Annotated in this window: 35 protein-coding genes (2 of these 35 cut by a window edge); 13 read left to right on the plus strand and 22 right to left on the minus strand. The window is 51.6% G+C overall.

The genetic code is table 11. The features are described 5' to 3' along the window. From MW898_RS23155 to MW898_RS23165, 3 genes are all read left to right on the plus strand, one after another. Positions 1-591: the 3' portion of a sugar phosphate isomerase/epimerase family protein gene (locus tag MW898_RS23155; RefSeq protein ID WP_248910641.1), read on the plus strand. The gene continues 231 nt to the left of window position 1, outside the view; the window shows 591 of its 822 coding nt (coding positions 232-822); the start codon falls outside the window, past its left edge; it ends in the stop codon at positions 589-591. 288 nt (positions 592-879) lie between these two features. Next, positions 880-2739, plus strand: coding sequence for a DUF2264 domain-containing protein (locus MW898_RS23160; RefSeq protein WP_248910642.1), 1860 nt, complete (start codon positions 880-882; stop codon positions 2737-2739). A gap of 843 nt (positions 2740-3582) precedes the next feature. Next, on the plus strand, positions 3583-5400 hold the full coding sequence (locus tag MW898_RS23165) for a BNR-4 repeat-containing protein (protein WP_278000000.1): 1818 nt from the start codon (positions 3583-3585) through the stop codon (positions 5398-5400). 289 nt (positions 5401-5689) lie between these two features. Here MW898_RS23165 and MW898_RS23170 read toward each other — a convergent pair whose 3' ends face one another. The 6 genes from MW898_RS23170 to MW898_RS23195 form a co-directional block, all read right to left on the minus strand. Further along, positions 5690-6619, minus strand: a complete 930-nt coding sequence (locus MW898_RS23170) for a dihydrodipicolinate synthase family protein (RefSeq protein WP_248910644.1) — start codon at positions 6617-6619, stop codon at positions 5690-5692. 569 nt (positions 6620-7188) lie between these two features. Next, positions 7189-7950, minus strand: a complete 762-nt coding sequence (locus tag MW898_RS23175; RefSeq protein WP_248910645.1) for an IclR family transcriptional regulator — start codon at positions 7948-7950, stop codon at positions 7189-7191. 628 nt (positions 7951-8578) lie between these two features. Beyond that, positions 8579-9649 carry a Gfo/Idh/MocA family protein gene (locus MW898_RS23180; RefSeq protein WP_248910646.1) on the minus strand — a complete coding sequence of 357 codons (1071 nt, stop codon included), beginning with the start codon at positions 9647-9649 and terminating at the stop codon, positions 8579-8581. Between the two features lie 380 nt (positions 9650-10029). Next, positions 10030-10797: an IclR family transcriptional regulator gene (locus tag MW898_RS23185; protein ID WP_368409206.1), complete on the minus strand. Its 768-nt coding sequence runs from the start codon at positions 10795-10797 to the stop codon at positions 10030-10032. A 217-nt stretch (positions 10798-11014) separates the two neighbouring features. Beyond that, on the minus strand, positions 11015-12121 hold the full coding sequence (locus MW898_RS23190; protein ID WP_248910648.1) for a Gfo/Idh/MocA family protein: 1107 nt from the start codon (positions 12119-12121) through the stop codon (positions 11015-11017). Positions 12122-12327: 206 nt separating this feature from the next. Continuing rightward, positions 12328-13476 carry a Gfo/Idh/MocA family protein gene (locus MW898_RS23195; RefSeq protein WP_373689907.1) on the minus strand — a complete coding sequence of 383 codons (1149 nt, stop codon included), beginning with the start codon at positions 13474-13476 and terminating at the stop codon, positions 12328-12330. Between the two features lie 1041 nt (positions 13477-14517). Here MW898_RS23195 and MW898_RS23200 point away from each other — a divergent pair. After that, entirely contained in the window at positions 14518-16182 is a 1665-nt protein-coding gene (locus MW898_RS23200; protein WP_248910650.1) for an arylsulfatase, read from the plus strand. A gap of 290 nt (positions 16183-16472) precedes the next feature. Here the strand turns inward: MW898_RS23200 and MW898_RS23205 are convergent, their stop codons facing one another. Beyond that, positions 16473-17966: a sulfatase gene (locus MW898_RS23205; protein WP_248910651.1), complete on the minus strand. Its 1494-nt coding sequence runs from the start codon at positions 17964-17966 to the stop codon at positions 16473-16475. A gap of 461 nt (positions 17967-18427) precedes the next feature. Further along, on the minus strand, positions 18428-20176 hold the full coding sequence (locus MW898_RS23215; protein ID WP_248910652.1) for an ABC transporter substrate-binding protein: 1749 nt from the start codon (positions 20174-20176) through the stop codon (positions 18428-18430). Positions 20177-20756: 580 nt separating this feature from the next. On the opposite strand from MW898_RS23215, the gene MW898_RS23220 reads away from it, so the two are divergent. Then, complete coding sequence (locus MW898_RS23220) at positions 20757-23237, plus strand: hypothetical protein (RefSeq protein WP_248910653.1); 2481 nt, start codon at positions 20757-20759, stop codon at positions 23235-23237. Positions 23238-23265: 28 nt separating this feature from the next. Here the strand turns inward: MW898_RS23220 and MW898_RS23225 are convergent, their stop codons facing one another. Beyond that, the gene (locus tag MW898_RS23225; RefSeq protein WP_248910654.1) at positions 23266-23415 is read right to left on the minus strand and encodes a hypothetical protein; all 150 of its coding nucleotides are present in this window, start codon (positions 23413-23415) and stop codon (positions 23266-23268) included. Positions 23416-23630: 215 nt separating this feature from the next. Here MW898_RS23225 and MW898_RS23230 point away from each other — a divergent pair, with 215 nt between their 5' ends. Next, entirely contained in the window at positions 23631-26915 is a 3285-nt protein-coding gene (locus tag MW898_RS23230; protein ID WP_248910655.1) for a hypothetical protein, read from the plus strand. A 113-nt stretch (positions 26916-27028) separates the two neighbouring features. Here MW898_RS23230 and MW898_RS23235 read toward each other — a convergent pair whose 3' ends face one another. Beyond that, complete coding sequence (locus tag MW898_RS23235) at positions 27029-28114, minus strand: alpha-L-fucosidase (RefSeq protein WP_248910656.1); 1086 nt, start codon at positions 28112-28114, stop codon at positions 27029-27031. An 89-nt stretch (positions 28115-28203) separates the two neighbouring features. Between MW898_RS23235 and MW898_RS25865 the strand changes: the two genes are divergently transcribed. The 3 genes from MW898_RS25865 (at position 28204) to MW898_RS23245 (ending at position 32547) form a co-directional block, all read left to right on the plus strand. Further along, complete coding sequence (locus MW898_RS25865) at positions 28204-28332, plus strand: hypothetical protein (protein ID WP_264556548.1); 129 nt, start codon at positions 28204-28206, stop codon at positions 28330-28332. Between the two features lie 175 nt (positions 28333-28507). Further along, positions 28508-32176: a hypothetical protein gene (locus MW898_RS23240; RefSeq protein ID WP_248910657.1), complete on the plus strand. Its 3669-nt coding sequence runs from the start codon at positions 28508-28510 to the stop codon at positions 32174-32176. Positions 32177-32340: 164 nt separating this feature from the next. Next, positions 32341-32547, plus strand: coding sequence for a hypothetical protein (locus tag MW898_RS23245; RefSeq protein WP_248910658.1), 207 nt, complete (start codon positions 32341-32343; stop codon positions 32545-32547). A gap of 23 nt (positions 32548-32570) precedes the next feature. Here MW898_RS23245 and MW898_RS23250 read toward each other — a convergent pair whose 3' ends face one another. The 7 genes from MW898_RS23250 to MW898_RS23280 all read right to left on the minus strand — a co-directional run bounded on the left by MW898_RS23250 (position 32571) and on the right by MW898_RS23280 (position 42898). After that, the gene (locus MW898_RS23250) at positions 32571-33509 is read right to left on the minus strand and encodes a glycoside hydrolase family 172 protein (RefSeq protein ID WP_248910659.1); all 939 of its coding nucleotides are present in this window, start codon (positions 33507-33509) and stop codon (positions 32571-32573) included. 297 nt (positions 33510-33806) lie between these two features. Further along, positions 33807-35183, minus strand: a complete 1377-nt coding sequence (locus MW898_RS23255; protein ID WP_248910660.1) for a sulfatase family protein — start codon at positions 35181-35183, stop codon at positions 33807-33809. Positions 35184-35356: 173 nt separating this feature from the next. Continuing rightward, positions 35357-36805: a sulfatase family protein gene (locus MW898_RS23260; protein WP_248910661.1), complete on the minus strand. Its 1449-nt coding sequence runs from the start codon at positions 36803-36805 to the stop codon at positions 35357-35359. A gap of 411 nt (positions 36806-37216) precedes the next feature. Beyond that, positions 37217-38485 carry an AGE family epimerase/isomerase gene (locus tag MW898_RS23265; protein WP_248910662.1) on the minus strand — a complete coding sequence of 423 codons (1269 nt, stop codon included), beginning with the start codon at positions 38483-38485 and terminating at the stop codon, positions 37217-37219. 308 nt (positions 38486-38793) lie between these two features. Then, a complete protein-coding gene (locus MW898_RS23270) occupies positions 38794-39675 on the minus strand; it encodes an NAD-dependent epimerase/dehydratase family protein (RefSeq protein ID WP_248910663.1) in 882 nt (293 codons plus the stop codon). A gap of 223 nt (positions 39676-39898) precedes the next feature. Then, positions 39899-41092 (minus strand): glycoside hydrolase family 88 protein, encoded by a 1194-nt coding sequence (locus MW898_RS23275; RefSeq protein WP_248910666.1) that lies wholly within the window; start codon positions 41090-41092, stop codon positions 39899-39901. Between the two features lie 345 nt (positions 41093-41437). After that, complete coding sequence (locus tag MW898_RS23280) at positions 41438-42898, minus strand: sulfatase-like hydrolase/transferase (RefSeq protein ID WP_248910669.1); 1461 nt, start codon at positions 42896-42898, stop codon at positions 41438-41440. A gap of 274 nt (positions 42899-43172) precedes the next feature. Here MW898_RS23280 and MW898_RS23285 point away from each other — a divergent pair, with 274 nt between their 5' ends. Beyond that, the gene (locus tag MW898_RS23285; RefSeq protein ID WP_248910670.1) at positions 43173-43919 is read left to right on the plus strand and encodes a DUF1961 family protein; all 747 of its coding nucleotides are present in this window, start codon (positions 43173-43175) and stop codon (positions 43917-43919) included. An 81-nt stretch (positions 43920-44000) separates the two neighbouring features. Here the strand turns inward: MW898_RS23285 and MW898_RS23290 are convergent, their stop codons facing one another. The 5 genes from MW898_RS23290 to MW898_RS23310 all read right to left on the minus strand — a co-directional run bounded on the left by MW898_RS23290 (position 44001) and on the right by MW898_RS23310 (position 49926). Next, positions 44001-44933: a formylglycine-generating enzyme family protein gene (locus MW898_RS23290; RefSeq protein WP_248910672.1), complete on the minus strand. Its 933-nt coding sequence runs from the start codon at positions 44931-44933 to the stop codon at positions 44001-44003. 566 nt (positions 44934-45499) lie between these two features. Beyond that, the gene (gene rdfA, locus MW898_RS23295; RefSeq protein ID WP_248910673.1) at positions 45500-46117 is read right to left on the minus strand and encodes a rod-determining factor RdfA; all 618 of its coding nucleotides are present in this window, start codon (positions 46115-46117) and stop codon (positions 45500-45502) included. 239 nt (positions 46118-46356) lie between these two features. Continuing rightward, complete coding sequence (locus MW898_RS23300; protein WP_248910674.1) at positions 46357-47556, minus strand: orc1/cdc6 family replication initiation protein; 1200 nt, start codon at positions 47554-47556, stop codon at positions 46357-46359. A gap of 1464 nt (positions 47557-49020) precedes the next feature. After that, complete coding sequence (locus MW898_RS23305) at positions 49021-49266, minus strand: hypothetical protein (protein WP_248910675.1); 246 nt, start codon at positions 49264-49266, stop codon at positions 49021-49023. Positions 49267-49545: 279 nt separating this feature from the next. Then, positions 49546-49926, minus strand: a complete 381-nt coding sequence (locus tag MW898_RS23310) for a pyrimidine dimer DNA glycosylase/endonuclease V (protein ID WP_248910676.1) — start codon at positions 49924-49926, stop codon at positions 49546-49548. Positions 49927-49998: 72 nt separating this feature from the next. On the opposite strand from MW898_RS23310, the gene MW898_RS23315 reads away from it, so the two are divergent. The 3 genes from MW898_RS23315 to MW898_RS23325 form a co-directional block, all read left to right on the plus strand. Continuing rightward, positions 49999-50430: a DoxX family protein gene (locus tag MW898_RS23315; RefSeq protein ID WP_248910681.1), complete on the plus strand. Its 432-nt coding sequence runs from the start codon at positions 49999-50001 to the stop codon at positions 50428-50430. Positions 50431-52062: 1632 nt separating this feature from the next. Beyond that, positions 52063-54069 (plus strand): bacterio-opsin activator domain-containing protein, encoded by a 2007-nt coding sequence (locus MW898_RS23320; RefSeq protein ID WP_248910682.1) that lies wholly within the window; start codon positions 52063-52065, stop codon positions 54067-54069. Positions 54070-54279: 210 nt separating this feature from the next. Further along, on the plus strand, positions 54280-57671 hold the 5' portion of the coding sequence (locus tag MW898_RS23325) for a M14 family zinc carboxypeptidase (RefSeq protein WP_248910684.1). Its footprint extends 46 nt past the window's final position; 3392 of the gene's 3438 nt are visible here — the first part of the coding sequence; its start codon is at positions 54280-54282; its stop codon lies off the right edge, out of view.

Genomic DNA, 57671 nt, shown 5'->3' on the forward strand with positions numbered 1-57671 from the left:
GATGCACGAGAAGCGAACGTGACAGAGGCCGAACGTCTCGTCGAAGTCGCCACTGCATTCGATGCTGACCGAATCCGCGTCTTCGGCGGCGGCGATAGCGATCGGTCAACCGACGAACTCGCTCGCATCGGCGGCGATACGATGAATGCGATTCTCGATATCGACGGTGCGAGCGACCTCAGATGGATGGTCGAAACACACGACGAATGGACATCGTCACAGGACTGCCGACGCTTACTTGACGAACTTCCCGAAGAGCACACCGGAATTCTCTGGGACGCAGCACACACGATTCGCCTCGCTGATGAGACGCCCACCGAGACCCTTGACATTCTCGGCGATCGCATCGAGTATGTCCACATAAAAGACGCTGTGCTTGATATGTCCCACGACGATGCGACAGACGACGGCTACGTATACACCCTCCCCGGCACCGGCGACTTACCGATGAACGACGTCATCGCCGCACTCCACGATGACGGCTATGATGGTTGGTTGGCGTACGAACACGAGAAGCGCTGGCATCCATCGATACCGGAACCCGAAGAGGCGTTCCCGGCGTTCGTGGACTGGTTCCGTTCTCTTGAGTGAGGAAGCGCTGAGGACGAGAGAACGGTCACAGCAACGGTCCAGTTATCAACCGACCGTGTAAATGAGAGCAAGCGGCATGAAACCAATTGAAATCATTCTTCGGAATAGCGGACTGGTCGCAATTCCTGTCTGCTTGATGTGCTCAACGATTGTTCCATCGCGTTCCATCCAAACGTTGAGCTTTCGCCACTGGTTCAGTCACACAGTAGCCACCACTACGTCCTCACTTGAATAGTACCACCGTTGTAGTTGCGAACGCTTATCACAGTTCGAAATCATCTTCCGTGCATGAATCCCGTTGGCGACCAGCCATTACAATCGAGAGACGACTTTCAGCAAGCGGCCGTGAAACTGTTCAAGCCACTTCGAGCACACTTCAGTCCTGGTAGGGCGCGGGTCAATCCGGGCGGAACGGGCACGAGTTTCCCGGATGTCGCAGTCGGGCTCGAAGGATTCGCACGCCCGCTCTGGGGGCTGGCCCCACTCGCCGCGGGCGGTGGCGATTTTGACCACTGGTCGCTATTTCGAACAGGGATTCGTAATGGGACTGATCCCTCACATCCAGAGTATTGGCTTCCGTCTGGAGATTACGACCAGAAGCACGTCGAGATGGCAGCCGTCGGTGTCGGATTGGCGCTTGCACCCGACGAATTGTGGGACCCACTCAGCGCAGAAACACAGCAAAATCTCGTTGAGGCATTGAATCAGGCGAACGACGCGAGCCTCTACGAATGTAACTGGAAGTTCTTCCGCGTGCTCGCCACGCTGGGTCTCCGGTCAGTCAATGCTGATCACGACTGGGAGCGGACGCAGGAAACCCTCAACACACTGGAGTCGTTCTACCTCGATAACGGGTGGTATTCGGACGGGCCAGCCGATGAACGTCCCTGTGACCACTATATCGCGTGGTCGATGCACTGTTACGGCCTTATCTACGCCTCCCTCGCAGCTGACGATGATCCAAAGCGCGCCGATCGATTCAGAGAGCGCGCTCGTCAATTTGCGAAACAGTACAAACACTGGTTCCACCAGAGTGGTGCAGGACTCCCATTCGGGCGCAGTCTTACATACCGTACCGCGCAGGCGGCCTTTTGGGGATCACTCGCGCTCGCCGACGTGGAGGCACTGCCCTGGGGCGAAATCCGAGGATTGTGGGCGCGCAACATCCGCTGGTGGCTTGACCAACCAATCTTCACTAACGATGGCGTGTTGAGCATCGGGTATCGCTATCCGAACCTGAAGATGAGCGAGTCCTACAACTCGCCAAGTTCACCGTACTGGGCGATGAAGGCCTTCCTCCCGCTTGCGCTGCCGGCCGATCATCCGTTTTGGGAAGCCGACGAGCGACCACTCTCCGCTGTCGACGAGCTGACGGTCCAACCCGAACCAAAGATGATTATCTGCCGCGATGATGAGGCGGGTCACCATTACGCGCTCACTGCGGGGCAGAACAGCCAGTATTTGGAGAAGTATTCGAAGATAACGTACTCAACGGAATTCGGCTTCGGCATCTGCACGCGGGCACAGGGTCTTGCTGGCTCGGCCCACGACGGTGCGCTCGTCCTCAGTGAAGACGAGTCTCACTACCGCCTGAGGCTTACTGTCGAGGACGCCACCGTTGACGGGACGACACTCTACTCTCGCTGGGATGCGTGGGACGATGTGACTGTCGACACGTGGGTCGCTCCTGCACTTCCGTGGCACGTGCGCATCCACCGTATCGACACCAGTCGCCGACTCCACAGCGGAGAGGGTGGCTTCGCACTTGACCGGAGTGGTAACGAGGACCCTGACGCCTTCGAGCACACCGAGTCGCTAGGAAGAGCGTTTGTGCAGTATCCTGCTGGAACTGGCGGGATTCGAGATCTCCGTGGGGATCGTTCTGGTTGCGTCGTCAATCAGGACCCAAACACAAACGTCTGCTATCCACGGACGGTCGTGCCAACGTTGACCGGCACGCACGACCCAGGAATCCACTGGATCGCAACAGCAGTCACTGCCGCGAGTGCAGATCACGATGAGCAATGGGATCGCCCTCCGGTACTCACCACCAGCGGTGACACTGCCGTCGTTACGGACGCGGCAGGCGAGACGATTCTCCGATGTGACGCTGACGCACCGGGGCCGCTTGATGCGTTTACCGTCTAGTGATCGGCTATCGAAGGATCGGTTTGCTCGACGGTGAAACGTTTCATACGAGGTTGCGAAATTTTCGAATCCAAGTTTCATACGCGTGTTCACCATGAGTAGACCTCATTGAAGAGAACACGTTGTTTACTCTCATCTTAGTTGCATAATTTTAGAGTTTAAATAAACTGCTTCAGTACAATCTCTATTATATCTATACCTTCACAAACCCCAGGGAATTTATGTTCCACATAGAGGAATAGTACGTAACCTTCCTTCGATATCGGGTTGTAACTCTCTACGAGCAGTACAACGCTATATCACCAGTGTATGCATTACACTATTAGTGCTGTAAACCTCCCGAGGAAATGCTTCTTTAGAAGTGTGTCAGCAGCGAATTTTCCCACATAGGGGAACGGTACTACGTGAAAATATAGAGTGTGTTCGGTGACTCTTGGATACAGCAATTGCCATCACCGAATCACTCCATATACAATAGTATGGCTACGGGAATCTGCCGATGTCTCGGTAGATAAGAGGCACGCCGCTGTTCATTTGTTCAAATTCTATACATTGCGTTTGATTCGGAGCAGATAGCGACTCGTGATTTTGCGGGGGATATCTGTACTCTTCGCCAGCTTATAGAGACTGAATTCGTCGTTTGGTGTAATCAACGCACGAGAGCAACGCCCTCGTCACCGCTCTTGTCGAGGTGATTTCGATCTGTTCTTTATTGGTCGTCTCTCTTGTTTCTCATAGAGGAACAATAATACACGATTGAAATAATAAGGGACTTGCTGGGACTTATGAATGATACTTCACACATTCCGATAGATCTATTGTGTATGCAATTCCAGCATGGGTATGCCAAGTCAGAGAGACAGTGGCAGGAGAAGTGCACAGACTGCAGGAACTTCAGTAGGAGATCCCGTCTTGTTCACAAACCGTGGTGCAAGACATGCAGTAACAGGGAATCATGGGAAGCAAGCTGAATATGTGGAAAGTGAAGACACCACCTTCGTTGTTATCAGAGGTGACCTTGGTAATCAGTACGCCTTGAAATATGACCACGAAACTGGAAAGAGATCTCCTCACTATCAAATTGACTTCGACCACCTAGCTGATAACCGACATGCGACGCCATCGATGGCAATCGACGACGATGGTATTATCCACGTCTTCTATAGTTCGCACAACAGCCCTCACTACTATTCTCGGTCGGAGAATCCATATGATATCTCCTCTTGGGAACAGATGGGTCCAATGACTGCTGTCCCTGAGGGAACATATCCGATTCCTCTCGTGTATGACAATGATGTGTATGTACTCTATCGATCAGGAGGATATGGTGACGGAACTAGTACGCACGGCGATACGTATCCTGCCCACGAGTTTGCAACGATTATCCGTTCGGAAGATGGCGGAGACTCGTGGGAAGACCTTGGTCCGGTGATCGATGTCACAGAACATCACGAAGACTGTGCAGACGCATACATCACCGACTTCGACGAGTATGATGGCAAGTTCCACATTTCGTGGTTTGTCGCAAACGGTGACAATCATGATGATTATCACTCAGATGCATATCATGCGTATTACGACCCAGAGACCCAGAAGATGTATGATCTAAATGATCGTTGTTACGGTGAGACGGTTTCGTGGCCGCAACGTGCTGAGGGGGACGTTCGGGTCTTCGATGGGGAGTATGTTACGCCGGTTAAGCATGCGTTCGATGGAGACAGTATGTATGTTTTATTCGGTGCTGAGCATGACGAAAGAGAAGAGGTACAATACTATTTCTCAACGTATCAAGATGGATGGGAAGCAGAAGAAATCCCCGGGGCTAGTTGTAATTACAAATGGAAGAAATGCGATATCCGTGTCTCTGAGGAAGGTAACGTCGAAGCTCATCTAATTACCGACGACGACGGTGTGCTTCACCTCGAGAATGGTCGACGCCATAGCGTTGGAAACTATGACGTATACGTACGAGACGATACCGACGAGTGGGAGCGAACCCGGTTGATTGAACGGTATTTCCACGAAGGAGTTTCGGTAGTTCGTGAGGGCGCAGAGAACGTCGTTGTTGTCCGCAACGGGCTAGATGAATTCGCAGCACTTGGCGCAGAATATACTCCGATGGACGATTCGCGTCAGCGACCGATGGCCAGTGTCTGGGCAGTTGGGAGTGTTGACATCAGTTCCGCGTTACAATATGTTAATGACTCACCAAAGACGGTTGCTCAGCGTCATCGTTTCTCTGAACAGCCCTCACAGTTCAACCATGGTACTGGAGACGAGGGGTGGCTTCAGTTGTTGGAATTCGCCGGAGCTGGCTACAGTAGCATGTTTGGGTTGGGAATCTTTGCTCCCGAGAACAAACTTCATCTCCTTGGTCACGAAGAGTGGACAGACAGTGTTTCATTGTCTATCCGCAATACAGCAGAAGATGTTGTAACAATTAATCAGGATGGCACAGCAACCTTGGGGAACAATGGCATTGTGTATCCAAAAAAGAACGTTGCCGACGGCGGCTATGTCGGTGCTCGAGATGGAGAGATGGTACAGAATGACACCACAGAAAACGAGAACCCAGAGGGGCTCTGGCGGTGGGACGAATCAATGGGAGCTTGGAAATTAGAACGAGACCCAGAAACGACAATTTCCCCACGTCAAGAGTAATCTCAGCTTGATCTCTTCACGTGTCTAAAGACACGCGTTGGGCAGTCCCGTTTTATTTGGCAAAACACACCATCACATAATGAACATCGTAATCAGGAATCTTGGTTGCCGGTGAAAATTACGAGTCGAAAAAAGACGTCAGTAGCACGCAGAGCGTACTGATCGGCGATCTGTAATACCAATCCCAACCAAGCAGTGGTTGGTACTGAATCTACAGATACGCAACGAATGTGTCTCGGGCTTGACTCCGAGTGATCTACAGAGCCAACGATCAATCAATCAACTCAAATCAGTTTGTGACTGCTGCTTCCTGTATCTGGTTATAATACTTCTCTGTACGTTTTTTATCTTCACTTGAGAGTTCAACAAGTGGCTCACGTACTGGTCCACCATACTGACCTGCAAGTTCCATTCCATACTTCACAGCAGGTACGTTATTCGCATTCTTGAGTGAGTTGTTGGTGCCAGTTTCTTCGCGAAGATTTTCATACGGTCGGAGAATATCGCGGATAGTACGAGCACGCTCCCAGTCTTTCTTCTCGATTGCGTTGCTGAGTTCCAACACCGCTTTTGGGACAAAGTTACCAATGCCAGTAGTGTATCCCTGTGCACCTTCAAGCGCGAAAGCTGGTGCGTAGCGCTCGGCAATTCCGTTGAGCCAAACCAGATCTTTCGGGGTGTCTGAAACAGTTTGTGAGAAGTTTTTGATGTCGTTGACAGCGTACTTGATCGCAACTACGTTGTCCAATTTCGAAACCTCGGCCAACACTTTATCCGATACCGTAGGTCCACGCTTATATAGGACAAGCCCAAGATCTGTGTTTTCTGCGAGGGTCGTATAGTAATCGATCAGACCTTGTTCGTGGATATAGGTATGGCGTGGATACATGATCATCGCTGCATCAGCACCAATCTGCTCATACTGATCAATTAGTTTGGTTGCAGTCTTTGTACTTCCTCCTGCACCACCGATGATGGTGGACTTCTCGCTGGTAGCCTCAACGTGTGTAGCGACAACCTCCACGCGTTCGTTGTGTGAAAGCGAATAATATTCACCGGTGTTTCCACAGGGGATGAATATCTGTGCACCCGCCCTCTCAAGCGTCTGAAGATTGTCAGCCAGTTCATCGTGTAGAACTTCTTCTCGATCTATGCTAAATGGTGTTGCCGTCGTGAAAGGTACACCTTGAAGCTGCTGTTTGACTTCTCCGTTATCCATCGTATTCATGTTGTTCTAATAGTTTATAAAAATACCTGTGCGAGTTATTCTCACTCAAGTCACCACAATTCCATTCCCTGGACATAAAATCACATAATATTCATTACAATACTAGTCAATATAGCAAATGTTACCACACCTATCTTACTTGTGGACACTTGATGATCTTCACTATCCAAGCGATTATTGGGTATCGAGTTTGTATTGAGGCACAATGATCTACGCAGAACCGACTAATTCGACGTATCTAACTTGATGATATTTCAGAACACAACTATTCAGGAGTCAATACAAATGACGGGACACACAATCTCCTGATCGGGGTATTGTATTGATTGAGGCATCGTATACCACAAGGTGATGCGATTACCATCAAAGGTCGAGATTGATGTTCGGTTCAACGGCTTGCTGTATGGTGATGGAGCTGCCGTATGGATTCGTTGGTATATCGGGTTCAGATACCACAGACGCTAACGCATTATATTCTATCCTAAACATCACAAAACACCGCAATAATTAGTTAAAATATATAATTCTCGAGTCTACTCCGATATGTGAGACTTATTTGTCTAAGAAAATTTCGAGTTGAGTTGAATTATATTTGCAGTTCGAGTCACAATCTCGGGAAGCTCAGTTTCATATCGATCTCCCTTGATTCGACTCGATGGTCCAGATAAACTCACAGCACCGAGCATAATGCCATCTTCAATAACGGGTGCTGCGACACAGTGAAGTCCCATCACATTCTCCTCTCTGTCGAATGCAAAGCCTCGTTCCCGTATCTCTTCAAGTTCGTTAAATAGTGCCTCTCTGGTAGTGATTGTATTCTTCGTCTTCTTTGGAAGACCTCGTCGAGCGAGTATCTCATTAACTCGATCTTGAGACATCTGTGAGAGAATCGATTTACCCAGGGAGGTGGAATGAAGATATTCTCGAGTACCGATATGTGAGGAGGTTTCTACACCTTGTTCTCCCTTTGACTTATACAGGTACACAATTCTCCCATGCTCTTCTGTTGCGAACTGTGCGACTTCTCCTGTTTCTTTGGCAAGAGTCTTCACTTCTTTTTTGATAACGTCATAATTCTCAATTTGACCACTTACATGGTGTGAAATATCAAGGTATCGTAGACTCAGTTGGTACGACGTACCCTTTTTAATTATATACTCTTGCTCAAGTAAGGTCGACATCTGGCGATGAATTGTACTCTTCGAATAGTTAGTTTCATTCGCCAATTCAGTGATTCCTGCTCCACCGACCTGCTGAAGGGTCTCAAGTAGCTCACAAGCAATCCTTACAGACCTGAGTGTATTCTTATTTCCTTTTCCCATAGAAGGTATTCGGAAATCAATACTATAAATATTGTTCTTCTATGAGGAATAGATGCGTTGGGAGAGTCACCAGTGATAGGACACCATTTCATCTCCGCAGTCAACACATAGAACCAGTTGTCTACGCACGTAGAGCATTGGATGATTAACTCTTTGAAAAAGGTCCAATAATCACAAATTAGGAGCAACTATAACAGTGTAGACAGTATGTTCGTTCCATATGAGGGAACATTAGTGATGGACAAACAGATGATTACAATGTTGTCATTGGAACGAGCTGGTGCTTGTCGAAGTTGTCTGGGAAGGCGAGATCGATGGGACAGCAAGACGCATGCCTTGACGAATCGCTATTGAACTTATCTCTGTTCGGCCTCCTCCTAAAATAGTGGAATCGATACCGCCGCTGCACTTCAATTCATAGCAAGTCTCTCCAACTAACTTCACGTGTCGAAGATCACTCCCAAATCATTACGGTTCCAGTCCGGTCGGAGCAAGCGCTCCACCTTCACAAGCTTCTAAATCCTCCGCTCGATCCGTCTAACGGACGCCTCAGAGTACCGAAACGTCCTGAACTCGGCCTGATTGTAACTGAAAAGCAGTTAAATTGTGCCGACTGAACTGACACTCGTCACTGTTCTTCTTCCGGTACCGGATTGATATCGCCCGATTGAACCATCGATTCGAGCGGATTGTCATCGATGGTCAGTGGGAAGTCAACGCGGCTCCGTTGACGCACTGACTCCCACGCTCCGAAGATGATCTTGGTGACGGCCAGTGCACGTCGGGCCGAAATTTCTGGTACTTCACCGGTATCAAGACAGTTGATTACGTGGTCGATCGCCAGTTTGACACCATCACAGTGTTCATCTTCCGATTTGAACATCTGCCAGTCCTCGTCGCCAGATCGGCGGATGCGGTAACCCGTTTCTCCGGCAGGATGTACTTCGATAGTTCCGTCCGTTCCGATAATACGGTTTCTCGCGCCGATCATTTCTTCACCGACTCCAGTGGAGATCAATCCATGGACACCGTTTTCGTAGGCCCACACAGCCAACCCGTGGTTTTCGTTGTGAGCACCATACTTGATGTGTTCTGTCCGGTAATCGAGTCCACCAAGCACCCACTCGGACGAGCACTCGTCGTTGTAGAAGTTCGCAAGGTCAATGTAATGGGTACCGTTGTCTAGCAGTTCGCCGCAGGATACTTCCAGTCGCTGGAGCTCTCCGATTTCGCCGTTTTCGATCCGCTCTTTTGGTTCACGCCAGTCGGAGACGAACCGACGCTGATGGTTAAATGTTAATTGAATACTATTTTTTGCCGCCTCTTGCGCCATGCGACGGGCATCCTCCCATGTCGTCGCCATAGGCTTCTCACAGTGTATCGCTTTGAGGATACCACTACGGATGCAGTCGAGAACGATCGGAGCGTGTGTCGGAACCGGAGTACAGACACTCACGATGTCCGGTTCGATTTCACGAAGCATTTCGTTGTAATCTTCGAAAATCAAGTTGGTGTCGATATCGAACTCCTGAGCGAATGCTTCTGCGTTCTCGCGAACGAGATCCGCGCACGAAACGATTTCACACCGATCATCGTCTCGATATCCCGGCGCGTGGCGGTATGCCATTGCTGCACTTTCTCCCCAGACGGGGTTGTCGGGTTCCGGTCCAGTACCAATAAAGGCAATTCTATAACCCACGATAACATCATTGAAGAGCGGTACTATAATAATTGTGGTAGCTAGAGTACATCGGAAGTCTTCGATGACAGTAGCCGCTGAATAGACTCACGCAGCCGAGAGGTTGTTCATTCATCTACTAAATTGGCTTCTCATGCGGATGGCCACAATGTATAGTACACACTGCAATTAACGCAGTGTTCGAGAACGGGGTGAGTCGATTCCACAGCGTATTGAACAAGTGGTCGAATTGAGTCTTCATTGTCAGACGACATTCCGTGACGCTCATCGAAGAGCATGGCAATCGGATACATTTAACCCACATGAACGTCGTTGATAGCTCCGATACTTTCCTATCGATAAGCTGTGAAGCGGTTCCTGTATCCCGGTAGCGGTTCTTTCTACGCTAATAATATCTCGAGCTCGTACTCGTCAACGATCTCGAGAACCGACTCGGCTATCTCTCTTTCCCGTTCCTCGCCGGTGAACGAGTTCTTTGGACCAGTAACACTAAATGCACCGATGATATTACCCGACCGCTCGGTTGCTGCTGCGCCGATTGCGTGAAGACCTTTGATATTTTCGCCGTGGTTAACGGCGTACCCATTCTCTCGAGCTTCCTCTAACTCACTAAACAACTTCTCACGGTCAGTGATCGTGCGCTCAGTTTCCTGTGGCATCCCCCACTTGTCAAGAATTTGTTCCACCCTAGGTGATGGATGCTCTGCGAGGATAGCTTTACCAACAGCGGTGTTGTGAAGATATAACCGATTTCCGAGGTTTTCGTGTGTCCATCTCATTTTACTTCCGGACGCGGTATGAATAAAGACGGCTCGACCAGCCATCTCGATGACGAAAATTGACCGAAAGCCGATTTCATCGAACAGTTTTTTTGTGAATTCACGAGCCTGTATAAACTCTTCTCTGCGCGTTCGGACTTTACTACCAAGTCGAAGTAGCTCAGAGCCGAGAAAATAGATTCCCCCACGTTTGAATACGAACTGTTCCGCCTCAAGTGTCGCGAGATGACCGTGAATAGTGCTTGTCGGTGCATCCATTTGTTCTGCGATTTCAGCTACCCGTGCCCCATCAGCTTCCGAGAGTAACTTGAGAATTTTCATCGACATTGTCGTTGTTTTCAATGTTTTCCGAGTGTCATCATTTGGCATAGGCTATCTGACCGACCCCATACTTATAAAATTCACTATGCTCGAATCGCTCAGTCGATATCTGTTCAAGAGTTTACTGAGAGATGCGGGCTTCGCTTTGATTGCTTCGAGGTCGCTTTGCTAATTGTGTGAACGCTGTGGCTTCCCGTTAGGGATCATTGAGATCTGATTTCTAAGACCAAGCCCGATAGGGGGAATCTATCTCAACTGGTGGAATTCAGGTCCCTACTTCGACCCATTCATCAGTTTCGCCAGACTCATAGGCTGCGTCCAAAACGCGTAGTAATTGGACTGCATCATTAACCGTAGCTGGAAAGTCACCTGTCTCATATCCCGCAAAGTACGCTTCAAAGTAATCCTGCACGAAGTCACCCCAAGCAGGGAATCGGTCATACGTGAACTCGAAGTTGATCGTCCGTTTCGGTGCACCGGACCAATCCGGGTTGTCTGAAATAAATTCAACAGGAAGTGTGGACTCGTTCTGGAGTGAATCGTGGTGGACGGGAGTGAGCGCCTGTGCTTGAGTCCCGTAGAGACCTAAGTGAGTGTCTTTGCCACGGCTGTTAAGATAGTATCCAGAATGATATGTTCCGATAGTACCACTCTCGGTCTCAAATTGGAGTACTGCGCCAGCGTCAACATCGGATTTAGAAGTATAGTGGAATTGCGCATTTACTCTCGAAATAGGGTCGTCTAAAATCCACGGAATCATGTCGATCCAATGTGGGCCAATCCATTGCAGAGCACCTCCGCGACTCGTTTCACGGTCGTAAATGTAGTGCGTTGTATCTCTGTAGGACAGTTGGCTAGCGTTGAACCGACCCTCGACAGTCCAAACGTCTCCAAAAAATCCGTTCTGGACACGCTTTCGAAGTTCCATTGCGACCGGATTCGTTCGGTAGTACAAAGTTGGGGAGACTGTCACGCCAGTCTCGTTGGCACGTTGAGCGATCGATTCCAGATCTGCTGCAGTCCGTCCAATCGGCTTCTCACTGATCACATTCACGCCATTCTCGATAGCAGTGTCCACAATCGATGGAGTCTCGTCGTTGCGGTACGTAATCCAGACGACATCGAGATCTGTCTGAGCGACTAAGCGGTGCGGATCCTCGTATACAGTGGCTCCTTTTACGAGATCTGCAATTTCTTGTCCTTCGGTAGTAATCTCGTCGGGACGCTCGTCCATTGCTGCGAGCTGCCTTGTGTCTATTTGGCGGCCTGGTTCACAGACTGCTGTGATATCTACTTCCAATCCACTCGCAATTGCGAAATATGGATCCCGGTGATGATGGTCTACTCCTACGTAACCTAACTTGACTACCATGGAGTTGGAGAATTGAACAATCTATTTAAATCAATTCATTACAATGAATACTGCCGCGTATTTGTGCACGAGAGTTTCTAACTAGTAAATCGCCAAACAGAACAGATCACCATTCCACACCCCTCCAACGTGTTCTCTCTCTCATAGAGAGTGTGAAAATGATTTGGCAAGAATGATTAACAGGAATGCTGTTTGAACGAATTCAGTTATATCGATAATTCATTGAGGCTAATTTTTCTCTCTTCGGACCAAGACTGATGACTTGCTTCAGTCAACTGGACCCCCTTAGCACCCGCAAGGAAATCCCAAGGGAATGGCTCATCTGCGACGACGTGACGGATGAACTTCTTCCACTGCTGTTTGAACGCGTTCTCGTGAATTTTGTTTGTAGGTACCGTTTCCCAATCCTGATAAAAGTCGTGTTCTGATGGCGTATCGGGGTTCCACTCTGGTTTCGGTGTGTTTGCACGGTGTTGTGTCTTACACTCACGCAGTCCCGCAACAGCGCTACCCTCAGTCCCGTCAACTTTGATCTCGAGGAGGTCATCACGATTAACGCGGACCGTCCATGAGGAGTTTAGTTGGGCGACAATGTCGTCTTCGAGTTCCATAATCGCATATGCTGTATCATCAGCAGTCGCCTCATACTCCTCGCCTTGCTCATCTACCCGTCGAGAGATGTGTGTTTTTCCGAGGCAGCGAACGGATTCGACACGACCGAAGAGGTTTTCGAGAACATAGCTCCAGTGCGAGAACATATCATCAATGATTCCACCCCCATCCTCCGCCCTGTAGTTCCAGGATGGGCGCTGTGCTGGTTGTGTATGCCCCGTGAACACCCAATATCCAAACTCGACGCGGACTGAATGGATCTCACCAAAGTAATCTTCATCAATCAACCGTTTGAGTTTCACCAGTCCAGGGAGCCAAAGCTTGTCTTGTACGATCCCATGTTTGGTGTCAGCCTGTTTGGCTGTGCTTGCGACCTTGAGCGCCGTGTCGAGATCCATTGCCAATGGCTTTTCACAGTACACATGCTTTCCTTCATTAATAGCTTTTAAAATTGCCTCTGTCCGACGTGTAGTGATTTGAGAGTCGAAGTAAATTTCATCGTCCTCTGCCAAGCAGGACTCTAAATCGGGGTCAGCGGTCCATTGATCTATATCGTGCTCGTCAGCCAATGCCTGCAATTTACGTTCGTTTCGACCAACGAGATGGGGCCTTGGAACCACATATTCCCCGTTTGGCAGTCTAACACCCCCCTCGTCGCGGAGTGAAACGATTGACCGGATGAGGTGTTGGTTTGTCCCCATTCGCCCTGTAACGCCGTTCATGATAATGCCTATTTGCTGCACAAACTGCCAGTGAACCTTTATCGAATAAAAGCTTTTTGGCCCTGTGAGATTCGCTCGATATGGTTCGATTTATTCGGATTATATATGGAAACGAATCTACTTTACAGTATTAGCATCGTAAAATAGTAAGGAATATCTACGCTTTCTGATGCTCGTAAGGAATTATTCATTCGGCTATTACGGATATTATAAGTTTAGAGAATCAGATTACACTTTATTGATGGTTGTGGTTGGAGTCAACGAATTCTCATTCTACCGACTACCGGTTCTGTTTTATATGAGACAGTCAGTTCCACATTGTTTCGCATGCGACTCACTGACTCATTCTGACCAAAGGACTTGTCCTCGCAGGAAAGTTGCTCAGCGACCTGCGTATGAAATATCTCCTCGGTAGCACCTATTTTTAAAAATGATATAATCGATCTACGTATCACTTCTATGTAACCAACAAAAATAAATAGATATATTCTGGAATATGATCTCTAAAGTCGCTGTCTTATGTGGTTTCTTAGTGTTGAATGGATCCATCGTTGTGTCGCGAATAACCGATGTAGAGAGCTATCATTCGATAGCAAACATATTAGGTTATTATTTGAAATACACAATTAGAAGAATATACGAGATATTTTTTGTTATTATACAATAATTAGACCTCGAATCCACCACACTATAATAATTCAAGATGATTTCTAATCATCTCTGTATTAGTTCTTGATAAGTCATATTATCTTTATTTAATTAATAATGTGTGGCAAGTGAGCCTCGACGTCAGTGAAATGCTGATAGTCTTCGTTGAGTGTGGCGGCGTCTTCGGGTAGGAGGATGACGACAAGATTCGCGGATTATGCATTGAAGTGCTTAATGAGCGTGGCGATGCGATCAGCGTCATCAGCTTGATTACACCAACATGATAGGACAACCTCATAGAAATCGTGAATTGGATAGCGATGAATGCGAACACAAACACGTCCTTACACGTACTCTCCGAGACTGAGGTCGCATGCACAGTATTAAGAACAGAGAAATAAATGATACTGATGAATGACCCAAAACGCATCAGGTTCGCCAGACGGAGGAGCGGGTCGTATCGACCGCTCTCGGCCAAATATCATTCTCATCATTGCAGACGATTTGGGGTATGGTGACTTGGGATGTCATGGGAACTCTGTTGTTGAGACTCCACATATAGACCGGTTATACAATCAAAGCACTCGATTTACTCGTTTTTACGGTGGGCCAATGTGTTCACCATCTCGAGCCAGTCTGATGACGGGGAGATATCACTACCGAACCGGCGTTGTCGATACTTACATCGGCCGCTCAATGATGTATCCGGACGAGACGACTCTCGCACAGGTTCTTTCTACACAGGGATACCGAACGGGCATCTTTGGAAAGTGGCATCTAGGCGATAATTTCCCGATGCGACCTCAGGATCAAGGATTTGATGAAACGCTTGTGCATCGTGGCGGTGGGATAGGACAGCCAGGCGATACGCCAGGAAACACGTATTTTGACCCAACTCTGCAGCGAAATGGCACAGCAGAACAGCAAAACGGCTATTGCACAGATATCTTCACAGAGAATGCTACCGACTTTATTTCTGAATCCGATGAGCAGCCTGCGTTTGCGTGCATCGCTACAAACGCACCGCATACTCCTCTTCAAGTCGAGGACCGCTACATTGAACCGTATCGTGAGAGGGGACTCAACGAGCAGACCGCCAGAGTTTATGCGATGGTTTCTAATTTAGATGAAAATCTGGGGAAGCTATTATCAGCCTTAGAAAGACAAAAGATTGCAGACAATACAATAGTAATATTCACAAGCGATCACGGCATGGCAGGCGATCGGTATAATGCTGGATTGCGCGGTTCGAAGGGCGACGTCTACGAAGGAGGCATCCGTGTTCCCTTTTTCATTCGATGGCCGAACCAAATTGAGGCGGATCGTGAAGAGGACCAAATCGCTCACTTTATAGATGTCCTTCCGACTCTCGCAGACATCACCGGGGCATCAGTCTCACCCGACATACCACTCGATGGTACTAGTCTACGTCCAATATTGCTTGACGAGCAGAATCACTTGCAAGAGCGAGAGCTTTTCCTCCAAATGCATCGAGGAGATGAACCAACTCTCTATGAAAATTGTGCTGTGGTTACCCAACAATACAAGCTAATAAATGGTCGCAAACTGTTCAACCTTCAGCGTGATTCAGGTGAACAGACAAATATCGCAACGCAGAATGCACCACTTGTTTCTACGTTAAGAGATTCGTATGAGTCTTGGTTTGATGAAATGGAAGACGCCCGTGATTTTGAACCACCAAAAATTGTGGTAGGAGCACCCGAAGAAAACCCGACTCTGTTGACCAGACAGGATTGGCTTGGTCCTGACCGATCGGGGTGGAGTGACGAGGATGTCGGTTACTGGGATGTGAAAATATCTCATCCAGGTAAGTATGACGTAACGGTCGAGTTTACTGAGATCAATGCGATCTCGGATATAGCGGTGCGGATCGGTGATGATCACCGTTCAAAGAGCATAGCTGGTGGACGATCGTCTTGTACATTCGAATCGTTTGATCTCACAGAGGGCACTGAGAAGTTTGAAGCATGGCTAACAACCGAAGTCCCTGGAAAATATGAGCCAAAAGTAGAAAAGACAGGGGTGAAATATATGCATGTGGTTAGAGATTCGGAGTAATTGTAGCACTCGTTCGACAACAAGCCAAGCCAGCACTAGCTGTTTCCGAGTGGAGCGATCTATAGCGACGCAATACAATACCGCCGCTACTGAGTAGAGCAAAGTCGTCCTCCTCAACATCACTCGGCAAGGGGGCCGAGAAATATACGGGGGCTTCGACACGCCGGTGTACGAACCCACGACGACATTCAGGACGAGCCGTCGGAGCGCTTCTGCAAGTCCGGATGGTCTCCCCAACGGTCAAAACGATTGTTACGGAACTTCGAGTCGCTCTTTATCGAATTCAGTCGTCATTCTGCCAGACCCAACCGCTCACGTTGTTCGGGGGGTGCGTTGAGATCACAGAGGGTCTGCGTTAGCGCGGTTTGCATTTCTGCCAGCTTTTCCGGACATTCGTCGGCTAGGTTCTCGTACTCGTTGGGATCGACTCTCTTGTCGCTGAGCCACGTCTCTGTGTCCCAAGACGGGCAGTCGACCGGTCGTCGGCCGTCTTCGAAAGGACCGAGGTCGTACTGGAGGAACATCGCGTCGCGGTGGCTGTACCAGTACAGCGGTTCGTTGCTTTCGATTGGCGATTGGTGGAGAATCCAGTCACCATCAGTAATTGTGACACTCTTCCCAAACTGGCCGGCGATTGCCCATTCGCGAGTCATTGCGTCTGGATCTTGGAGAACACCTTCGAGATCGACGCCATGTCGGTCGTCTGGACATGGGCGGCCAACAGCGTTCAAGACTGTGGGATAGATATCGACGAGTTGGACCAGTTGGTCTCGGCGTTCACCGTGGCCGTACTCGGGGTGGGAGACGATGAAGGGGATGTGCGCCAACGAATCGTGTTCGTGAGTTTGGATCTTCCCCGTACGGCCGCGATCCCCGTTAAACGTCCCGTGGTCAGTCGTGAATACGACCATTGTGTCTTCCCACAGTTCCAATTCGTTCATCGCGTCTAGTAGCTCTCCCAACCACCGATCGACCAGTACAACCTGTGCAGCGTACAGAGCTTGGAGGTGTCGGAGCTCGTCTTCGGTATAGTGGTCGGCCCACTCGTCGTAGACTGCTCGTGAGGACCACTCGTCGACATCGTATCCACGCTCGTCGAATTTTTTGACGAGATGCTCGGGGGGATCCCAGGGTTCGTGAGGATCGAAACAGTCGATGTGTAGGTAGAAATCATCGTGCTCGTGGTTGCGGCGGAGCCAGTCAGTGGCCTCTCCGAATACCTGCGCTGCGAAATGATCCGCCTCGCTCTCCCGGGTCAGATGGACGTTTCTGAAGTGGCGTTCTCGCTTGGACATCGGATCATCTGGACAAGGAAATTCGACAGGATCAGTCTTCCAGTTGTCAGATTCATGTCCACGGATGAATTCGACTCCCGTGTATCCCATGTGATAGTTGCCCGAGCCACGTTCCCAGAGGTGGAAGTGATCAGTGATGAGTTGGCTGACGGAGTAGCCGTCTCGTTTTGACTTCGTTATTGATTGGTTCGGAGGTCCCGAAACCTGTCGCGGTAGATCGAGGTCATCGTCTTCGAGCGGTCCCCACCCACGTTCGAGAAATTCGTATCGGCCTGTGTATATGTCTCGACGGGCTGGCATACACGGCGTTGAGCCACACCAGGCGTTCTCAAATGTCGTTCCCCGCTCGGCGAGACGATCCATGTTGGGCGTTGGAACAACCCAGTTAGGTTGTTCAGGACTTTGGACCTTATCCAGCGGCCGTCCCTGATGGTATGGGCTACAGTGGTCTCGGCGAAGAGTATCGCAGAGAATAACAATACAGTTCACGACGAGTCTTTTTACAGGAGAGCTAATAAGCAGTCTGGTCGAATTTACTTGGTAGTTCAAGCAGGTCTCTCTTTATGTTGCTGGTTGCTGGGTATAGTTCGAGAGTTAGAGTGATTCACAGAGCTGTACTATGGTAGTGATGGCGAACATACGAACGATTTTACGGAATTGTCGATCCCAGCCCAACGCTTGCACGGAATTAGTACGCTCTCGTCTATCTATTGAACGGGCGTGCAAAACAGGTAAGTCGTTATTTTACTGGTGAAAACGAGGCAATTGGTCCACTCAATACCAACGAAGCTCTCCTCGGCGCGGCCGCCCCGCGAAGTGACATTCCGTCTTACCCCCGTGACGTGCGCTGTTCCTCTGTTCGAGGTCCGTTGATTGGGTGTTGAAATCTGACTTTCAAGACGTCTCTATCCGTTTGCTGCACGAAGTATAATGAAAGGTGACTCCTCTCGTTAGTTACTCGGCGAGATCTCTCCCTGCCGCATGGGCCAAGACGGAAGATCATTATATCCGTACAGCGGCGAATCGTCTGCCGGCCAATTCCACCCGTTTGTATCGTAAAAGAATATCCGTTTCCACATCACGGTCGGAATCTCCGGTAGCGTGACGTTTGCAATCCATGCCAGTTTCCGCATTTCCGAGACGAATTGATCCTGCCCGTCAGCAGTGAGTGCCGAGTTCAACAGCTCTTCGACATTGAACGTCTGTTCTTGACCGCCCATATTCCCGACCTTTGGAACCGTAACTTCGTTCGGATACAACATCGAGGAACCGGTAAAGCCGATGGTGTTACGAAGGAATCCGAAGTACGGATTCGCCCCGCCTGCAGACCAGAACTCTACGACGAGGTCATACTGTCCTTCCGGATACTTCGAGAAGAAGACCCCACTTTCGACTACTTGCACGTCGGTTTCGATCCCGAAGTTGCTTAGCTGTCCCGCAACTGTCTGAGCAGTCGGAGTGAACGGTGCTCCCTTAAACACCTTGATAGTTGGCTCAAAGGGACTTCCATCGGGCTGATGCCACTTGCCGTTCTTTTCGGTGAATCCAGCGGATTGTAACAGCTCACTCGCTTTGTCCGTCGAATTATAGACGTTTAGATTCCCTTCTATGGGGGAGCCCATGTACGTCTCCATGAGTTGTTTGGAGAACGTGTACGTCGGGGGAACTGGGTCTGTGTAATGGGTCCCGAGAGATTCGCTGACTCCTTGGCCCCTAACGATATGTGCGAAGGCCTGTTTGACTTCCCGCATGCCGTAAATATCATGTTCGTGGTTACAAATTAAGGCAGGACCGCCAGGCGTAGGCCCTCCAACGTTCTTGCTCTTCCAGCCATCAGGCAGCGAGTTAGCATCATCCGCGTTAGGGCTATTGTGATAGGTTGCCGTAATATTTCCACTTCTAGCTGCCGGAATCAAGTCGTTTTGATTCTGACGCGGCATAACCAACTCGTTCCACTCGTACAGATCCGAATCTGGGTGATCCTCGAACAGAGAGAATCGGAACTCCGTTCCGGAGGTCTCCTCAAACTGCCACGGACCAGTTCCAATCACCTCGTCGAAGTCCCACGTGAACTCGAGAAGACGGGAGTTCGCATCTTCCTTTTCGGACTCAGTAGTGGCATCGCCATACGCTTCAGTGAACTTACTGAATACCTTCGCTGGAGGCCAGAGCGCTGCCGTCCCCGAGGCCTGCGAGTGGAACATCCACAAGATGGCCGTCTGCTCGTTGAGTTCGTTGGCGAGCTTAAATTCGGCAGACAGATCGCCGGTTTTTCTGATTCCATCGAAACTATCGAATAGGTTTTCTAGATTCCCTGCAGCCCCTCTCGGGTCATCACCGCTCATATAGGCCAATCTATACTGGGTAACGACATCGTCTGCGGTAACTGCCGTCCCATCGTGCCACTTGAAGCCATCTCGAATCGAGATGGTCATCGTGTTCCCGTCGACTGAAATATCTTTTAAAAGGTAGTTCGTGAGTTCCCCGGTCTGATTGTTGTAATTAAGATATGGTGTGTTGACAAACTGGGGAATGTGCCACGGATCGAAGTCGACCGCAGCGTGGAGATTCCCCTGAATTGTATTGTAGTCCTGGGTGTTTGGATGATGAAACACGGCTGTGCCACCACCGCCACCGCCGCCGCCACTACAGCCAGCCAGACTAACCATCGCTCCGGCCGATAGACCACCTCCAACCATTCGTATCAATTCCCTGCGCTGAATTTTTCTGCTGCTCTTACTGGGTGTTCCCATGCACGGCCATTGGAGTATTTGTATATGAGTAATGACGTATAGGTAATATTGTCCGGGACATTGATTGTCACACAAGACTATTTTTACGACGCACCTTACTCTCATCGGACTGCGAGTCGTCTTGGTACAGTATTTCTGTACCAGAATGGCTGTTCCATGAACGTAGGATGAATTGCATTACACCATTAATGCTGTAATATACTGGTGGCCTGCTCCAGTATATCTGTGTTGAAGAATTTAGCTCACCAAAAAATAATTATTTGCAGTTTGTTGTTCAGTATTGTTGTTGTTCATCGAAGACCCAGTAACAGACTCATTCAGAGGGTGTAGTGCTGTCCGATTAGCTGCTTGAAGGTGCGATATTCGGTGGCTCCGTTGAGAGGACATGAAACAACCGGTATTAGTGGGCCTGTCGCGCTCATGCCGTTCCTGCTTACCCACACAAATCACGATTAAATACCTATTCCATATATGAGCATTACATCAGCATAAAAATTTAAGTAAATGAAAACAAAAAGGAGTTTGTATGTCAGACAGTGATAGGCATGACAATTGGTATCGGAGAACGCTACTCGGAGCGATATCGTCAGCAGCCGTCCCAGTCATTTTTTCCGGTGTAGGTGGAGCTGATGCACTACAGAGTCACCCTGATTCTGCTCCGCGGAAACCACCGAAAGGAGGATCAAATGCGCTCGACGAGGTCAACTTCGGGAACCCTGGCTCGGAGTCACAACACTCCTTCGACACCGGAACAAGCGAAACGGTAGAGGGAAAAGGCGGACAGACAGCCCGACGACTACTGCCTCTGAACGCCCCAGACCATCAACTGGGATCGATGTCGTTCACCGTCGAGTGTGACCCAGACTACCGGACGTACCTCACCCTGAAATTCGAGTCGAATCCGGAGAACTCCAAACGTCTGTTCCTGTTCGACGGCACAGACATGATCGGCTACCTGCACCAAGGTGTTGGATGGCCATCACTCGATATGGGTATGAATGGCTCACTTGGTGCGGTCTCGACTCACGGTGATTTCTGGTACGCGACCCATCGCTTACCGGGCTATCTCACCGAGAACTCCGAAGAAGTCGATCTTCGGATCGTCAGCTGGGATGGAGAACGACCCAGCCAAAACATCTACCGTGCGTACACCCATACAGATCCGTATCTTCAACCACCAGCGAACGACAAAGGCGCCGAGCAGTTCGAACTTGGGCCGATCCGGAACGCACCGACCGAGAACCAAATTGAGCCCGTCGTGGAGAAAATCGACGAACTCGTTCAGGAAGGCCAACAGAAGGACGAGCTTTCGCCGCGAGGCGCGCATGGTCTGGCAATGGCTGTTCAGCGGGACTGGATCGACGTCGTCGACGAGGACGCAGTCTTCGAGACTGTGCTGGCGACAGTAGACGACTGGGCAATCAGACAGGCGGAGAGCTCGCCACAGGAGGTTGGAGGGTGGGAAGATCACGGTCGGTTTGCGAAAGCAGTAACGCTTCTCTGGGATTATTTCGAAGAGCGTGATGCCTTCTCCCAGACACTGGATGGCCATCCCACTGGTGAAATGACACGACGGGATGCCTACGTACAGTTCTTCGGCGAAGGCCTTGACTGGCGCTCGACGAGCCGTCGAGACCTCGCAAATCAGTTCCTGTTCGTAACGATTGGTCTCGTGCGCATGAACTCGGTGTTAGAAAAGTTCGATTCCGATCGGGCACGCTCTCAGGAGACGATCGATCGGTGGATCGACGAAGCGGTAGGGCTCTCAGGAGTGAGCCTCAACGACAACGAAGACAAATTCGCGTCATGGTACGAGACTGGAAGTTACCACACTTTCACCGAGAAGGGCTTGTCCAAGGAACCCGACTACGCGGCCCATTATGGTGAGCTCGGATTCAGTCTCGCCACCAAGCTGTATCACGAAACTGGTCTCGAACGCGTACGTGAACGAGCGATTACAATGTCACAGGCCCGGGCACCGTTCCGCTTGCTGGTAAACGACGCTGAGACAGGCAATCGATGGGCTGCAACCGATGGGACGATCAGCATCCGAAACGCCCAGCATCCCGGCATGTCCAGCCATCTCCGTGGGTATGGATTCACGCCACTGTTCCACGCACTCATGCTGAAAGATCCAGTCTCCGTTCGATTCGGGAAGCTAGCGATTGAGCACAATGTCGCGGGGCTCATGGAACAGTGGTGGTTCGATGTTTGGGGTGTCGGATCGCTCGAGCGTTGGATCCACCGAGTCGATGGATATCGAGCGGTCACAGAAATGGACGATTCCTCGTATCGAACGCCAATGCATCGCGACCGATTTGCGTGGGCCGACGAGGATCTCGGTACCGTCAGTATTACCGATGGCTCGGAGCGGATACTTATGAATCTTGGATTCGGCGCCGCTACTAATCTTCACGACTGGGGGATAAATAGTCTGGCGCGCATTCACCACCACAATCCCGACATAGATAGAGTCCTCAATATCGATATGACGCGCACTGAATTCTCGACGACCGGCGCAACTTGGTCGCGGCCAAACAAGTTGCAATTCGCCGGTAAGTTCCTCGGCATCGGAATGGGTGAGGAAGCCCGCACTCGCCGTCTTCCAAGTGACGGGACTGTTGTGATCGATCAAGCGATGACTGGGGAGACGCTTCCCCAGGCAGCTAGCCCAACTGGAGATCCGTGGCCACTCGCCGAGGATGACGACGAACACGATCCTGATAGCTATGATAGAAAGGTGCCGGATCCTCGGGTGGGGATGGGAATTCATTATCGAGAGTGTCTCTACGGACAGTACCTCATCGGGATGAACACCTCGGGAGCACCAGAACGTGGCTCGGGTCATGGGACTACGTACGAGCTTGAACTGCCAGACGATGTTTCGATGGCTACTGATCTGATGACCGGCGAACGCGTTTCGGACGAATCAGTCACCGTTTCACCACGATCTACGAGAATACTCAAACTGGAAATAGAAGAGGAGTCAAAAGAAGAGTCAAACTGATAGTCGTAACGCAGCAAGCACTCAACAGTCATGAAGGAACATCTGACCCTTCTCGATTAGAATCATCGCGCTGACCGAGATGTTTCTCGCGGAACTGCGCGAAAAGCGTCTCGTCGACGGTGCGTTCTTTCTGGTCGACAGAGCGCTGTGGTTGCAGGCGGCCTGTCACCATAGCCACTGAATCCAGTATTACATCCACAGAGAACAGTGTTGAATGAGTATTCAAGGATCTGAAACGCCAAACAACGCAGTTTATCCTACCTCTGACACGCTGATCAAACAATCGCTGAAGCGTGGCTTCGAGCGTTCGCAGCCTACCAGAACCAGCTACTCTGAACAATTCTGGAGATAATACCCTAGATATATATACTATCGATTCATGTGATGGTTTGCATGTCATTAGATGACATCATACCTAGTATTACTCGGCGGAAAGTAATTGCAGCCAGTGCTGCATCGATTGGATCGCTGGTCGGGGCTTCCGGGGCTGCACAAAGTCAAGGAGTCTCTCTGTCTACCAAGGACGGACAAAGTGGAAGACACCCAAAAGATAGCGGATACGAAACGACGTTCCTCGACACAGTCTATTTCGGTGATGCGAGCTCGGAGGGGGATCGCGTCACCGCCACAAAGGCCCCGATCGTCGAAGGGACCCTCAAGACCTCGGCCCGTGCCGTCGCGGGAAAAGGGGGCAAACTCGAAGTGACACTCGACTGTGATCCGAACAAAGAAACGCTGTTCACCGCACGGATGTGGGGCGGAGATCCATCGGCCACCCGCCTTCGATTCGCTGTCAACGGTGAATCGATCAGCAGTCAAGCCAGCATAGACAGCCCAGAGCTCCCCGGCCGGTTCTTTTATGAAACGATCATGATCCCAGCCGATCTAACCGAGGGCAAGAAACACGTGACAGTCACGATCACGGCTGACGGTAAAGGCGCCAGTCACGCCTATTCGGCGTACACACATGCAGAAAACTTCTATGCGCCACCTCAGAATGAGACTCAAGGTTCACCCCTCGAACCACCCGAGCCCTCCGAGCCCAATTTCGATCGGATGAGATCGAACCTCATCAAGGCTATCGACAAGGGTATCGAACACGACAAAGCCCGACAAAACTACGATGACCCAACGAGAAAAGAGTACGGGCTCCAATCGGTGGGGTCACGCAGCGGGGCACTGGCTCCTGGCAATTTCCTCAGAGCCTACAAGCTTAAACAATCTCGACACTACGGCGACGAGAAATTACTCGACCGGGCACTCGCCGCCTTCGACGCTCACTGCCGGTATCAGGGCCATCGCGGCACGCTTGAGATCTTTTGGGGAAAACGAGACTGGATCGGCGGTCCCGATCGATCGGGGATAGGTGGCGGTCTCCCTGGTTTTATGGCGACCAATCTGGCACGCTCGTTCTTCGAATTGCAGCCGATTCTCGAAGAGCGACCGGAACTTCTCAAGAAGAAAATCGACAACAATGGCGATGGGAAGAAGACCGTCACACGAAGAGAAGCCTATACCCAGTTCTGGCGCGATTATCTCTGGGAGAACATGCTTTTGCGGTTCGGGATCGCTCAGAAAGTGTTCAACCAGATCCTCGTCAACGGTTTGAGCATGGTGGCGGCTAACGAGATATTGAAATTCCTGTCGCCTGAGGATACAGCTCCGGATGACATTATTCTGGGACAAATGCGTGCAAAGACGAGCAACGTCCCGATCGACGACGACATCGTCGATTTCGTCCTTGAGTTGCAGAACCGGAATGCTGGTGAGTACGGACGAGCTCCGGGCTCTATTGACGAAGGCCGATACTACGAAAGTCAGCATTGGCACTGGTCAGCTAGCAGGCACTACCATCCAATCACCCCAAAGGGGATCGGTCTCGAGTTTGGTTATGATCCGGGGTACGGTTTCGCTGTCTTCCATCATTTCGAGTGGGGCAGTGAATTCGTCGGAGATCATCAGATCAACGACCAATTTCGAACCTTCATGGACGGGTATCAACACGTGCTCTATCCCACGTTGTCTCAAAACGGACAGCGTTGGGGTACGGTTACCGCTATCGGATCCCGCAACCCGGGCTCAACCTGGGGAGATATCGGAATCCATGGCGTCGGAGCTCCGATATTAGCCTACATTCAGGCTGCGTTGAACTTGGATCACGAACCGTCGAAACGGGTCGTGGGCGAACACTTCCGTTATCACGACGACTTTGAACGGGAGTTCGAGTTCTCGGACGAAGAAGCTACGTCACTACTCTACCTGTTACTCAAGAAGCTCCCCGACCTGAAGAACTGGTGGGAAGAGACGGAACCGACGGATTACCGACTACCGATGGAACGTGCAGGTTCCACCGCGTGGGTCGACGAGATGGTAGGTCTCAGTATGATCGACGACGAAGCGGGAACCCACTACCTCTTTGGATGGGCGACGACGAAGGGACAGGGCGAGTGGGACAACCAACCCATGTATCACCGAATTACCGACGAGTATCGCGCATTCGGTGATGCAAAGACCACGTTCTCTCCCAGTTCTCACGTCGACTCCGGGACGATCGGCCCGTACGAGGTTGCGGTGAACGCTAGTAACCACCGCGACGTTCGGGTAGCGGGCGGGCCGCGCGCGTATATTCCAAAGAGCGATTCATCGGGTGGGGATGACGGCCCCGTGCTCGATTTGATCAGTGGCGATGGAAAATTAGCTTCGAAAGATCAGATAATTGATTCGAATGATTCATTGGTTCTCGATCGTCGGCAGAGAGCCAGCCCAGCAAATCCTCGTCCGCAGGCAAAACTACGGTCCACGTCAGTCGATGCGGCTACGCGGCGCAAGCACTGGTCATGGAACGTCCCCAAGAACGGTGACGGTACGGGCGTCTACAGTTTGCCGCTTGGTGAGAGTGCTGAGACTGACCAGGTGGCCTCATATTACGAGGATGCGGCCACCTTGGGGACGGGCCAGCACTCGAATCAAGTCCCGACGTTCTACCGGCCAGACAAAGTGGGCGATCGTAACCCAGTGACCGTTAGTACGGAGGATGACGAGGAACTCGCGGTAGAGACTGTCGACGGCTACGTGAACCGCTTGGTCGTCGAAGAGACTGATCCGAAAGAGAGAGTGATCAAGGCGACTGGTATCCTGCCAACCTTCGAGTCATACGACGACTGGGAAGTCACCAATACTGGCTTTTCGGGAGCGACAGTGACTACAGATGAGGCGCTGGAGGTACACGTCGAGCAAGGGCAGGACGTTACGCACGACCAGCCGATCACGTTCACACTATCGCTGGATGCACCGGTAGAGCGGATCGTATTCACACACGAATCGAGCTGGGATACGACCTCCGATCTCCGCACGGTGTTGGAAACGAGTGAAGGCGAGATCCTCTGGCAGGGAACCAAACCCGAAGACGTCGTCTCGCCGAAGGAGTGGAACTATTCGATCCCGACCGACGAGATGGTAAACCTAGAAGGAAACCATGTCACTGATGCAGTGCACTTCCGGGTTGTGAACACTGCCCCAACGGAGTCTGGTGAGGATAAGTGGTATCGATCAATGACAGCCGGTGGGAGGGCAAATGGAACTGGTACGAAGACATCTGTTGACGCGGGCTGGTTCCGACGAATCCGTGATATTCGGATCGAGTACGTGGACGGTACTGCACAGTATCCTCATTCCTGAGTATGTCTACCGTCAATAACTTCTAGAACAGCTATTGACCTCCTCTCTGCAGCTTCCTTTGCTTCGATTTGCTACTGTCGGGTTGAACGCGTTAGTGAGTTTCAGAGAGGTATCTACCCTCTCGGCCACCCGTTAGCCCGTATGTGCTCCCCGACGTCTCGGAGAATGCGCTCCGATGCAGAGTGTATGGAGCCATCGAACTTTGGCGCAGTGTTCAATAGGACGTTTGCGTCTCGCGTGGTGGCGTAGGCCAGCAGATCGAGCACCTCCTCACACGATAGCCGGTCTGTCTCAGGAGTGTATCCCCAATCATCCTCAAGCGTCGCGCAGAACTCCGTAGCTCCCTGCAATTGGCGGGTCCAATTCGCACGGATCTCCGCTTTACGGAGCTCAGACATTCGGCCCCTATCGAGCCACTGCAGGGCTTCGTCATGGAGTCGCTGTTCTGGCGTGACAAAGTCTTCAGTGCCGGTCGCTCCGTTCTTGTACGCCACCAGACAGTGATCCTGGAGCGAGCGGACGAGCCCGTACGTCTCATGTACTGGGAACAGATCCGGGCGCTGGTAGTAACTGGAGATCGGATCGAACCAGACGCCTGCAATCGGGCCGTAGTCGGTCAGGAGTTCTCGGAGCTGTTCGTGGACGAACGCGACGTACTCCCCGTTGTTGTCGCCGGGGTTCCAAGTGTGATGTCCCTCGAACCGCTCGGGTGCGCGAGCGATTCCCGATTCGTCCGTCGGAAAGGCGGGATGGGTCCAGTCGAGGCCGTATGAGTAGTACAGGAACAATCCGAGCTCTTTCTTTTGGCACTCATCGGCAAGTTCCTCCACGAAGTCGCGTTCGGCGGCTGCGTTCGTGCTCTTGAACTCGGACTGGGCTGTGTCCCAGAGCGAAAAACCGTCGTGGTGTCGACACACGAACGTTATGTATGCCATTTCGGCGTCGAGAGCGAGGTTAGTAATGGCCGCTGCGTCGAACGACGCAGCGTCGAACTCTGCCATTGTCTTCTTATATTCCGGAATAGAGACATCGTCGTTATCGTATAGGTAGGGACAGCTCTCACCGTACTTCGAGAAGAGCCCCCAGTGGAGAAAGAGCCCGTACCGAGCGTTCTCGAACCACTTCCGGGCGGCTCGCCGAGGATTCTCGTGATATACATTCTGGTATCCAGTGAGATAGGACGGCACTGCTTCTAACATGTCAAATAGGAGAATTTGGTGGCATATAGCTGTTCTGCTCGGATCAGTTGTGAGTGGATGCTGTCTGTTCACATGATTGCATGTGGGAGATGGGATATCCTACAGTGACGTGGTTGTGGGACTTGCTGGAGGTCGACTCGTTTTGGAACACTGTTCGCGACACCGATGCGGTTGTACAACTCGTTCAGTGGGTCGCTGTCTCTGCCTTGCGGGCGTAATAGAGCAGTTATTGGATTTGTTTTACACGTCTCCTCAGACTGATCTCTGCAATAGTAGTATAGTGACGTGAGACGAACAAAAGCTGGATGAGTATACGTTCAACCTATAAATACTGTGGCACAATTTGTACAATGGATAAACCATATATATTATGTATGCACAAGGTTAATTGCGATGTCAGAGAAGGATGCGATTGGGAAGTTAAATCGACGAACAGTATTAGGGACAATGGTCGGCTCAGTCGCTGGAATGGTCGGATTCTCTGGAATGATGGTTGATTCCAGAGGCTCACCGCCGGATAATGCCGGACCGCCTAGGGATAATACCGAGACTGAATTCCTCGATAAGGTGTATTTCGGGGACGACTCATCGGAGGGGAACCGAGTCCAAGCTACGAACTCGCCCGTTATTGAGGAGGGCTCCGGTACTCGCGCCCGGAGTATCAACGCCTCGGACGGCGACCTCTCAGTGACCCTGTCGGTGGATCCGGACGTCCAGAATTTGATGACGCTCCGTCTATGGGGTGGCGCCGTTAAGACAGTCATTGAGTCTGTCGACGGGCAGGAACTCAAGATGGCAGCGCGCCGGTTACGCTTCCACATCAATGGCGACGAATTGCGAACATCGGATAATTTCCTAAGCGAGAGTCCGATTAATCCCAAACGGTTCTTTTACGAGACGATCGCAATCCCTCAGGAGTACACCAACGGGAAAAACAAGGTAACGGTCTCGATTGGGTCAATCGGGACGGTGGGTGGCAGCTACGAGGATGTAGGGGGAACCCCACCCGAGGAAATTCCGGGTGACCCCTACAGTCGAGGGGTCTACGCCGCGTACACGCATACGGCGAACTTCTTCACCCCGCCGGCCAACGAACAACAGGGGACCCCGATTTCACCACCCGAGCCAAGCGAGCCTGAGTTTGACGTAATAAAGAGCAACATCGAGAAGGCTTTGGACAACGGTGTCGACGAGTTGCTCACCCGACAAATGTATGGACCGGATTTCGAAGATGCGGCCGACAACGGTAAATTGCCGGCAAAGGTCCGCGGGCTCTTCCACTGGCAGGGTCTTGAATCAGTGCTTGAGAATCCTGACGAGTGGGAGGATCGCCTCACTGGATCCGCAAACGCACGGGGGCACGCACAATCTCCGGGAGTATTCGCACGGGCGTACAAGCAAGCGGGCTCGAAACATCAGGGCAACGAAGAACTTATCGACCGTACCGTTGCCGCACTGGACGGCTACTGCCGCTACCAGGGGCCGATGGGTCACTTGGAGATCGGTGGAGGCAAGCGCGGTTGGCTCGGAGGGCCCGACAGGGACGCTCCCCCTACGGGTGGTGGTGGCCTGCCCGGCTTCTTCGCAAGGGGTCTGGCCAACTCATTCTTGGAGCTCAGACCCATTCTCGAAGAGCGTGGCCTCTACGACGAGAAAATCGATAACAATGGCGACGGGCAGAAGGGAGTCACGCGCAAGGAAGCGTACACGAAGTTGTTTCGGGACTACCTTTGGAAGAACGCCCTGCCACGCCACTCCATGCGTGCTGGCAACGCCAACAATCAGGCCGTCGCCACCACACATAGCATGCTGCGAGTCAACGAGTGTCTGAAGTATCTCTCACCAGAGGATACCGCTGACGAGGAGATTCTGCTCAAGATAATTCGTCACAAGATGGGTGAGCTACCCATCGATCAGGACATCATCGATTATGTCCACGAAAACACTTGGAACGATGACTTCGATGGCTTCCGAGAGCATAATCGGAATAAGTACGGCATCTCTCCAGAGGGTATCACCAACGAACAAGGCTACAGCTCTGGGTATGGGGTCACTCACCCGCTAATTTACTTCGCCGAAATCGGTCGGCAGACGAACGATAAAAAAATCGAAGCCCTCATTCGGAACTACTTCGACGGGACTATCAATCACTTCATCTATCCAACACTCGAGCAGAACGGGAACCGCTGGAGCACGGTCTCTGGGATCGGCGGACGCGGAAAAGCGAACGCTTTCACTGAAAACAATTGGTATCAAACGCTGTACGCCGCGAAAGAACTGGGCCATCCGGCTGCGAAGAAGATTCTCTACGAGGCATTACGGTACGGTGACGATCTCAACTCGTTGAGTCTCGGCCCTGACGATCGGATGCACCTCTCAGGCAAGGTGAAGAAGTGGTTCCGATTGCATGGCCGGCTGTCAGACCTCAAAGTGTTCTATAATAACCGTGAGTCTGTAGAGTACAACCTCCCAACTGAGCGCGACGGGCCGTATACGTTTACCGACGAGTGGATGGGGCCGGTGATGATCAAGGATAATCGTGGAGCTCTGTACGTCCAAGAGAACGGTGAAGCGGATTTTGCAAGCTACGAGCGAATTACCGACGAGTACATTGTGATAGGACGCGTATACAGCAATCAGTGTCAAACCTCACGGGTTCGTACGTACGAGATCGGCCCCTACGAGATTGCGATGAATCGCAGCAATACGATCGACTATTACGAGAAGGGCGGTCCACGCGTCCACGAACCGCGGTTCGACGGGCGGAGTGCGATGGACATGGCGAGTGGCGAGGGTATCTCCTCGAAAGTCGATCATATCATCGACACGGCGGATTCCCTCATCCTCGACACAAGCAAAGATCCACCGGCGACTCAACCCCGAGCTGAGCCGTCGATCGAGTCAACTGGTATCGACCAGAGAATGCGAACGAAATCTTGGACTTGGGAAGTGCCACAGGATGGCGGTGGTCACAATGTGGTGAGTTTACCCGTTGACGACAGTCCGACGACCGATAAGGTCGCAACCTACTACAAGGCGTCAGGCGACGTTCATCCCGTGTCGGCGTTTGCAATCGACGACAGCTCGAACAGGGAACTCGAGGTTCTCAATTTGGACCTATGCGATCTTGAGTTGGTACTCACAGGAACCGAAACCGGAGACACTGAGATCAAGGGCGAGGGAATGCTTCCAACGTTCGAGAATGGCTACAACGGCTGGTCGGTCGGGGATGATCGTTTCCCAAGCTCGACGGCTACGATCGATGGTTCTCTGGAAGTATCGGTCGACAGTCGCCGCTACTTCGACTTTGCCCAGCCAACTAACTTCGTCCTCCCGGTTGATAAGACAGTCCAGCGGGTAATCTTCCTCCATGAAGTGAACGGTCTTCCCGAACGAATCGGACTATCGCTTGAGAACAGCGACAGCGAGACGCTCTGGGAGGGTGGAAACTCCAACCAGGCTGTCGTGATCGACGACGTCAACGAGGATACCCTACTGACGTTCAAAGTCATCAACGAAACCACACCAACGATCATCTATCCCGACTGGTTCCAGCGTGTCACCGGCCTTCGGATCGAGTACTCGGACGGGACTGCGCAGTATCCCAACGTCAATACCAACACACACTCGACGTTCGGCGACTGGTCGGTGAACAATCCAGCAGATGATTATGAAAAATTCCCAGACACCGAACTCACGACGAATAATGCGCTACGTGCTGAGGTTACTAGTCATCACCATTTCGATCGGAACTCCAAGGCACGATTCACATTTGCTCCCGACAAGACGGTCGACACGGTCATGTTCAACCACGAGTTCGAGGGGTCCGAGGAGAGTATGTATCTTGCACTCACCGACGGATCTGGGCAGACACTGTGGGAACTAGACGACGGCGGCAACCAGTTCGTCGTGATCGAGAATCTCGGAGTGTCAGATGAATTACGCTTAGATATTCACAATAGGAGCAGTCCCACGACCATCCACGAGACATGGTATCACCATATCGACAACGTGATGGTGAAATATGAGGATGGCTCTGTGAGTCACTGGCTAACGGGTTAAGGCGTCCGTTGACACCATCAGTCAACACTCCATGATCACACTGATCGGGTGGATTTTTGATGTCATCTCCGTCGTCATTCCCGAAATGAGAGATCACATGATATGATGTGAAAACGTATTAATTTCTGGTCAGGCCAGTGTGGAACATCTGAAACCGTGGGTGAGTGGCGCTGCACGCCATCACTGCCGATGATGACTCGATGCCGGAGACTGCCGCCGCTCATTTGGAGACGGTCAACCTCTGTGGTTCTCGGAGCGAATCCTTTCAGGTCGGCCATGACGGCCCGGTGGACGTTTTGGGGTATTCCTACGGCGGTGACGTATACGCGAACCTAGATCAGTCGATACTGTCCCTTCGGAAAATGAAGTAACGGCTGGAGGACCATCCCTCTACCTACCGCGGAACGCGGTCCGCCCGGTCGGGGAACTCTGGGAACTCGGCGTGCGGTTCCTGTTGGTACCAGTACGCCACCCCCGAGACGTCATAGGAGCGTTCGCGGTGACCATCAGAGGACGCGCTGATCTGCTGGACAGTCACTTTGAGGTCCTCGCGGAACCGGATCGGGTCGGGGATATGAAACCGGTACATGCCGTTGTAGGTCTCGTCGCCAGCGTGGGGTCCGTACTCTGGAAGAATATAGCCCAAATACGGCGTCGAGAAGGTGTCGACCTTGTCGCGAGTTTCTCTGTGGGACTCGCCGTCCCAGAAGCAGTGCGACCCTCCGACGTAGTCCTCGGTGCCTGTCCCACAGATCGTTGGGTACTCCTCGTCGCCGTCGATGTAGAACTTGACCTCGCCCTCGCCCCACCAGTGGCGGTCGATAGCCGGCCAGGCAAGGTACGTCCCCACGTAGTGACCGTTGCCTTCGACCCTATCGACGATGGTGAAGTCCTCGGTAGGAGTAGTAGGATTCTCCCTGCGCCACTGTGCGTGGAAGTACGGCGTCTCCGGAGAGACGTCGTTCAGGGCGTAGTCGATCGTGAAGTAGATCAATACGTCCTCGGGATGGTCGTTGTCGATTTCGATTCGGGCGCCCTCGGCGAACGGCATCCGAAAGTAGGAGTTGAACCCCGCGTACGGCACCGTGACGATCGGTTCAGACTCGATCTTATGGAGCATCCCGTGGCCGTTACAGAAGAAGTCTCCCAAGGGGGCCTCGACGGAAGGGTCGTCCTCGGCGTCCCAGTACATTCGGATGGCCAGATCGCGGAGGATCCAATCGCCCGGGGTGTCCTCACCGCGTATCTCACCGATCGTGAGCCAGATGTGCCGGATCACACCCGGGTCGTCGATGTCGGCGATTGTAGTTGTCTCTCCCGCGGGCAGTGTCATCGTCGGACGTCCCTTCCGGCCGGGGCCCAGTTCGCTCTCGGCCTGACCGCCGGCTCCGACTGCTCCATCCGGGTTCTCGGGCGAGATACAACGACTCCGCTCGTCGCGCAATTCGAGCAAGCTATCGAGGCTGTGATTCATTGCTGTGGTTCACCACCGAGACCGACTGAGGTCACCAATAAAGCTTTTCGGGTGGCTCGCTGGCACGTTCTCGTAGTGTGGTCCCAGTTGCGCACCAGCTGGCGGATGCGGGCTCCCAGACAGACTGCCGAAGCGATCGATGACAGTGTGGAGCGGCTATTCCTCTATCAGCGGATCGTCTGCGGTCTCCTGCAATTGACTGAGTTGCGCTTGAAGCTGTTCATATTCGGCGGAATATGAGTCATCATTTGACAAATCGTCCGTTTCAGATTGGTCAGCATCGAGGTCGAACAACTGCGTGTACCCGTCTTCAGTGTAGTATTCGATCAGTTTATACCGTTCTCCTCTCACTGCTCGCATAACATCTTCGTATGCGAGTAGGAGATGATCACGAATTTCAGCATCTGGATTATCGAATGTCGGGACGAGTGTCTCGCCTTCGATTGCGCTGGGCGTGTCGAGACCGGCGAGATCACACAGTGTGGGGTATATGTCGTAGTGGCTGGTTAAATGGTTCCGACGTTCATCGACAGCGATACCTGGACCGACAAGGAGAAGGGGAATATGGACACTGTGCTCATAGAGGTTCTGTTTACCCATGAGACCATGCTGTCCGACTGCAAGCCCGTGGTCGGCAGTAAATGCGATGATTGTGTTCTCACGTTCCCCGATTGTTTCGAGCCTGTTAAGGACGCGCCCGATCTGGGCGTCGAGGTGAGTGATCATTGCATAATAATCTGCGATGTGGCGGCGTAATTTTTCCGGATCCCGGGGATAGTCTTCGAGGTGCTCGTCACGTCCACACCATCCGATGTCGAAGGGATGTTCTGGCTGGAAGTTGCCTGGAATTTGGATGTTGTCCTGGTCGTACATGGCAAGATACTTTCCCGGACACGTCCGCGGATCGTGTGGTGCCATTGTTGCCATATACGCGAAGAACGGTCGTTCGTCCGCAGACTCGTCGTGGTTCTCTAAGAAATTGACCATCGCATTGGCGAACAGTTCACTCGAGTGGGTACCAGAAGCATACTTATCATACTGTTTGTGTCGGGGCCAGATCGAACCATTACCGGAGAATCCGCGATAGGGCTTGGGCTGTGGATACTTCCCCAAAGGGTATCGATCCGTAACCGGGACGTTCCAGTGGTTTCCCATCCCGCCGAAAAAGATGTCCTTCCCTTCGTCGAAACAACGATTGAACGCTTCGTGGCCGTTATGCCACTTTCCGGTGCCGAACGTCCGGTATCCTGCGTTGCCGAATGCTTCCGGAAGCGTCGGATGCTCCTCTGTCATTCCACCCAGGCCCTCTATATTGAATAGTGAATGCCCGCTCATGATCATCGATCGTGCAGGGACACAGACAGCTCCCTGATCAGCGCCCATGTTAAAGTGGTGTGTGAACGAGCATCCTTCGCGGACGAGTGCATCAAGATTGGGCGTCTCGATATGGTCGTTACCTAGTGCGCCGATCGTATCGAACCGCTGGTCGTCGGCGACGATCAGCAAGACATTCGGTTGGTCGTTCTCACTCATCGGAATACTCCTTCAATAATAGCTTCTACACGTTTCAGTACACATGGAGAAAGCAATTCGTCGACCGAATTTCTACCCTGTCCCCCCACGGCGGTACACTTAATATGTCCGTATTTTATACGATATCCATACATGATGCTAATATCGTGAGGCTGTATTATAAAAGTGAACTGCTAACTACGAACGTTCGAGTTACTGTCGGAGTCATCGATTCGAGTTCGGAGTTCGTGTGTGACTTCGGGTCGTTTGTTGGCAATGTTTTCAGTTTCTTGTGAATCCTCTACCAGATCGAAGAGCACACCATCTTGTATATTGGTTGTCTCACCGTTGTTATCGGGCGTCCAGCCGTCGATGTATTTGTAACGACCATCGAAGATCATCCGCCAGTCTCCGAGACCGGACACAACATAGTCGCGGTGCTCCGAGTTCGGATCTTCAAGAAGATGCCGAATTGACCGGCTGCTGGACGTGCTCCGATGTTTCACACCGGCGTAATCGAGGAACGTGTCGTGGAGGTCGAGAATTGTCATTGGTGTATCGTATGGGTCCTGATCTTCAACGTCCGGGCCCGCAATTATTAGGGGGACGCCGACTGACGGCTGGAGCGGGACACTTTTCCCCCAAATACCGTGGTCTCCCAGCATTTCCCCGTGGTCGCTACTGTAGACGACGATAGTATTTTCGAGCTCTCCTCGGGTTGCAAGAACGTCGAGATACTGACCGACCCATTGATCGATGTTTTCGATCATCGCCGCGTAGTTTCGTCGGACTTCCTCATCGTCGGTCACAGAATCGACACCTGAAGAGGTCGGATTGGGAAACTCCACGTCGGGGTTCCGATACCAGTCGTGCATCTCCTCGGTAACGTCGAACGGTGAGTGCGGTCCGGCGAAGTTGACGACCAGATACCATGGACTGTCGTCGGGTGCTTCTTCGAGCAGAGAGAGTCCTTGTCTCCCGATCCAGTTATCAATGTAGGCTTCCTCGGGAAGCGACGTCGGAAAAGCCGCGCAACCGTCGAATTCCCAGCGTGCGTTATAATCTTCAGCATGCTCCACAAGAAGCCCCTGTTCTTGGAGATAAGCGGTGTAGGGTTCGCTCGGCTGAACCGAGTTGGAGATCAGCGCCTCGTACGCGGTTTCCCAGCACTCTTCAATACCCACACCGATACGCGAGGGATGCTCACTCCAATCAGCTGATGTGATGCCGTCTAACTTTCCGGCGTTATCGATGCCGTCGGAGAATCCCCATTTCTTGAGGCTGGTTTGCCCGTCGGCGCCCCATGAATACGAACCTTTGTGCAGATCGAACTTGCCACATCCCATTACGTGGTAGCCTGCTTCGTCGCGCAGACGCTGGAAGTACGTCGTCACCGACGTCGAGAGGGTATCCGCGTTGCCCAGAACGTCACTGCTGTGATATTCATTTCCCGTTGCAAGACATGCCCGAGACGGGGAGCATAACGGTGACGGACAGACTGCGTTCGTGAACCGCACTCCACGAGCGGCCAGCCGGTCGATATTCGGTGTTCGGAGCGGCAACTCTGTATTCGATCCTAACCAGTCGTGCCGGTGCTGATCCGGAAAGAAAAACAACAGATTTGGCCTATCTATCTCCCTCATGCGAGCGGAGATGGAGTGAAACTATATAACAGTTTGGTGATCGATAGATGTACTATTTAGTTTAGAACAGTATTTCAGAAATGTCTAACGTAGCGTTGCTCTACGTCTAACAACATCTGTTGAAATATGTCTCTGCACCATTGAGTCCAGTAATAGTGAACGAACACTCTCTGGCTATCCGTCGCTGGTGAATAGACCTCTTCTGATCAGAAATACTAAATCATCTCCTCGAAGTATTACAGACATAGTGTTGTAAAAGGGCTTATCTCATATTCCCTGGAACAACTATTTTTGTGTAGCATTACTGTCCCACAGATACTCGCTATCAATCAAACAACCGTCAGGACTACCACATACGAGTATAGGACCCCAATGAGTGGTACGCTAAGTACTGTTAGGCTATACAACCACTCAGAGAGATTCGAGCACCTGAATACACTCAAGTATCGCTCGGCCATTGTGATACGCCGCCTTATACTCTGCACCCTTTCGACCGACCGGTTCTTCGTTCTCGTCAATACCGGAGAACCATTCACCACGATCCTGGTCGATTTGGTGTGCGTTGATGAACTCGAAGGTTTTCTCAAAGACAGAAGAATAGCGTTCGTTACCCGTATACGCGTACATTTTCAGGGCGCTCGTCATGCACTCGGCCTGTACCCACCACGCTTTAATGTGGTTCGTGGCAGATTCTCCGAGAGGACCGTAGAAATAGAAGCCACCGTCTTCGTCGTCGTAACCGTACTCCAGAGCGTTGTTGAAGAGGGCCTTGTAGAGATCCACAAACAGCGAGACGGGTATATCCAACACCTCACAGGCCTCCATCGTCAACCAGACGTTTTCCAAGTCGTGACCGTACGAGGCGATTCGAAAGTCCTCACTGTCGAGTTTTGGCACCCAATCAGCTTCGAACTTATCTGTACAAGCTGTCACACCGTGTCGTACAACAGTATTAGTGAGGATATGCAACAGTTCCTGAAGCCGATCACCGCTTTTCTCTGTGCCAATTGTGTCGTGAAACGTCGTGAATCCTTCGAGCAAGTGGAGATGAGTGTTCGTTAGTTTGAGCGTTGGGTCCAAGACGCTGTCTGCTGATTCCTTCGGTGACCAGTCTGGTTCGATCGTTTCAAGGTATGTCCGACCGCTCTCTATTGGCGTCCAGTCCGGTGTAAAGTACTCAACGTACCCGCCGTGTCGTTTATCTTTAGCCTCTGATTCTATCAAATTGAATAGCTTGATAGCACGTTCACGCACTTCTTCCCGTTCGGTAATTCGGTAGTACTCCGAGAGTGCATAAAGACCGAACCCTTGACCGTATAAATGCTTGTTAGGCTTTCTTACCTCCCCATCACGGTTAACCGTCCAGTAGAACCCACCATGGTCATCATCCCACATTTCGTCGTGCAAGAAGTCGTAGCCGAGATCTGCTGCGTCCTTATACTTTCCTTCTCCGTATCCTTCTCGATGGAGACGCGAGAAGAACCAGACCATCCGGGCCTGGGTGACGATCATCTTGTGATCGTTGCCGTTGAAATCTCCATTTCGATCATATCCAAGAATGTACCCACCATATTCATGGTCCAGACATCGTGGATGCCAGAAGTCGAGAATGTTGTCGGTCAGAATGCGCTCCAATTCTGGAAGATACTCTTCTGCTAGTGGATTTGATGACTTGTTCATAACGTCTACGTCATACCTCTTGGTGTGAATATTTAAATCCTGATTATCGCGCCGGATATGCAGGCATGAGTTCGATGAGCGACGACTACTGCAGGATGATTGAACCGCCTTTTCAGGCCTCAAGCACACGCTCGGCGCAGCCATGCGTGCTCGAAGCTGGATATCTTGAATACCGTGAAATGGTGCTCAAATGTACCGATCACAATCTCTGGTGGAGCGTTGGATGTCCGTGGAATCCATCGACGTATACCGTTCCTATATAGCAAACTAAACTGAACTCCGCTGCGCTCACACAGTGACTTCAAGCTCTAGTCCACTTCACGCCACGTATGGTTTGGCGCCCAATCAAGTAGCTTACGAGCTTTGTCGATATCAACGAGCGACTGATGCTCGGATAGCGATTCGCGCAGTTCAGCATCTGGATAGTACCGTCCGGCGACGATATCGCTCGACGCGTCGAGCGTCGTATCGCTTGCCACGGCCCAAAATCGTTCGTGGCCGACAAAATTGGCCTCAAGGGCCTTCCGAGTAACACGCGCTGCGTCGTCAATGTGGATGTAGGTGAACAGTTCGTTCGGTCCACCCATAGCTTCGGAGCCAATTTTCTCTAACGATCGGTCTGCGCTTTTGAAATTGGTTCTCAGTTCTTCTGATGTCGCAATCCACGGGTATCGAATCGTTGAGATTGTCTTCGGAGCGGTATCCTGTCGCCCAAAGCCATCACATGTCACCTCCAGCGAATGCTTACTTATCGCATAGGGATCGCGGGGCGTGACCGGATGTTTCTCGTCGACCGGGAGGTAACGAACGTCAATTGGGTCGTCCTGGTATGCCGCTCCCATTGCGTTGATGCTTGATGCGATACACACCGACTCGAGATTGAGTGCGCTTGCGGCTTCGAGAATGTGATACGTGCTCATCACATTGCTCTCGTAGACTTCATAGCCTGAATTTCTGCCTGGTCCTGGGATCGTCCCAGCATGTACGACAGCATCGGCGTTGCTTTCGACCAATGCACCGTATACGTTGCCTGCATCGAGAAGATCTGTCCGTATATAGGAGTCCGACAGTTCCTCACGGCGCTTTCCTCGAGCTACGTTTACAGTCTCGTAGTTTTTGTTGTCAAGTTCCGCGAGAACTGCTTTCCCGAGCTTGCCGTTCCCACCGGTAACCGCAATCGTCTGTAGCATCTTCTTTGAGCATTCTATGCACGCCAATATAAATATTGATGGCACTTACTCAGTAGCTCGTGTGCAGCACATTGGTGATGGAGAGATGTCTTGCGATTCTATCGTGTCTCAAGCGAGAAGAGAATTGAGTTGTTCAGAGTTGAACAGTCAGCTATCTGAACGGGACGCCCAAGGAAATCCGACGACACCGACAGTAGTCGTAGAAGACAAGAGTGGTTATTTTCTACCAGTATGACTCCCAGTCACGGGTTACTCGCGTCAGCGCCTCGTAGTAATAGTAGTCTCCAAAGATAGCCGCGTTGTTCGGATCATCAGGATCATTGGCGTATTTTGCCTCCCGAAGTAGCGCCTCGGAGTCGGCACCCTTCGTTGTGTAGTTTTGGCCGAGTGAGTCCAACATCGCCAGTGAAGCGTTCAAATACCGCTGGCGATCGGGGTCACCTGCAGGAAGACAGGACGCTAGTTCGATCAGCCCTGACGCCGCGATTGCCGCCGAAGAGCTGTCTCGAATGTGATCTTCTGGGGCGCCAAAGTCCCACCGTGGGACGTGGTCCTCCGGAAGGTTGTTAAGATAGTATTCGGTGACGTTTCGGCCCATCTCTCGGAACGCCTCATTGCCCGAGTAACGATAGGCAAGCGGGAACCCGTACACCGCCCACGCCTGCCCGCGAGCCCAACACGACTCTGAGTCGTAGTTCGCGCCACGTTCAGCACGATGTCTGATCGGTTCTCCCGTCTCGACATCGAACTCGTACACGTGATACGTCGAGTAATCGTCACGGACGAAATGCTCAGCCAGTTGTTCGGCGTGGATATCCGCGATGGTCCGGTAGCGGTCGTAGCCTGTCTCCTCGCTTGCCCAGTACAGGAGCGGGAGGTTCATGATGCTGTCGACGATCGTGCTGCCGTACTCCACGTCATCGGGGTCGCGGTGATCGCCCCACGCTTGGATGATTCCTGGCGCATCGTGAAAGCGGTCGACGAGCCGATCAGTGGCGAACAGACCGACCTGCCGGGCGCGCTCGTTACCAGTGAGGCGGTACTGCGCAACAGCCGACAGTGAGTAGAGGAATCCGATGTCGTGCGTCAACGTTCCCTCCATTATGTGCTCCGTGTTTTCGAGCCGATCCTCGTAGGCGTCGAGGTGACCTTCAGCGACTTCACGATATTTCTCGTCGCCAGTGTGCTCGTAGGCGAGCCAGAGCATCCCTGTCCAGAACGACGGCGTCCAGTCAGTCACGTCCCACTCGTCATAGTCCATCTCTGGGCCGGTCGCCGACGAGGGGAACGACGTCCGGTATTTGTCGATATTGTTATCGATACGCTCGAGAACGAACTCACATCGTTCTTCGAAATCTGGGACATCGAGATCTGGTCGCTCCGAGTATGACTGCTGCTGTTCACGCTGTGAAGCCATACTACGGTAGTTGGAAACACTGTTGAAATAACTGTCGATCTTACAATCGGAAACACCTGACCAGTTGGTGGTCGGCCCTCTCTAATGTCCAGACTGATGTCGTGGTCCTCACCGAAAACGGGTTCTGCGTAGCGAGTCGTACTGTTTTGCTCTCTTTTTGCTTCGGAATCAAATAACTACGGTGTCGATACTACTCTGCTGGTAGTAGTCAACCGTCTATCCGGACACGACTGCAAACTCGCTGTCGAGTATTTACTACCCATCGAAGGACGCAATATCAGAATATTCTTGAAAAACATTATTTTGGCCACAATCGCCGACCCCTGCGACTCTTCCGTTGCTCGCTTATCCCGGGTGAGTCGGGTCCGATACGTCACGCCACGCCCTATTCGCCCACGCTTGACCGTGGAACGGATCATTAGTAGTGCTCATCTCCGTGAGCAGTCGGTCGTGGAGTTCGTCCCGGCGCTGTGCGTACTCTTCGTTATCGATACGGTTGTGAAGCTCTTCGGGGTCATCGTTCAAATCGTACAGTTCATCGGATTCGAGAAGGTTTAGCGATAGTTTGGAGCCATCTGCAGTAACGAGTGTCCGTACCGGATAGAAACCATCGCCGTCAGTTCGCGCTCGGCCGTAACCATTGTGCTCTATCAGCGCGAACTCACGATGGTCACGTGTTGGATCGCTAGCTACGTTGCAGAAACTGCTCCCGTGACAAAAGTCAGGTATCGACACATTTGCCAGATCCATTAGCGTGGGAAAGAGGTCAATTTGTGAAACGAGTGCCTCTGTGGCGTTTCCGGCCGCGAGAGAGGGTCCGCTCATGACAAGTGGGACGTTGGTCACTTCGTCGTACAATGCGAAGTGTTTGAGGTCAAGCCCGTGGGCGCCCAGATAGTGGCCGTGATCCGATGTGACTGCAACGACTGTCTCGTCGGTGTCCACCGCATCAAACACGCGTCCCATCTCATCATCAACGAATTCGATGCAGCCGAAGTAGAGTGGTCTGTAAATTCCGCCGTTCTCGACAGCATCCTGGATGGAGTTCATGAAGCAATTTCCGGTCTCGTAGGCCGCAGCGTACTGCTGTTGCCGACGTGGCTTCCCATGATCGGCAAGCTCCTCGGGTGTCTCGAAATTCGACGGCAGTGGATACCGCTGATCACGGTATCTGTCACAGAAGGGCGGTGGACTGAGGCTCGGTTCGTGAGGTTCATCGTAGTTCACCGCAAGAAAGAACGGACGGTCGTCGTCACTCGCGTCCTCGATAAACGCGAGTGCGTGGTCAGTGATGTTTCCTGCCCAAGTGTCCTCACGGGAGATGTTCCGCTCATGGATTTCATCGATATCATTCTCCGAGACGCGCGTCCGCATCCCCGAACGATACCAGTCCCACAACTCCTCGCCGATATCGTCGCGATAGTTCGCCGCGTCATACCAGTACTCCTCTTCGTATCCTGGTGCGGCTTTTCCATCACCCATGTAGTCGCCGTCCAAGTGCCACTTCCCGACGTAGGCCGTCCGATAACCCGCGTCACGGAACTGTTCACCCATCGTTGGAACGCCTTCGTATAGTTGTAGTCCGTTCGTCCACGCACCAGACGAGTGTGGGTACCTTCCAGTATAGATTCCGGCCCGTGAGGGGGCACACACCGGTGCGGTCACGTAGTTCTGGTCGAATCGAACGCCTTCGTCGGCTAAGCTATCCAGATTTGGCGTGTCGACAAAATCGGCATCGCCGGTCGAGACACCGCTCCAGTTCTGTGAATCTGTAGTGACGACTACAATGTTCGGATGGTCGGACATAAACTGTGATGTCAGTCTCGGAGTTTAAACATACCGATCTCTTGATTTTGTTCCTGGTTAGACAGGATCCGCTATCTCCTCCTTACCGGTTCGCTGTCCGTCACGACGACCAGATTAGCTAGTACCAGTAGCTCTCAATTGTTATAGCCACATTTCTGTGTCTCGGGATCAGCGGGCCTGAATGGGTTGTGAACGTCTCCTCCTTCGACTCTTTCTTAACCGTATCTCCCCATATTACTGAGAGTTAAGTACTAGCCGGTTCACTGAGGGGATGATGTTAGAAGATCGATCGAGCTTCGAGAATCAAGAGCTGTTATACGAAAATCCGCTCCAGTCTGAGGCGGACACCGAAGACTTTGTCATTGAGGGTGAGGGACTTGCGTCGTTTCCCCGAGACCGGTTACGCCTCGAGAGCCGTTATGGCTATCCCAGCAACGAAGACGTCTATCCGCATTTCCTCTGCTGGTGTCCCGAGACGTTTCCGGATGAGATCGCGGTTTCATGGGATTTCTACCCCATCCGCGAACCCGGCCTAGCGATGTTCTGGTTCGCCGCACGTGGTCAGAATGGTGAACATGTCCTCGATGACAGTCTGTCCGAGCGAAACGGACGGTACGGCGAAGACTACGGTGACAGCGACATCAACGCGCTTCACACATCTTACTTCCGTCGGAATACCGACGTCAAGACATCGAATATGTCGGAAGAGAGGTTCGGATATTACGAACGGGAGTTTCAAACGGTCAATCTCCGCAAGAGCAAGGGACTCAATCCGGTAATGTGGGGCGGCGACCCAATCCCAGGTGTCGCACAGGCGAACCCGCCGTACCGCATTCGGGTCGTCAAATATGGCCCAGACGTCGTATTCTCGGTCGAGGATCTTGAAGTCTACCGGTGGTCAGATGACGGAGAGACACACGGTCCGGTGCTTGAGGGCGGAAGTATCGGATTCCGCCAAATGGCGCCGTTGATTGCCGAATACGCTGACCTCAAGGTCCACAGTGTCGAAAAAGTCGAGTGAGTTGGTGATTGCTTGACCGTTGTACGGGACTCCCCAATCAGGTAGTTCTGAGGTGGCTCACTACCCACGGGAAGTGGGCTTTCAGCCTCCCGATTCGACGTCCGCGACACACCGAAAGCCGATATTACTTGTCGAACTGTCCGGCGTATTTTTTGACCGAGCAGCAACTCGATATCGGTTACACCAGGACCGATGACAGAGATGCGATCCACCTTTCATTACACGCGAATCTCCATCCGGTGGACCTGCGGGATTGTCAGAGTCATAGGCATCTGTCGTGTGGTACTCTGCGGAGAACCAGTCAGAACACCACTCCCATACGTTTCCAACCACGTTGTACAGCCCAAATCCGTTAGGCTCGTACTCATTTACAGGAGCAGTCTGTTCGTATCCGTCGTCCCCCGTATTGTTTTTTGGAAAGTCTCCTTGCCAGATGTTACATCTGTGTTCGTTATCTGGCTGGAGGTCATTTCCCCATGGATAAGTTGCGTCCTCAAGTCCCCCTCTGGCCGCATATTCCCACTCCGCCTCAGTAGGCAATCGTTTTCCTGCCCACTCAGCGTATGCCGTAGCGTCATTCCATGATACATGTGTGACCGGATGCTTTAGCCGGTCGTCTTCGAGGACATTCGAATTCGGTCCCTCGGGACGGAGCCAGTTAGCACCTCTGACGGCAACCCACCACGAGGCTGCATCAACCTTCTCAAAGACGTGTTTTTCGTCAACTTCATCGACAAAATCCTGGAACACGAATGACCAACCGAACTGCTCTGCGTCTGTTGTGTACCCTGTTTCTTTAACAAACCGGAAGAACTCTGCATTCGTGACAGCATATTTGTCAATTAGGAAGGGGTCTACTTTGACCTCTCGTACTGGGCCCTCTCCATCTTCCGGGAACCCAATATCATCGTCTGCCCCTATTTTAAAAGATGAAGCATCTAATTTTACCATCTGTTTGATTCGAGAGGATTGATGAATTCCCTGAGATCCACTCCCTCGACCAGATTCTGTCATGGAAACAGGCTCCTCTTGAGAAGAATTGGTTGAATCTTTGCGTGAAGCAGCGCAACACGGGTGGTCTTCTGTCATGGCTTGTCCTTCAAGCAGCCATGTTATTAGATGTAACTGTAGCTGGCATGCGGACGGAAGTGAGTCAATCTTTCAAACGTGTTTTTGTAATGATCAAGTAATCGCTGTTCCGAACGTCACAGGATTGTTTCGGTGGCAATATTTCTGCATAGATTTACTGAGAGACACGCCTGTTCACAATTACTAAAAAACACGCTTGTTCCCAAGCAGTGTTTCTCATGGTCGTCTTTGACTATCGTGCAGTCTGCTCTCGGTTAGGAACGAATCGTTGGAGTGACTACCCGAACCTAGATCGAAAAGTGGGTACATGTTGAGAATGAGGGTCGAACGCTTCCACAATTCATGAGTAGGCAGTTGGCTGAGCGTCCGCTAGTGACGTGCGCTGTTTGTTTACTACTGTACGTTCAACGACCGCATCAAGCGCTCGACAGACGACCTTCAGATCGGGAAAGTATCGAGACTGGACATAGAAGATCGTTATATTTTACCACTCACTCTTGATGAGCGCAGTTACAGCCCCCACCGTCGAGCAACTCCTCGACAGTGTATGATTCACCGCAGGTATTACAGAGCACGCGGACATCGACGAGTACATCAAAGTCACCAAGGGTAATGCGTCCAGTATTATCGAGGTTTTTGAGCGTCGTATCAGTGACTGCACTAGTTCTCGATCCCATCCGCTGTATTATTTCTGCTCCTTTCTCAATCGGATCAGCTCTGTCTACGTTCGACTCATAATTCACATCACGATGCTTTGTTAGATAAGTGTGTATTGTTTGATGTGTGACGAAATCCTTTTTGAGTTCTTCGACATCGATCCCGTCACGAGCAAGTGCATTCTTTGTCTCGGTTTGTACGCCACTACTGACAGCCTCGTCAGTTAATAGTCGGTAGATATTCTCAACCTCGCCGTTGAGCGGTGACGCGTTCGCTTGATCCAATGCACTACTCAGTACAGTTCGGTTGAACAAATCTGCAAGCTCGCGGAGACTATATTGATCATCATCGTCGCCTACCCAATACGCTTCAAGCTGGTTGCCCATCCCCGTCAGCTCATACTTACTAATAATTCGTTGAACTTTGGTCTGAGTTCCCGAACTATCACTCATGATCCAATATGGGGTTCGTACTGTGCTTGACTGTTTCGGAGACTGACGGCATTATTCAGAGGATTATCGCGTCTTTGAGTAGCAACTTTCACTGTGATCTCGTGCTGGGGAGTATTCTGATTGTCACTCCTGATTATCACTCAAAAACACCACAATCCGTCGCTGATATGATCATCACTGCTGGCACGTCTGGACGGTCGGGATTCACTACACTTTTCTTCTGTTCCTGTTGTAGAAGGCTACGGTTCCTGTTCTGCTGCAATCTCTTCTCGGGCCGTGAAGACGGCGTCGGCATCCATCGCAAGTTCGTACTCATAATACGCACCGCCCGCCCGCCCATCGTTTCGCTCTGTTCGGCTGAGGAAGCCAAGCATTTCGAGTTCAGAGAGATGATCTTGCACGCTGCGCAGTGATGAAAGCGGGTCGGTTCCCCAGTGAGCAGCAACCCGTTCATACGTACTCTGGATAGACTTAGACCGAACAGGCGTTTCATCACTTGACTCAAGCCGAGCGACAGCTTCAAGGATCAGTTGAGCATGCGGTGTTTGATCACGGATCTTATTACGGACGCGTCCGCGCTGGACTCGGGTTTCAGCGGAGTGGATATGGTCGTCAGTAACCACCTCATCGTTTCGATCTTCAGCGAGATCGCCGCCCGTGCTAAGGAGATCAAGTGCTTGACGGGCACTTCCCGTGTCCTGAGCGGCTTTCGCAGCGCAGAGAGAGATAGCACTTTGGGTATAGGCGTCATCTACAAACGCTTTCTCTGCTCGGTGCATTAGGATGGTCCGAAGCTCGTTGGCGTCGTACGGTGAAAACGAGAGTTCTTTCTCCATCAACGTTCCTTTAACCTTCGGGCTGAGACTGTCTCGGAATCGATAGTTGTTGCTGATTCCAATAACACCAATCCTTGCGTGGGTGAGATTACCGTTCGATCTCGCACGGGGGAGTTCATAGAGGAGAGAGTTGACTTTTGCAAGATGATCAATCTCGTCAAGGACGAGCAGGAACGTCCCGCCTCGTTCGTCAAGAGTAGTGTAGAACGCTTCGAGGGCGTCACCTGTTGAGAGCCCTTTCTTGGGGAAGTTGGGTTCGCTATCATCGCGCAGAGTATTAATGAATGCGCGAAGTGTACCATAAGCGGAGTCGTTGTTACAGTTGTGAAAGAGAACATAGAGATCATCAGTTTCGTCGCGACTATCGACCTGCTTCTGGAGGGCTTTCATCATGTATCTGGTGACGGCAGTCTTTCCGACACCGGTCTTACCATAGATGAATATATTGGATGGATTGCGTCCAAAAAGAACGTCTTTGAGAGCGTTTCTGTATGCGTTAATTTCGTCTTCTCGTTCGAGAATGGTCTCTGGGGCGTAGTCTTCCTCAAGAACATGCTTGTCCTCGAAGAGCTGATTGGTCATCCCCTCGAATGGGTCGTTCATGGCAGTTTTTCAGCTGAGAGAGGTATTGTATACCAGACTTAAATAACTACTGTTCGTCTGTTTCGCTTGTTCTAGTTCTTTAAGTAGTACACACACAGTACGTTTCGTCTGTTTCTCGGTGAAACCACACCACTAGACACCAACAAACAGTATATTGCCGCAACCAAAACAATCAATACAGTATACTAGGCCACCAAAGCTGATTGTAGCTAGTGTTCAAACTGAATGTTTGGGCTTGGTTTTCTTCTTAGTATCTGAACGAAGTGAGAGGGAAAACGGTGCTGTTGTTGTGGTTTGTTCAGTTGTCTACGGACCTATGGAAACGAAACTCAAGCTTGCGTGGATTAGGGGTAGAATGTCATGGATACACAAAATCCTTGATGGTCCAAATTTCACAGAAGGATATCCATTGGGAATCACACCTGACAAACATCCCTACAGAGCCAAACAGACGAAACGTACCGTCTCTCTATGTTGATCTGGCATCACCCTGTTTCACGAGAACAGACGAAACGTACCGTCTCTCTATGTTGGTCTGGCATCACCCTGTTTCACGAGAACAGACGAAACGTACTGTCTCTCTATGTTGATCTGGTAGCACCCTATCTCACGAGAACAGACGAAATGTACTGTCTCTCTATGTTGGTCTGGCATCACCCTATCTCACGAGAACAGACGAAATGTACTGTCTCTCTATGTTGGTCTGGCATCACCCTATCTCACGAGAACAGACGAAACGTACTGTCTCTCTATGTTGATCTGGTATCACCCTATCTCACGAGAACAGACGAAACGTACCGTCCCTCTATGTTGATCTGGTATCACCCTATCTCACGAGAACAGACGAAATGTACTGTCTCTCTATGTTGGTCTGGCATCACCCTATCTCACGAGAACAGACGAAACGTACCGTCCCTCTATGTTGGTCTGGGCGACATCAAACGAGTCTGTACACAGGAGTCTAGCCTCAAAGTACAACAGAGATGATTGACGCAAAGCTCCTCATGAACACCGGATGTACGAGCTTCTGAAAGAACAGACGTTTCTGGAAGCTAAATCAACGCGTACTGGTGGTGAACGGGGGCAAGGTAGCTATCTTAAGGATCGGCTAGTTCCAGACACTGAAATCGTCTTCAAGCCAGTGCTTCGAAGTGGTCAATTCGAGAATTGGTATGACATTTTCTCATCAGAAAGGCAGGAATTCTTTTGATTTTTACATATCTACCAGTCCACACTCAACGCCGCATCCTCATCGGTAACAGTTATTCCATTTTCTTTCATGTTGGATGGGGAACGTACGTCTCCGGTATCAAGCACATCAAACCTGACTCGGGTACGCTGCCGACAATGACTGTGGGATGGGATAGATCTCCGAATTTAGATGTTTGAGTAGATTAACGTCACCGACTGCGATGTGCCTGCCAATGATTACCACCCGAGGCGTGATGCATCACTGTGCGGTAATCAAACCGAGATTGGAGGCTCCCGAATGCCTTTTGCGTGGCCGCTGATAGCGATTTCTGTCGCAGCGTGCGACAAGCGATCGAAGTACACCGATTGGCCGCTACCACACACCCATTTCCATCCAGCAGTATAGTCGACCATCACCTCGATGGTTGTGGGGCGGCCACTTCCATAGAGTACCGATCTTGTTTTGTATCGAGCGGGAAAGAACGATCTCACCGCTGCTGTCTCATGGTCCGTACTCATTCCTTCACAAATATTCCACTCTCATATCGACGCGAGTATATTTTTATAAATACAATTGTAATTGGGTCTTGTATTTGTGAACAATACTAGTACGAGTACGAACGCAGCCCCACGTTACTTACTCAACAGCTACAGTCTTCACTATGACCGGATCAGCCGCTAAGCCGAGAGACCATCCACACCAGATCATGCTCAGTATATGTTATTATTCAAATTTGTATATCGGTCTCATTCCCATCGTCACAGGATGACCTCACCACGTTTTGAGCTCCTTCGAGATCATCTCGAATTGACTTCTCCTGAATAACTACGGTAGCTATTGAGGTTTTTCTGATAATTGTCATTACAATCGGCACACCGATCCACTAGATCTGCAAGGTTGTGACTCACGTCTATCGATCCAACGCCGAAGGAAGGACCTTCGTATTCGAGCGGCGAATCGTGATTGAATCCACGTTGTTCCATCTCCTCGGCGAGTTCCTCGTGTCGCTCCTCCAGTCGACTCGTGTCAATGTTACCTTTCTCTGCATGACCGCCAGCAATGGCTTCGCCGTGAGGGTGATTTAGAATGGTCCCAACGAGTTGGTGGTGTTCTGCGTGTTCACCACGAAGATGTTCATCACAGAGGATCTCTGTCGGTACGCACCACATTCGCGTCATCTATCTTTGCTAGGAAAGCCATCCTTAGATTCCTACCGATTTTTTATAGACAACCCATCCTCTACTACGGATATGAGCGACGATATCGCCACCATCTTGAGCCGGCTCAAACAACCGCTTGTCTATGTAATGGGCGTCTTCTACACTGTCGCAGGAGTACTACATTTCGTCTTTCCGACGGCCTATGCTCGGGTTGTTCCACCGTTATTCCCTAAACCTCATCTTCTCGTCTATCTTTCCGGAATTGCGGAGATCGGCCTTGGACTCGGTGTGATGATCCAGCGGACACGCCGGTGGTCCGCGTGGGGGCTCATCGCACTCCTCGTTGCAGTTTTTCCAGCGAACATCCATATGGCGACCAGTGACATGGCAACGAATTTGGTTCCCGACTGGGCCACTGGTATCGCGCAGGGGGCAATGTGGGCACGACTTCCGTTTCAAGGGGTTCTGATACTCTGGGCATGGTGGTATACGCGTTCAGAGTCTGAATCTTCTGCGTGCTAAGGGGGATTGGCACGATTGTTACTGGATATTTCATCTTGAAATGTTGGTTAATGACCAAATTCTCGGAGGAAATCTATGCAGTAGGAGTCCTACGTCTCTCCATACCAGTCTAGTACTACCGGGTCTCAGGTGAACAGGTGAAATGTACTGTGCTCCCCATCACTCCATTCGCACACCAGCAGAAACAAAGAACACAGAGGTCAACGAAGTGTCGTAAATAATAATACCCACGGGACGCGCGAGATGGGATTTCATTCGATAGATTGTGTCTGATCTCACTGATTGCGCTGTTGGCGTTCTCCGTCGGCCAGCTCAGTGTCGATGAGTGCTTGCTGTTCCTTCCGGATTCCCATTCATGAGGTATTCGTTCTGCACAATGCGGTGTGTGTAGCTGTCGAGAACGTCACCCGTCATCATCTTGTGGATTCATGCCATCCTCGCCGGCTTACTCGCCACACCTTTAGTTGCCGTCTATCTATCGGTCGTATCATATTATCGGTTTAAATTATCTGATTATTGAAGTTTTATAGAGTATTACGATTGGTTGGGTCATCCGTACCTATCTCAAACAATCAAACAAACCCTTTACGTTCGTGATAGGTCAGCATCAGCGTGTTGCTGACGATCCAAAGAAGGATCAGAGGACAGTCTTACAGTCTTCACTTCAGAATAAGTAATAATTATGATATTTCTATGCAATTGTAACAATCCGAAGATGACGGGTAAGAGATTTTTTCGACGGCCACGGGGGGCAGAATCGAGAACGCGGCTAGTGTACTGGACATCAAAGGATCATCTCTTGTTTGAGGAACTTACGATTTCCGCCATCGTTGAGCGCCGAGAGTATTCAAGTCAGGACAGATGGGTCGTGGTCATCGAGAAGACGTACAGCCAGTGCACAAAACGATTCGATTGAAACGCGGCTTTATTCAGAAGATACTTTGCATGCGTGACGATGCATTCCAGACACTCGAAGAGTGAGTGCCGGCACCGGGAACCGACCCCGATCGCAAGCAGACTGATCGACGCGCTCGGTGTCACGATTGAAGATGCTCAGTACAACGTGTGAGCTCTGGTTTGGTGAAGTCGAGATGGACTTATGCGTGCTTCTTCTCGCGACACGTCGGCGGATCGCGGTTTTCACCATGCCTTATGTAACACGAGGTGGACCGATGGCAGCCAAGTGCTACATAAGGTTAGTTTCATCAGTGCTCTGTGCCGATCGAGGTGAGTACTATCCTCGCTAATGGTGCAACAGCTACTGAAAAATTCAGAAGAGGAATACGATTTGGCGTTCGTCCGCATCACCTCGAAAACGATCTCGGATGAGACGGAACCCAAAATGGGGTGATTCGCGGGATATCAACGGACGACTAATGCTCGTGACAAAGCAAGCGTGGCTTCTGGCGTCTTCATCATCGGTTCGATCTCGTATCGAGACGCCTAGTCATAACGGCGTGCCCCCTCGGTGTCATCGAGATGGCGTAGTTGTAGCGATAGTCGGATCAGCACGGCGGGCACCTCATCAGTCGTAGTAAGGTTGCTGATGAGTAGATACTTGGGAACCACATGAGTAACGTCAGTATAGAGAATATACAAGCTGTATGAGTGGATATCTACATAAGTGATACCATGATACCTACCAACGAAGGGTCACCATCTCTATCGACAGTTCAGGTACTTATCATTGACACAAGGAGCGATGCCTTTGATGAATTTATAGCGTATCTCGAACGTGAGTACGAAATACGGACGACGACGGTTTATGATACGAACCGTATTTCAGAATATGATGATGTAGATTGTGTCATCGGATCACCGTTCCTCACTGAACATAGTGATAACAAATCACTCGAAACACAGATAGCAGATACGGCCGTGCCGACTATCCTTTTCTACGAGGACGAAACAACGGCGTCACAGATGCTGACCGCTGGAGCAGACCGCTGCATTCGATACAATGGACGACAAATAGAAGCGCAAGCGGCCCATGTCGCTGCTACGCTCCGTCAAGAACTCAGACATCAACGGACAAGACGAGCTCTCAGAAACGAAATCGAGTTCATTCACCATTCGTTTGATGCTCATAATGACATCTTGTTTGCGATAGATTTAGACGGAAATCTTATATTCTGGAATAAAAAGCTCAATGAAATAACTGGCTATCCGGACGCGGAGATCTACGAGATGTCTCCAGCTGACTTTATCACGATGGATTGTGCGGAACCACTTTCAGCGGCGATTAGCCGAGCGATTTCGAACGATTGCGTAAAGAAGCAAGTCACACTCATTACGAAAGACGATAACAAAATCCCCTATGAATTTGTGGGAACGCTACTTGAGGATGATAGCGATAACGTCATCGGGATCTGGGTTACTGGACGGGACATTACCGACAGAGAACGACGTGAGCGCATGCTCGAAGACCAATCTGAGCGTCTTAGTGTACTAAAACGTCTCAATGAGATCATTCGAGATACACATCAGACCCTTGTCCGTGCCTCAACCCGTGAGGAGATAGAACAGGCAGTCTGTGCCAATCTCGTAAGCGAGAACGCCTACCGCTTCGCATGGATTGGTGAACAGCGTGCGGTCGATGAGGATGTCGAGCCACGCGAGTGGGCCGGTCTCGAAGATAATGGTCTTGACGATCGATCAGATCCTGACGAACGAAGTAAAGAGAGAGTGACGGCCGAGACCATCATCGAAACGAGCAGAATGCGGGTCGCTCGATCCACTGCTGATTCATCAACAGTCGTATCGTGGCAGGAGACAGCCCTCGAACCCGAATATCAGTCGACGATCGCAATTCCACTCGTCTACCGTGAAACTACGCACGGCGTGTTGTGTCTCCACTCATCTTGGTCGAATTCGTTCGATGAGACCGAACGCACGGTACTCAAAGAACTCGGAGAGACGATAGGATACGCGTTCAGCGCTGCAGAGTGCCGCCGTGCGCTCGTTTCCGATGCTGTCATCGAGCTTGAGTTCATTCTTCGAGACCGTTCGATTTTCACACTCGACCTTACGGCACGAACGGAGTGTCGCGTCACTCTTGACGGCATTGTTGAACGCTCCGATGGGATGCTCGCTGAGTTCGTCACCGTCACAGGGGTGGACCCGGAGACCGTGCTCGACATTGCGGAAGAACGGGAGGAGATGGATATCGCGCTGATAAGTGAACACAATGGTGAGAGCGTCTTCCGACTGATCTCCGAGTCGTCGAGCACTGTCTCACTCGCAGATCAGGGTGGTATCATCCGCGAGGGCGTTGCCGAAGACGGTGAGGGACACCTCGTGTTCGAACTCCCCCAAGGTGCTGATGTACACGCGCTCGTCGACGCAATACAAAACCTCTATTCAGAGACAGAACTGGTTGCCCAACGCACGCGCGAGCGAACAAGCACCCGTGGTGCTGAGTTCCGGGCCACGTTTGACGATACACTCACTGACCGACAAAGGCAAACACTCAAAACGGCCTACTTCTCAGGATATTTCGAATGGCCGCGCGAGAGTACGGGTGATGAGATTGCGGCCTCATTCGATATCTCCGGTCCCACATTTCACGAGCATCTCCGCGCAGGCCAGCGAAAGCTCCTCAGAGCTTTCATCGAGCACGGACCGGAGACCAGACGATAAATCCATACGAATCGCGTAGACGATTCTGGGTAGCCTATCTGATTAGGCTCTCGATTTTTAGTTGTCGGATTGTTGTGTAATGATACACGACACCCCTACGACAGGGGTGTTCGGCGTGATCAGACTGATCGATTGCAATAGCTGCGATCGATCCTGGTAACTGGATACACAGCTCGCGTCCCTCGAAATACAACCATTGACACGACACCAATGACAGACAACGACGATGCCATGTTCGACAGCATCGACCTAACTCGGCGTGACTTCGCACGGTTGAGCGCAGCGACTGCAGGTGCGCTCTCTTTGCCTGTCGTGAGTGCCAAGCAACTCACGTCCGCAAAGATGACCGAGCGCTACGAGTTCGTTACCAATCATACGGTAGACGCCTACGACGTTTCGACCCTCATCGAGTTCTCTTCGACAGAGGGATTCGGAAAACTCGACGCACTAGGTATTGAATACCAACAGACGACAACACCGAAACCCGCAGCCCATGCGCAACTGAACGCGGACGAGATCGATAACGTGCTCAATATCGCTTCCGCGGAACGCCTTTCTCATTCGCCCGGATCAAATCCGTTCTGGCGCCTCGGCCATTATCCGTTCGGCGTGTTCCCTGAACCACGACAGAGCACAGCGTTCATCGATTACGAACAGATGGTCGATGGGCTGAAACATCTCGAGTCTGAACACCCCAAGCGTCTGAAATTTTACTCCATTGGGAAGAGTCCGGGTCACTACAATTACGTAAGTGGCGAGGAGGATCCAAAGGACATCTACGTCGCTGAACTCACGAACAGGATCAACGACTCCGCTGCGTTCGAGGAGAAGGAGAAAGTGATGTTCAGTCTTTCCCTCCATGGACTTGAACGCGCGGGCGCCGAGGCTGGATTGCGGTTCATTGAAGACGTGCTAACCGGTGAGGACCAACACATCGCCGATCTGCTCGACGATCTTGTCATTGTCTTCGTTTTATCGAACGCGGACGGTTGGGTCGCCAAGCACCCGCAGTACGAGAGCGGATGGCAGTTCCTTGGACCAGACGGTGGCGCACCCGTCGTCCCGTTCTATGAACGCGGTACCGACGGTGTGTTCGATCCCAACCGACAGGCACCAGCGGTTGGATGGATCAATCCAGCGCACTATCCCGCCGAGCCGCTCGGTGCAAATCTGTTGGACGACGATTCGGGCATCGACTCGGATGTCCCCGACAACATCAAAGAACGGGTGCCCGATCAACTGTCAATAGTTGAGCACTTCCGGAGTTACGAGAATCTGAACTACGGGGCAGATCTCCACGGTGCGATATTCTCCTCAAAATTCGTGCTCGGACTGATCAGCCAAGATCAGTTCGACCACGGCCAACTCCATGAGCTATACGAATTCTGCAGAAACATTGATTCGACGCTCGAGGACGCGCTTGATACGTGGACGACGCTTGCCGCTGCCCAGCAACGCCTCACGGGTGAATTAAATCCAACAGTGACCGGCTTTGAGACACTTCCCGAAGAGGCATTCGACTATGCGGGGATTTGGGACACTATCAACTACACCGTGAGCGGTGCGCTGCTCGATTGGATGTCCCATCCCGAGGATCTCGGTGGGCTAGGGATGACGACGCTTGACTTTGAGATGAGTTATTCGCACATCATCGGAGCGAACGTCTACGATCCCGAACTCGTGCAAATGCAGGTGACCGGCTACGATACTGCGATCAAGACCATTGCCGAATACTCGGCGAAAGAAACAACAGCGACCATCGAGACCGGTGGGGCCACAACCGCCTATGTCACGAGCGATTCCGTGACTCGTTCCTCGGAGGATCTTTCGTTCATACAGAACCCAAATCAGGGATTTGTTGAGATGGAGGCGAGCGAACGCTTCGAGGGAACCATCGGTCCGGGAGCGCCAGATTCTCGTGCAACGAAGCGCCACGACTTCAGCGCAGTTACCGACGCCGACAAGATAGAAGCAAGTCTCTCGTGGGTACCGTCGGGGCAGGATCTGGAGTTCTACCTCGAAGATGCGGACGGTAATCGAATCGCGACGGCTCAGACGGCTGACAATCCTGAGACAGTGGCAGCGACGATCGAGCCCGGTTCGGACTACGAGTTCGTCGTCGAAACCTACGCGAATGTGGTCGCCGACTACACTATCGACGCGAACTACTTTGATTACACCAATAAGCAAACCACGACCCAAAACGAACAGCAGTCAGCGACGCTCGGACCGAACGAACAGACCACATTCTCTTGGCGTGTCGGCAGGGAGGTCAACAGCCTCTCAGTATCAGTCCACCCCCAGCCGGGAACGCTCAACGCCGCGAAACTCGAGGCCCCCGACGGTACAACAAAGCGTAGCTACGATCCGACGCAAGACCAGGGCGAAGGGGCTATCGGGATGGAGGAGTGGACGATCGACGATCCCGTGTCCGGCGAGTGGACAGTTGAGGTGACGAGCCTGATGGACGCAAAACAGGGAGAAGCGATCGTTATATTTGGGACGCTCGCAAGTGACGATAACAACCCTGATCCAAAGGACGCACTTGGCTACGAGCAGCGTTCGTACGAAGTCTCACCGTTCGCGTACTTCGAGGACTACGCGCCGTTCGTCGACAGCACGGTCGATCAACTCACTGTCACGGACGTAAAGAACGGGGGTGCCTCGAACTACGACAACCTCGTAGTCATCCACGACGACGCGATCACCGACAGCAACTACGTGGACGCGCTCGATTCGTTCGTCGACGCGGACGGCAACCTCGTGCTCACGGATACGGGAACGCGTCTGCTCGCGCCAATGGCCAACACGTTCGCTGCTGATATCACAGACGCGCATATCACCGAGGAAACGTTCTACATCGCTCACCTCGAAGAGCGATTTCCGGGCCACGAACTCCTCGAAGATACCCGTCCGATCCAGCAGGAGCTATGGAAAATCCAGCCGCTCGGTTATTCGACGAGCAATCAAGCACCGATGACACTGCTCGATGCGAATGCGTTCGATGCCGCTGGTGGAACCGTTGCTGGAAAGACGGACGGGAAGGTAGCTGCTGGATCAATCACGCCAGACAGCACGACCGGCACCGGTATCCACATTATCGGGAGCCTGCTGCCACCGGCAAGTCAGGCGAATCTCCACCCATTCGGTCTCCTCGATCACACGGTCGCGTTCCTTGGACACGTGATGCTCACCAACGCGCTTGGCTACCAGCAGAACCGATTCGTCGATGGCGAACGCGTGAAAAACTTCGGCGATGTCGGATCATTCAGTGTTGATCCATCCGTGACGGCGACGCGGAGTGACGATGGTGACCTGTTTACGGCCGGGCAAACGAATCAGGTCGATCTCGACATTGCCGGGAATACTACTGTGCTCGTCCGTGATCAGTTCCCTGACGAATGGACGATCGTCGATGGTGATCAACACACAACGTACATAGATGGCGACACGCGATATATCGAGTTCGGGGCGAGTGTCGAAGACGGCACACGTACCTACTTCGTTGAGGCTCCATCCTCGATGACCGAAACTCGGACATATGAATTCGGACCGATCGAGTACAGTTTGGACAGCGGAAATAACTGGATCGAAATCGAAGG

This window comes from Halocatena marina (genome assembly GCF_023276375.1).
Taxonomy (GTDB): Archaea; Halobacteriota; Halobacteria; order Halobacteriales; family Haloarculaceae; genus Halocatena; species Halocatena marina.

What these genes read in the sequence shown, in the direction of transcription:
- MW898_RS23160 (WP_248910642.1), top strand. Translation starts at nt 880, where the DNA reads ATGAATCCCGTTGGCGACCAGCCATTACAATCGAGAGACGACTTTCAG.
- MW898_RS23165 (WP_278000000.1), top strand. Translation starts at nt 3,583, where the DNA reads ATGCCAAGTCAGAGAGACAGTGGCAGGAGAAGTGCACAGACTGCAGGA.
- MW898_RS23170 (WP_248910644.1), bottom strand. Translation starts at nt 6,619, where the DNA reads ATGGATAACGGAGAAGTCAAACAGCAGCTTCAAGGTGTACCTTTCACG.
- MW898_RS23175 (WP_248910645.1), bottom strand. Translation starts at nt 7,950, where the DNA reads ATGGGAAAAGGAAATAAGAATACACTCAGGTCTGTAAGGATTGCTTGT.
- MW898_RS23185 (WP_368409206.1), bottom strand. Translation starts at nt 10,797, where the DNA reads ATGCCAAATGATGACACTCGGAAAACATTGAAAACAACGACAATGTCG.
- MW898_RS23190 (WP_248910648.1), bottom strand. Translation starts at nt 12,121, where the DNA reads ATGGTAGTCAAGTTAGGTTACGTAGGAGTAGACCATCATCACCGGGAT.
- MW898_RS23200 (WP_248910650.1), top strand. Translation starts at nt 14,518, where the DNA reads ATGACCCAAAACGCATCAGGTTCGCCAGACGGAGGAGCGGGTCGTATC.
- MW898_RS23215 (WP_248910652.1), bottom strand. Translation starts at nt 20,176, where the DNA reads ATGGTTGGAGGTGGTCTATCGGCCGGAGCGATGGTTAGTCTGGCTGGC.
- MW898_RS23220 (WP_248910653.1), top strand. Translation starts at nt 20,757, where the DNA reads ATGTCAGACAGTGATAGGCATGACAATTGGTATCGGAGAACGCTACTC.
- MW898_RS23230 (WP_248910655.1), top strand. Translation starts at nt 23,631, where the DNA reads ATGTCATTAGATGACATCATACCTAGTATTACTCGGCGGAAAGTAATT.
- MW898_RS23235 (WP_248910656.1), bottom strand. Translation starts at nt 28,114, where the DNA reads ATGTTAGAAGCAGTGCCGTCCTATCTCACTGGATACCAGAATGTATAT.
- MW898_RS25865 (WP_264556548.1), top strand. Translation starts at nt 28,204, where the DNA reads ATGGGATATCCTACAGTGACGTGGTTGTGGGACTTGCTGGAGGTCGAC.
- MW898_RS23240 (WP_248910657.1), top strand. Translation starts at nt 28,508, where the DNA reads ATGTCAGAGAAGGATGCGATTGGGAAGTTAAATCGACGAACAGTATTA.
- MW898_RS23250 (WP_248910659.1), bottom strand. Translation starts at nt 33,509, where the DNA reads ATGACACTGCCCGCGGGAGAGACAACTACAATCGCCGACATCGACGAC.
- MW898_RS23255 (WP_248910660.1), bottom strand. Translation starts at nt 35,183, where the DNA reads ATGAGTGAGAACGACCAACCGAATGTCTTGCTGATCGTCGCCGACGAC.
- MW898_RS23260 (WP_248910661.1), bottom strand. Translation starts at nt 36,805, where the DNA reads ATGAGGGAGATAGATAGGCCAAATCTGTTGTTTTTCTTTCCGGATCAG.
- MW898_RS23265 (WP_248910662.1), bottom strand. Translation starts at nt 38,485, where the DNA reads ATGAACAAGTCATCAAATCCACTAGCAGAAGAGTATCTTCCAGAATTG.
- MW898_RS23270 (WP_248910663.1), bottom strand. Translation starts at nt 39,675, where the DNA reads ATGCTACAGACGATTGCGGTTACCGGTGGGAACGGCAAGCTCGGGAAA.
- MW898_RS23275 (WP_248910666.1), bottom strand. Translation starts at nt 41,092, where the DNA reads ATGGCTTCACAGCGTGAACAGCAGCAGTCATACTCGGAGCGACCAGAT.
- MW898_RS23280 (WP_248910669.1), bottom strand. Translation starts at nt 42,898, where the DNA reads ATGTCCGACCATCCGAACATTGTAGTCGTCACTACAGATTCACAGAAC.
- MW898_RS23285 (WP_248910670.1), top strand. Translation starts at nt 43,173, where the DNA reads ATGTTAGAAGATCGATCGAGCTTCGAGAATCAAGAGCTGTTATACGAA.
- MW898_RS23290 (WP_248910672.1), bottom strand. Translation starts at nt 44,933, where the DNA reads ATGACAGAATCTGGTCGAGGGAGTGGATCTCAGGGAATTCATCAATCC.
- rdfA (WP_248910673.1), bottom strand. Translation starts at nt 46,117, where the DNA reads ATGAGTGATAGTTCGGGAACTCAGACCAAAGTTCAACGAATTATTAGT.
- MW898_RS23300 (WP_248910674.1), bottom strand. Translation starts at nt 47,556, where the DNA reads ATGAACGACCCATTCGAGGGGATGACCAATCAGCTCTTCGAGGACAAG.
- MW898_RS23305 (WP_248910675.1), bottom strand. Translation starts at nt 49,266, where the DNA reads ATGAGTACGGACCATGAGACAGCAGCGGTGAGATCGTTCTTTCCCGCT.
- MW898_RS23310 (WP_248910676.1), bottom strand. Translation starts at nt 49,926, where the DNA reads ATGACGCGAATGTGGTGCGTACCGACAGAGATCCTCTGTGATGAACAT.
- MW898_RS23315 (WP_248910681.1), top strand. Translation starts at nt 49,999, where the DNA reads ATGAGCGACGATATCGCCACCATCTTGAGCCGGCTCAAACAACCGCTT.
- MW898_RS23320 (WP_248910682.1), top strand. Translation starts at nt 52,063, where the DNA reads ATGATACCTACCAACGAAGGGTCACCATCTCTATCGACAGTTCAGGTA.